We start from the raw sequence: 57,671 nt of genomic DNA, 5'->3' as shown, positions 1-57,671 counted from the left end.
TGTTCTTCTTCCCTTATTTATTGGGTGAAAGAGCCCCTATATGGGATGAAGCAGCAAGAGGCATGTTTATCGGGATGGGAATCAATACAACGAGAAGTGATATCATTCGTTCTATCTTTGAAGGAACAGCATTTGCCTTAAGAAATGTCATGGAAACGGTTAAGGAATCAGGCGGAGAAGCAAATATATTAAGAATTTGCGGCGGCGGAGCTAAAAGTTATACATGGTCCCAGATTAAAGCTTCAATGTTAAATATACCAGTGTATTTGTTAGATGAAGCCTCAGGAGATGTTCCTGTCGGAGATGCTTTGATCGTTGGGTATAAAGTGGGTGTATTTGAGGATTTATCAAAAGCAGTAGAGCAATTAATCAAAGTAAACGACATTGTTCGTCCGAAAGAGGATTGGAGCCGGGTTTATGATCAATTATATCCTTACTATGTAAATATGTATCAGTCATTAAAAGATAATTTAAAATCGTTAAAGGAAACAATGGAATATATATATTAATAAATTCCGTCTTTTGATGCATCTAAAATCAATGATTGAAACGGTTAAGAAACTCAAATGTAATATTTATATGTTACAGAGGAGGAAAAATGAAGGACAAAAAAATATCTATAAAAGAAAGTTTTAATCTTGGAAAAGGCTGGAATCTTATGATTTTTGCAATTTTAGCCATGCTGGTTACAAACGCAGGCGTTAATGATGGATTAAATGTTGCACTGCCGGCGATTGCGAAAGGTGCGGGCCTTGACTATGAAGTCTGCTTAGCAATGGGAACTGTTGCAGGATTTGTCGGGGTAGCAATGATGCTGGTTATTGCGAAATTTCGTGATCGCTTTGGCGGACGAAAAGTAAGTGCAGTTTTATTTATCATTTTTGGGCTGACATTTTATTTTTTGTTTCTAAGAGCAGCCAATATTGTTATGTATGCACTTTCTCAATGTATCATGGTTAGTTGTGGACAAGGTTGTTTTTATCTTTGTACGGGTCCTATGCAATCAGATTGGTTTCCCAGGAAACGGGGTGTTGTCAATGGGATTAGCACCATCGGAGCCAATATTGGAACGGCAGTTTTAGCACCATTGATGACATTTTTATTAGGACGGGCAGAATATAAAGTTAGTTTATCTGTTTTTGCGGCGGCAGCAGTTGTATTAGGAATATACGCATTTGTTACTTTAAGAGATAATCCAATGGATGCAGGCATGTATCCGGATAATGTATCGAAAGAAAAATATGAAACGGAATATAAAGATATATCAGACAAAGATGACTATGTCAGCGATTGGACTATTTCTAAAATGCTGAAATGTAAAGAAGTATGGATTGCGGCAATTGTACCAGGATTTATTACATTAGGATTACTCGGAATTATTACACAATTTGTACAGCGGAATGTGTATTTGGGACTGTCAACGGATATGGCAGTTGGAGCAATGACTGTAGCTGGATTAATTGGGATTATAGGCAGTTATGGAATTGGATATATCGATACAAAAATAGGTACAAAAAAGGCTTGTATGATTTACTGCGGAGTGTTTGCGTTTGGGATTTTATTAAATCTATTAGCAAGTTTTTGGCCCCCGTTAGTATATGCTTCCATTTTTATTGTTGGTTTCTCTTTGGGAGGAAGTACTAATATGTCATTATCATTTCCGGCATCTATCTTTGGTGTGTTGGATTATCCAAAAGTAAATGGTGTGATTTTTCCAATTAATTATTGTATTGGATGTCTTAATTTTGTTGTAAATGCGGTTGTTATGAAATTGACGGGAAGCTTAACCGGGGCATATATTGTTTTCTTTTGTTTGTTTTTGGTTAACATTCTAATTGTAGCAGCAACAGAGGAAGGGAAATGGGATAAATTGAAACATCCGGAATTAATGAATGGAGGGGAAAAGAAACAATAGAAGATTACATAAGTTTAAAGGAAATAAAAGGAGCCAGTTTAAATAATGTGACAGCGGCTGCCATCTTTCTCCACGATGTTACAAAATATGATTAAATATTACGAATATATTACGAAAATATTTAAAAAGTATTGACATAGGGGCTGTGCGTGTTATAATAGCACCTGTAGCAACAAAGTTAACAATTTTGTAACATTTAGAATTTGAGGAGGAAACATGATTATCAAGAAGATGAAACTGTCTGCCGCAGTTGTGGCCATGGCAGGTATGATATTGACATCGGCTCCTGTAAATGCGGCACCAAAAGAGACAGCAAAGCCGGCAGCGGAGGACCAGAAAAAAGAAAACAACCAGGCGCAGAGCAAGTATGCAGATAAAGTAGTTGCGAAAGTAAAGAGCTCCTCTACTTTGAACATAAGAAAGAAGCCGAATACAGATTCCAAGATTTTAGGAAAAATGAAAAGAGGAGCACTTGGAACGATTGTAAAAAAAGGCACAGAATGGACGAAGGTGAAATCCGGAGATGTGACCGGGTATGTGAAAAATGACTATCTTGTCTTTGAAGATGATATACAGGCTTTTGCAGAAAAAAATATAAAGAAGGTTGCAAAAGTTACAACAGAGACTCTCAGAGTCAGGGAAAAAGCTTCTAAAGATGCTGATGTTGTGACATTAATCTCCGAGGATGAAACTTATAAGGTGAAGAAACAGAACAGCGACTGGGCAAAGGTAAAAGTCGATGGTGAAACCGGATATGTTTCAAAAGATTATGTAGATGTAAAATATAAATTTAAAAAAGCAAAATCTATGAAGCAGATAAAGGCGGAACGTCAGGCAAAGCTGGAAGCACAAAGGAAAGCCCGGGAAGCTCGGGAACAGCAGTCCGTTCAGAGTTCTGTCCAGTCCTCAGGAAGCAGTTCCGCAGACACACAGAGCACTGGCAGCAGCCAGAGCAGGAAATCAATTCCGGCATCTGCAGGCGTTTCAGGAACATCCACAGGCAAAAGAGTAGCAAACTACGCACTGCAGTTTGTGGGGAACCCGTACCGCTACGGCGGAAACAGTCTCACGAACGGAATCGACTGTTCCGGATTTACACAGCAGGTTCTGGCCAAGTTCGGATACAGCATCAGCAGAACATCCAGCTCACAGGCCTCTGAAGGAGTCGCAGTTTCCACAAGCAATCTCCGTGCAGGAGATCTGATCTTCTACGGAAGCGGAGGAGGCATCAACCACGTAGCCCTTTATATCGGCGGCGGACAGGTTGTGCACGCAAGTAATTCAGCTCCTTATCCAAAAGGAGGGATCAAAGTCTCAAATGCGTTCTATCGGACTCCTGTATGTGCAAGAAGGATCATCCAGTAACAAAAGAATATCTAAAATTAAAATCCCGGAGACTTCAGTTTCCGGGATTTTTAGATTTATTAAAAAAGTCTGAAATCAGCTCTGAGAGTTGCAAAATTATGACAGCCGATGTATCATGGGTAATATATAAGGGGGTATTATCGTGAGTAAAGCTTTAAGAAAGGCCGCAGGCATTTTGTGTATGGTCGTTCTTACTCTGAGCGTGTCGGTACCGGCATACGCCGTAGAACCGGACAAAGCAAAGGAGACTGCTGAGACTTCATCATCCAGTGCTTCAGAAACAGAGACAGAGGCGACTACAGAAGAACAGACGGCAGCACAGGAGCCCAAACCTACAACGGCTTCAGAAAAGACTGCCACAGAGAAAAAGGGGGACAAAGCAAAGACAGAAAAAGTACATAACAAGAAGAAAAAGTCTAAGAAGAAATCAAAAAAGAAAAAAGATAAGAAGAAAGACAAAGAAAAGAAAATCGTTGCTCCGGAAGATGCTGTTTCCGTCAGATCAGAGACAGCCCTTGCCAGAGAGGAAAAATTAAAAAGACAGCTCCTGAAGGAAGAAAGCCTGGAGCAGAGTCTCCTTCATGCGGATAAGTTAAAGGAAGAGATGCAGAAGTTTTATCAGGCGCTGAATGAGCAGAGCGGCAGTGTAGCGATTCCGGGTGTAGTGGCATTGACCGGGGTGAAGAAGGACGGGAATGACACTCAGATCGGTCACAGAGTCAATCATTTGCTGCTGGAACTGTCAGTAAAGACCAAAAACGGTTATCTCAAAGACATCGCAGAAAATTATAATTTTGATGTGGCCGGTGAAATGAAGGTGGCGGATGTCATCGAAGATGAGGAGACGATCCAGTTAAAGCAGTATCTGGACCAGCAGATTTTAAACTGTGACAAAACACAGGAGCAGAGGCTGAGAGAACTCAAAAAAAGCAGGAAAAAGATAAGGACACTGAAGAAGCAGATCAAAGAGCTGAAGGCGGATGAGCCCCGTGTATTTGATCCAATGAATCTTCTGAAGAAAAGCAACCTGTCAGTAGAAGAGATTCGCCTGATGCTGAAGGGATCTGCCTTAGAGGAAGAGGCTCCGGCATTTTATAAATGTGAGAAGAAATATGGGGTCAATGCAGTCGTGGTGATGGGCATTGCAATCCATGAGAGCGCATGGGGGACCAGCAGACGTGCCAGAGAGGACCACAACCTCACAGGCTACGGGGTCACATCTGACAGCGCCAAAGGCATCAATGCACCGACAAAGGAAGAGAATCTTCTGATGACTGCTAAACTGCTGAAAGATAAGTATCTCGTTAAGGGAGGGGCTTATTACCACGGCCCCACAGTAAAAGGAGTCAATCAGTGTTACTGTGTCGGGAACACATGGGCAGGCTATGTGACCAACCGATGCTATGAGATCATGAAAAGATTATAAAAATCCTGAGGAATCATCGTCGAAGGGACGGTATTTTATACGCCACCCTTCGACGACTTTTTTTGCCCATTTTTCCCTTCGCCTGTATTGGTACAATGACAGGCAAAAGGAAAAAAAGATGAGAAAAGTACACAGAAGCCAGAACTTAAATAAGTATTTTTTGTCCATAAAAACCACCTTCTTAAACTACATAAATAATTTTTATTTATATAAGCTATTCTAACAAAAACAAATAACGGAGACAATAGAGACAGGAAAATGTACTGTAAAAATAGAAAATATTTATGGAAACCGGAGTTTGCTGCTTCCGATTCATAAATATATAAGAAGTGGAGTAGTGTATGAAAATGAATTATGAAGCGCTGGGACGGAAAATAAAAGAAGTGAGAAGAAAACAGAACATGACTCAGGAATATTTAGCTGAGAAAGTTGATCTGTCGGTCAGTCATATTTCAAATATTGAAACGGCAAAGACAAAAGTCTCACTTCCCACGCTGGTTGAAATCAGCAATGCATTGGGAGTTTCTGTGGACTACCTGCTGATGGACAGTTATCACTCACCGGAAATGAAAGAGGATGTTTTTGTGAAAGAACTTGACGCGGTGATCGAAAACTGCGGGCCGAGAGATAAAAAGATTGTTCTGGAGATTTCCAGAAAGCTTGCGGAACTGTTAGACGGTGAATAGAAAGATGGATGGGCAGAGACAGAAATGCCCATCCTTTTTCTAACCTTTTGTGCTGTCCAATGTTCTTATAAAGTCAAATAATAAAAGCGTGTCCAAAAAAGAGTGCACTTGAGGGCAGAAAGAAAGGATGAAGAACAATGAAAAAGAAATGGATGAGATGTCTGGCTGCAGTTTCTCTGATCGTGACCATGGGAGCCGGCACAGGGGCTGTGCCGCAGGCTCATGAGGAGGAAATGGCTGGAAAATCCGGGGGGGGGTATTTCTGAAATTCAGACATTAGCCCCAGAGACTGAACAGGAGACGACGGAAGAAAAAGGGACCGAAGCGGCATCGACAGAAACGCCCAAAATCAAAGGAACCGAAACGACAGAACGGCAGGAGACGGGCTCAACGCAGAGGAAGGCAAAAAAGCCGGTGAAGAAGAAAATGCTGTCAGAGAATGGGCAGACACTGCTCGATGTGAGTCAGGGAGATATCCGCATCACAGAGAATGGTGCCACCGGGGGCGGCCTTTCACAGAATGAGACAAGCCTGAATCCAAAAGGATACTGGATCACAGGTACAACAACTTCCAACAATATCGAAGTGCTGGAAGGAGTAGAGACAGATATAACCTTGGATAATGTCAGTATTACCATAGGGGAAGTGGACACAACTACGTCCAAGTGGGACTGTATCAATGTCTCCCATGCAGATGTCACGATCACTTTGGTCGGAGAGAACCGACTGATCTGCAATTCGGGGAGCTCGGCGGACGGATTTTCAGGCAGCACAGGAGCCGCGCTGGCGAAGGACGGAATGGATGGGACACTGACAATACAGTGTGAGAATGCAGGGATAGAAGGACATCGCTGCAATAGTTCCTGTGGGTCACTTCTTGCCGAAGGAAATCCAGACATATGGCATGTAGGCGCTATCGGCAGCACTTTGAGAAATATTGCGGATAAGAAAAACTGCGGATTTTCTAATCTGACAATCAAAGGCGGAAATATTGAGGCATATGCCGGACTGCATACGGCAGGGATTGGATCTGCCTGTGTTTCGGAAAGAGGTGGGGGAGGATATACAAGCAATATCCGTATTTCCGGAGGGAATATCAAAGCGACCGGAACAGATAAGGGTTCCGGGATCGGATCAGGCTATGGAAATACAGTAGACGGGATCTATATTTCGGGCGGTTATGTAGAAGCGCGGGGAGGAGCCAATGCTCCGGGGATCGGAGCAAGCTATGGCGGCGGAAACATGGATACAAAAAATATCCAGGTCAGCGGAGGAGATACGGTGGTCGTTGCCATAGGCGATGAGGCGACAAGTATGCCTGGTATCGGATCCGCAGGAGGCAATGATAAAGTATCCAATGTAACAGCGGCGCCGGATTTCGGATATCAGGGATATATCCAGGACGGGACGTCCCTTACTGATTACACCTTTGTGGATGGAACCCCGTTTCAAGAGAACACCGCAATTGAGGTCGGAAAGTTTTATACGAAGGTCTATTTCGGGCCATTCCGTGACACCAATCAGATCGAAAAGGATACGAAAGAACAGATCGGTGCCAACCATGTGATCAGCAAGACCGGAGGAGAAGCATTTACAAAAGAACAGTTAAAGGGCCTGACAAAGGTCACAGGAAAGCAGGAAAACGGGACGGATTTTTCGATGGATGATCTGCGGTTTGAATTCCCGGAGCAGATCGAGGCCATCAACAAAGCGAAAGCAGAGAAAAAACTGGGAGAGTATCCGCTGGTGTTTACGACGCCCAACGGGACAAAGACGACGGTCAAAGTCTGCTTAAAGGCCGAGGGAACGGATGCCGCGAAGGTGGACCCGGAACATCTGGAGGTTACGATCGGAGCCAACAGCTTTTCCAAAGAGACCGGAGGCCTTACACTGACGGCAGACGATGTGCGGACTCTGTCTTCGGTACAGGGAAAGGATGCTGAGGGGACCACCTATAAAGATGAGCATCTGATTCCGAATGAGAAGGAACTGAAAGCGATCAACGACGCAAAGACTGCGGGAAAAGCCGGGAAGTTTGAGCTGACCTTTACCTCGCCGGATAAAAAGAGCGTAAAGATCACGGTGAGCCTCCATGGAGAGTATGACAAGATCGTGCAGGATGCGGACAGCGGAGAGATGATCAAAGCCAAACATATCATAAGCAAAACAAGCGGAGCGCCATTTACAAAAGAGCAGCTAAAGGAACTGAGCAGAGTCAAGGCAGTCACAGGCGATGACAGTGTGATCGAAACGGATCTGATCACCTTTCCGAAGCAGGAACAGATCGAGAAGCTGAACGAGGCAAAAGCATCCAAAAAGACCGGGGAGTTTGAACTGACGTTTGCAGCTCCTGACGGGACAGAGGCAACGGTCACAGTCTATCTGACAGAGGAAGGGCTTGACGGGGCAGCCCAGGGAAGCGGAAAGCCAAGCTGCGGGGCAGACAGTGTGAGCCATCCGACCGGAGGAAACAGCTTTGGAGAGGAAGAACTGACGGAGCTTTGCAGGGCCAGAGGGAAAGATGAAAACGGAGACAACGCGATCTTAAAGATCGATGAGGAACAGCTTCGGAAACTGAACGAGGCAAAGGCGGCGGGAAAGACCGGCACCTTTGATGTGACCTTTACCATGGAGGATGGACCCAGGGTGAAAGTGGCGGTTGCGTTGACCGGAGAACACACGGTAACGTTTGATACGGACGGAGGGCAGGATGCACCCGGTGCACAGACGGTTACAGGAGGGAAAGAAGCGAGCCAGCCGGAGGAACCGAAGAAGGCCGGATATCTTTTTGAGGGCTGGTATTACACCGATGCGGAGGGAAACGAAGTGAAATGGGACTTTAATACGCTGGTGCATGAGAATCTGACCCTGAAGGCAAAATGGAAAAAGAAAGCGGAAGGAACCACGTCGAAAGAGGAGACGACAACTGCGGCAAAGAAACCGAAGAAAGAAAAAGAAAAGAAGCCGAAGAAGAAAAGCAAGACCAGCTGGAACTATAGAGAAGTGGCAGAGCGCAGAGCCCGGAAAAAGACGGGAGAAGGATGGGGAACAGCAGAGGAAGGGACTGCACAGACCGGAGAGGAAAGCAAGGTTATGTGGATCATATGTTTTATGGCAGGAGCCGCAGGTGTGATGACCGGTGTGGCCAGAAGAAGGAAACAGAGATAAGAGTATCATAAAACAGCTGGGGCGCGAGTCTTAGGTTCGAGATTAGACAGTCAATTTTAAATAAATTGGCTGTCTATTTTCATTCACTGCTTGACAAGTTTAAATGTAACTGATATAGTTACATTAAGAAATGTAACAGAAAAAGTTTCAGTTTACAAAAGAGATGGAGGAAACAGCATGAGTATTATAAATATAACAAAAGAAAATTTTCAATCAGAGGTATTAGAAGCAAAAAAACCGATATTGGTAGATTTCTGGGCGCCCTGGTGCGGTTACTGCAGAAGGATCTCCCCTGCTTTAGACCAGATTGGTGAGGACCGGGAAGATTCGGTTCAGATTGGAAAGATCAATATTGATGAGCAGATGGAACTGGCAGAGAGATTTGGAGTGATGACGATTCCTACGATGATTTTATTCAAAGACGGGAAGGCCGGAGAGCCTTTGGTAGCAGCCCAAACAAGGGACCAGATCGAACAGTGGATGCAGGAACAGAAGTAGTTTTTCAATAGTTTCAGGCGTGTATGTAAAAAAGTACAAGAAAAATCAAAAAAAGACTGGATATTTTCTTTGGAATCGTGTATTATTAATCATGCTTGAGACATGCAGAAGTGGCGGAACTGGCAGACGCGCTGTCTTCAGGCGGCAGTGGGATTACTCCCGTGAGAGTTCGAGTCTCTTCTTCTGCATTATAAGTAACGGTTAAGTTCAAATTTAGAACTTAACCGTTTTTTTTGTTCTATGGGGACGTTGAAGCGGCCCTGTTCTCTTTGTTCTAATTAATTATTAATCCGGAACCCGGGATGGGGAGTGCCCCTGGAAGTTAAATTCCTGATCCCAATCAAAGTCTGCCGATTCTTCAGAACTTCTTGGCCAATGACGGCACCATTCAGGTACCGCAGGCGTTTCTATCCGGTCAAGGCTTGGTGTATAGGGTTTTAGATCCAGGACCGGGGTATTGTCATTGGCATCGATATAAGCAATCTGGATTTCACCGTTTTGATGATTAACATGAAGAATCTCTGCGGTGCTTAAAGCGATCGGATTGGGGCGGTGGGGAGAACTGGTTGAAAAGATCCCCATTCGTCTGGGACCTTTTTTATAAGGCCTTTCTGTCACCAGAGTATCTCTATCAGAGTCCGAATCACACTCACTGAACCACCATATGACATTGATATGGGTGAAGCCGTCCAAAGCCTCAAGAGCGGGGATAAACGGCGGATCGATCTTAATGAATCTTCCCTTCTCGTCAGTATAAATTTTTCCTATGGACCGAATGTTAAATGATGTCATAAAAGTACCTCCTGTTTTACTGTTTGATTTGATAACAAAATAAATATAGACCCTCACACGATGTGAGGGTCAAGGGAAAATGGAGCATTGGATAAATGGAAAGCAGAAAGCGGCGGTTTTAGAGGAATCTGAATTTCGACGAGAAAGTTTTCAGGATTATGTTCATTCCAGGGGCCGCGGTGTACAATTTGGCGATTCTGGCCCGACATTTGAAACTGTTCATTTTTTTGGAGCCAGCCTGCAAAAGATTGATATGCCCCTGCAATATTTGAAAAAGGTCCATATACCATTGTAAAGGCCATGAACGGGACAGGTTCTGTATCCCGAAATATAAAGCCGCCTTTGTTCTCGCTGAAGCTCTGGACAGGAACACACAATTCAACGTCGACATTCTGTTCTTTATATTCTGCATCATGATAGATAGAGAATGCCGCATCATCTGTTATTGCTATATGATGACTGCAGGCAAATTCGGACAAGTTTTTCCACAGGTCCCCTTCCGCATAGTAGTCGGGGATTATTTTTCTTATAGAGAGCACCCGGCAGCTGGGGATAGACTTTATTGAAACTTGATAATGCAGTTCGTTTTGACTGTCCAAGAGTTCATGTTTCGCGAGTTCTATTTTTTTCAGCCGTATTTTCTCAATTTCTATAGTATTCAGTATTGCCGTATATTTTTTATCAAGAAGCTCTGTCAAAGAGGTAGGATTTTCGGCATGAAGGGCTTCCTTGATTTCAGAGACCTGGAACCCACTGTCCCGCAAATAGATGATCTTATTTAATACAGGAATCTGTTCCACGGAATACATTCTGTATCCGGTCATTGGATCGATCTGTGCAGGTTTTAAAAGGCCTGTCTGGTCATAGTGTCTGAGCATTCGGACTGTAACCTGCGTGAGCTTGGAAAATTCTCCAATTCTGAACATCATATATCTTCGTCCTTTCTCTTTTTCTTTGATTATATTGGATACGTTTTATTGTATCAACAGCGAAGTTATATTATTATGAGAGGTTCAAAGAGCCAAACGGAAATTGTGTGAAAAATGCCCACGATGCCCTGATTCGCCGTGATATATTTTTTATAGAGATCATGATCCGGCAAAATTGTCAATGAGTTCTGTAAACAATGATGTATTATCAGGAGGTAGTAGTATGAATCGTTGGGAGGATACTGTTTTAACGGATAAAGGAGCGGCTCTTCAGGCTAAACTTGCAGACGGACAGACCCTGAAGATTACGAAAGTAATGACGGGAGCCAGCAAGGTTCCGGTGGTAAACCTGCGGCAGCAGACGAGAGTCACAGATGGTGGAAAACGGATTATTTTACAGCCGCCCAGGACGGAGGGAGACCAATTCATCATCCCCGTGCTGCTGGAAAACAGCGGCTTGGAAGAAAGTTATGATTTGTGGCAGGTAGGATTTTATGCAAAAGATCCGGATGAAGGAGAAATTCTTTACTGTATCGCACAGGCATCGGAAAGAAAAAATATACCATCTGCGTCAGAGAGTCCGGGGTTTTCTGTGACATGGGATTTCTATTTTAAAACATCGAATAGAGTGCCGTTTGAGGTAATATTAAATCCGAACGGGTTGGTAAATATAGAAGCATATCAGAGGCATACAGATGAAATAGAGCAAGTGAATAGTAAGGTAGAGGATTTAAGTTTGGACTTAAAAAAACAAATAGACCAGATGACGGATAAAATTTATCCGGTAGGGAGTATTTATATTTCTGCAAACAATATCAATCCCGGCTTGCTCTTTGGAGGCACGTGGGTTGCATTTGCACAGGGGAAAACCTTATTTGGTTTTCATTCTGAAGATGCAGACTTTAATTATGGAGAAAAACCAGGAGGTACAAAAACACATATACACGGTACAGGAAACTTTACTCTTGGACTGCCACATATTCCTTCACATTCTCACAGTGTAAACGCATTTAATATACCAAGCAGTGGAGCACATAACCATACATTTAACTGGTTATCTGACAATACAATCGGAGGAGGGGGTGGAAGGCCAGGTACGAATGGCAGTCATACAAGTACAAGGAGTGATATCATTGTAAGCAGCGGTGGGCATGCACATACTGTTCCTGCACATAATACGAATAATAATGGAGGAGGACAGGCACACAACCATGGGAATACAGGGAGTTCCGGCAATCTTCCTCCATATCTTACAGTTTATATTTGGAAGCGGACAGTATAGAAGCAAGAGGCACACAAAGAAAGCAGAGAAATAAGATAGTGTTTAAAAAGTGTTGACAAAGAATTTTGAATGATGCATTCTATTCAAAGCTAGTGAAAATATAGAAAAACTCTGGAAAGGAACACATTATGATATTATATGAAACAACGGTGATTGACGTGGGACCGGAAGTGAAGAAATTTGCAGAAAAAGGAATGTTGGTTACATTTGCAGAGAAGGCTTTGATTACACTCAAAGATTATTCCTATTATATTGAGAGAAGCAAAATAAACGGAGAAATCGGCACAGCCAGAAAATTACTTATTGACGGATCGGAATATACGGTCATAGAGATTGGTTCCATGGTAAAAGACAATCTGGAAACATTGGGACATGTGACAATATCCTTTAAAGAAGAGGGAGACTGTCTCCCGGGAAGTATCTGTGTGGAAAAGGCAGAGGTACCAGCGCTGAGAAAGGGAAGCAGGATTCAGATATTGAGCGAATGATATTTGGAATAAAGAAACAAAGAAGATATTAAAAAAAGCTGACAGATGAACCTGTCGGCTTTTGTTGCTGTATAGAAAAAGGAACTAATATCTGCCTGGGAAAAGTTCGTAAAAAATTATTTAAAAAAATTCCTTGACTCTGACACAGTGCTATAGTCTATATTGAAGATGAGCTCAGAAAAAATCCACATATGTGAGAGGTGTAAATAATGTTAAGAATCGGAGATTTTTCAAAGTTGTCAAGAGTCAGTATCCGTATGCTGCGCCATTATGACAAGATCGGACTATTGATACCGGAGTCGGTAGATGAAAGTACCGGATACAGATATTACAGCGAATCCCAGCTTCCGGAGGCAGATACTATACAGGCATTAAGGACTATGGGATTTGGACTGTCTGTCATAGGGGAAATCCTGAATAAATACGAAAATGAGGAAGAGATGGAACAATTCCTGATGATCAAGAGGGAAGAACTTCTCTGTCAGGCTCAGGAAACGGAACAAAGACTCAGACTTCTTGACAATACGATTCAGTGGCTGAGAAAGGATGGAAACTTTATGGATTATAATGTGACGTTAAAAACACTGCCGAAGAGGTATGTAGCCAGTGTGAGACAGGTGATTCCTGCCTACGACTGTGAAGGAATGCTGTGGGAGACGCTAAATAAGGAGATTGCGGGGCAGAACGTGAAACCGGAAAATCCAGGCTATGGACTTGCTGTGTTCCATGACAAAGGGTTTAAGGAAAGTGATGTGGATGTGGAAATCCAGGTGTCTGTCGATGGAACCTATCAAGACACGGAGCATGTAAAATTCAAGTATGTGGACGAAATGCAGATAGCATCTGTGACATACAAAGGAAGCTATGACCAGATTACGAGAGTAAATAAGGCGGTAGCGGAATGGATTTGTGAAAACGGGTATGACTTTGACGGGCCGTCGGTCTGCATTTACCATGTGAGTCCGCATGATGCCAGGACACCGGAGGATCTGGTAACAGAAGTATGTTTTCCGGTCAAGAAAAAAGAAGTATAAACAGGCATGGAAAAGGACGCTCCCGAAAAGGAGTGTCCTTTCTGGCTCTGATTATTTGTGAATCCGTGTGCCAGTTTTCCCCATGATTCCGTCCTTTGCTTTTTCCAAAAGAGTGATCATGGCAGTACGTCCTGCCTTAGAGCCGGCGAAGTCGATAGCGGCCTGTACTTTCGGGAGCATAGAGCCGGGAGCAAAATGTCCTTCCCCGATGTAGCGCTCTGCCTCCTCGATGGTCAGATCAGACAGCCATTGTTCGTTTTCTTTGCCGAAATTGATGGCCACCTTTTCCACGGCTGTCAGGATGATCAGCACGTCCGCATCCAGTTCTTTCGCCAGCAGGGAGCTGGCAAAGTCCTTGTCGATGACCGCGCTGGCACCGGATAAATGATCGCCTTTTAAAGTCACAGGAATTCCGCCGCCGCCGCAGGTTATCACGACACGTCCGGAGTCCACCAGATTGCGGATAGCCCCAAGCTCTACGATTTCTTTCGGTTTTGGGGAAGCCACGACCCGGCGGTAGCCCCGGCCTGCGTCCTCTTTCATGATATGGCCGTATTCTTTGGCCTGAAAATCCGCGTCTTCTTTGGAGAGGAAGCGGCCAATCGGTTTAGATGGGTTATCGAAGGCCGGATCTTTTTCATCTACCCGGACTTGTGTGATGATCGTTACTACCGGTGTCCGGAGGAATCCTCGCTTCCTCAATTCCTCCCGGATGGCATTCTGGAGATCATATCCGATATAGCCCTGGCTCATGGCCACACAGACGGACAGAGGAGTGTTTGGCTGGTTCTCATCTTCCCGGCTTAATGCACTCATGGCGTTGTTGATCATACCGACCTGGGGACCGTTTCCGTGGACAATGACAACCTCATGGCCGTCTTCAATCAGGTCACAGATAGCTTTGGATGTGGATTTAACGGCAGTCATCTGCTCCGGCAGTGAATCTCCCAGAGCGTTGCCGCCTAAAGCGATGACGATTCTTTTTCTAGTATACATGGGATACCTCCTGAAAATAGAAACCGCCACGAACAAACGTCATTGTCAGAATGTAAGTGGCGGTAAACTAGAAATTAGCAGTTCAGATTATTTAAAGATTCTTGGCTTTTTATTTTCTTCAAGCTTTTTGAGGATAGCCTGAGGATCTTCAAATTTGCTCAGGAAGATCATAGCTGCGATCACATATGGTTTGTAGCTTGCTTCTTTGTAGAGCGGATTGCGGTAACGGTCAAAGACGCTCTCATCCACTTCGCCTTCCTCACAGCTTAAACCGGTGATATCGGCAGGCAGGCAGTGCAGGTAAAGGGCTTTTCCGTCCTTAGTTGTTTTCATCAGTTCCTCTGTACATGCCCAGTCTTTATGCTTTGCGTTCTGGGCAAGAAGTTCTTTTTCCAGGCGGTCGATGCCGTCAAAATCACCGTTTCCGTAAAGTTCGGTGCGTTCTTCCATAGCTGCGAAAGGAGCCCAGCTCTTTGGATAGACAATGTCGGCATCTTTAAATGCCTCTTCCATGCTGTTGGTCTTTGTGAAAGTTCCGCCGGATTTTTCTGCGTTCTTTCTTGCGACTTCCTCAACTTCCGGCATTACATCGTATCCTTCCGGATGCGCAAGCACTACATCCATGCCCATTCTGGTCATCAGGCCGATGACACCCTGAGGAACGGAGAGGGGCTTTCCGTAAGAAGGAGAGTAGGCCCAGGACATGGCTAATTTCTTTCCTTTTAAGTTTTCCACACCGCCGAACTCGTGGATGATATGGAGCATATCTGCCATACACTGGGTCGGGTGGTCAATATCGCACTGGAGATTCACGAGAGTAGGGCGCTGTTCCAGGATTCCGTCTTTATTTCCCTGTTCTACGGAATCAGCCACTTCGTGCATATAAGCATTTCCTTTTCCGATGTACATATCGTCCCGGATTCCGATCACGTCTGCCATGAAGGAGATCATGTTGGCTGTCTCCCGCACAGTTTCACCGTGAGCGATCTGGGATTTTCCTTCATCCAGATCCTGAACTTCAAGTCCGAGTAAGTTGCAGGCAGAGGCAAAGGAGAAACGTGTTCTGGTAGAATTGTCGCGGAACAGAGAGATTCCGAGACCGCTTTCAAATACCTTGGTGGAAATGTTGTTCTCACGCATGAAGCGGAGGGCATCGGCTACCAGCCATACAGCCTCCAGTTCGTCGTCAGTTTTTTCCCAGGTCAGGAAAAAGTCATTCTGGTACATTTCTTTAAAATTCAGCTGGTTTAAGCGGTCGATATAGTCCTGTAATGTATTCATTTTCATAGTAGATTCCTCCTAAAAAATCAAATCTGATCAATGACAGTAAAATGGTTTATTTCTTTTCACAGTAAATGGACGGAAGTGCTGCGTATACAGCGGCGCAGGTCACAAGCTCTGCCTTCCAGGTTTTTTCGTTCGGCGCGTGAGCCTGATCCTCGTGTCCCGGACCGAAACCGATACAAGGGATTCCGAACCGTCCCATGATGGAGACACCGTTGGTGGAGAAGGTCCATTTGTCGATGCGCGGTTCTCCGTATAATCCTTCGTAAGCTTCTGCCATCGCATTGGTCACGTCGTGGTCTTCCGGGATCACCCAGGTAGGGAAGTAGCACTCAGTAGGATAGGTAAGTCCCTTCCATGACGGCCTTGCATACTCATACATTGAAACTTTGGCGCCGTACTTTTTCACATTCGGCAGAGCGCGGATCTCATCCAGACAGCTCTCCCATGTCTCGCCGGCTGTCATGCGGCGGTCCAGAGATACGGAACAGGAGTCTGCAACGGCACAACGGCTCGGAGAGGAGAAGAAGATCTCTGAGGTGGTCACGGTGCCGCGTCCTAAGAAGCGTGCTTCTTTCCACTGATCATTGAACTTCTCATCCAGCATTTTTACGAGACCTTTGATCTCGGTTCCGTCCTCAGCGTCATTTTCATTGAGGGCACGCACATCCTGAAGAATATCTGCCATTTTGTAGATTGCGTTGTCGCCGCGTTCCGGGGCAGAACCGTGACAGGAGACTCCGTCCACATCGATGCGGATCTCCATACGCCCTCTCTGGCCGCGGTAAATGCCGCCGTCGGTGGGCTCTGTGGAGACGACGAATTCCGGACGAACCTTATCTTCGTTGACGATGTACTGCCAGCAGAGGCCGTCGCAGTCTTCTTCCTGGACGGTTCCGGTTACAAGGACAGTATACTTGTCGCTGAGCATGCCTAAATCTTTCATGATCTTTGCGCCGTAAACAGCGGAGACGATGCCGCCCAGCTGATCGGAAGTACCTCGTCCGCCGATCTCTGTCTCGGACTCAAAGCCCTCATAGGGATCGAACTCCCAGTTATCAAGATTTCCCACACCTACAGTGTCTATGTGGGCGTCATATCCGATGAGTGTTTCACCGGTTCCCATATATCCGAGGACATTGCCCATCGGATCGATCTCTACCTTGTCAAATCCAAGTTTTTTCATTTCTTCGGCGATCCTGTTGACATGAGCTTCCTCATCGCAGCTTTCCCCTGGGAATTTTACGATATCCCTCAGGAATTTTGTCATATCTGCTTCGTAGTTTTGTGCGGCTTCTTTGATCTTATTAAAATCCATTCTAAATATCCTCCTAAATGCTTTGAGATTTCAGGTTCTTATTGATCTTTTCCTTCCCAGACGATCTGTTTGTAGCGGTCCGGGTCTGTGTCTCCTTCGGTTGAGAAGAGGAGAACTTTTGAGTCACGGTCTAGTTCTAAATGCTCACGGAGATCTTTATATTCCTCCATGGTCATGAGGCTTGCAAGGAGTCCGAAAGGAGCTGCGCCGGATTCCCCGGAGATAACCTGCGGGTCTCCCTTCAGCGGAGCGGAGAGCATCCGCATTCCTTTTCGGGCTACCCAGTCGGGACAGGCAGTGAAAGTATCCACATGGTTTTTTAAAATATCCCAGGAGAGGGTATTCGGTTCCCCGCAGGCAAGCCCGGCCATGATGGTCGGCATATCACCGTCCACGATCTGGATGCTTCCGTCTTTTTTTGCGGCACCTTTGTAGAGGCAGGCAGCTGATTCGGCTTCCACCACGATCACTTTCGGCGGGTTTTCCGGATAGCGGTTGGCAAAGTAGCCCTGGACTGCTCCGGCCAGAGATCCGACGCCGGCCTGGATGAACACATGGGTAGGCCGTCCGCAGCCGTCTTCAGAAAGCTGTTCGTCGGCTTCCATTGCCATGGTTCCGTAGCCCTGCATGATCCATGAAGGGATCTCCTCGTATCCATCCCATGCTGTGTCCTGTACGACTACGCCGTGAGGTGTCTCTTTTGCGGCGGCGGCAGCCATGCGGACACATTCATCGTAGTTGACTTCCTCTATGGTAGCCTGGGCATTCTCGGCTAATATATTTCGAAGCCGGGTCTGTGTGGAGCCCTTCGGCATAAATACCACAGCCTTTTGTCCGAGTTTGTTTGCGGCCCATGCGACGCCTCTTCCGTGGTTTCCGTCTGTTGCGGTAAAGAAGGTTGCCTGACCGAATTCTTTTTTCAGCGCTTCGGAAGTGAGAACATTATAAGGAAGGTCTTCTACCTTTTTTCCTGTTTCTTTTGCTATGTAGCGGGCCATGGAAAAGGACCCTCCGAGGACTTTAAACGCATTCAGCCCAAACCGGTAGGACTCATCCTTTACGTAAATGCTGTCAAGTCCCAGATAATCAGCCATTCGGTCCAGCCTGGCCAGAGGCGTTTTGCTGTACTGGGGAAAACTTTCATGGAAGGCTCTGGCTTTCTTTATTTCATCCAGCGCCATGATGCTTAAATGCCGGTCATCGGTTTCAGGCATTTCATTGACTGCCCATTTGATTGTTTCCATATAAATCAAATCCTCCTTTATTTGTTGACGTCGATGTAGCTGTATAAAGTAAACTTTGAGATGCCAAAGTACTTGGCGACTTTATCACCGGATTTTGTGATCAGAAAGGCTCCGGCATCATTTAAAAACTGAATGGCCTTTACTTTCTCTTCCTTGTTCATAAGGGCAGCGGGTTTTCCAACCAGAGTGACAGACTGTTCGATCAGACTGTCCAGCAGGTCGTGTACATTTCCCACGATAGCGGTAGGCTCATCCTTTTTCTGTTCCTCCACATGCATCAGAGACTGAAGGGAAGCGTCGATCATTAAAAGAGCACTGATGTCGTAATTGATGGCCACGATATAGTGTACTTTTCCGTCATCCCCTTTTACAAAGGTTGTTGTGGATTTTAATATTTTGCCGTCGGATGTCTTAATCTGATATGCGTAGTGGTCCTTGATGTCTTCCGGATGTTTGTGAAGTGTCTCTAAAACGACCGCGGAAGGGCCGTCTCCTAATTTCCGGTTGGTGACGTGTCCGTTTTCGATGTGTACGATGGTATGTTCCATATCCTTACTTGTAAGGTCATGTATAATGACTTCGCAGTCCCTGCCGAACTGCATGGCGATCGTATGCGCCATTTGCTTTAATAGTTCCAGCTCCGGATTCATATTGATCACTCCTTTTCTGAGTGTTTTGGTTGCCTGATAAGTTAATCATAGCACGTTTTTTTAGGATTGCAATAAAAAAATACAAAAATTTTTAGATATCACAAAAATATTTTGTATACATGCTGCGGAACGGTTGTTTTTTAAATTTTAGGATGCTATATTTAGATTATCGAAAGAGTACCTGCACAAAGAATAGGAGGTCAAGTTATGTTAATTGTCGGGAACGGAAGAATGATCACAAGAGATGTCAGCTGCCCATTTTTAGAGGACGGCGCTGTTGTGATGGACAAAAATAAGATCATAGAAGTCGGCCAAACAGAGGACATAAGAAAGGCATATAAAGAGGCGGAGTATATTGATGCGAAGAAAGGCGTCATTATGCCCGCCTTCATTAATACCCATGAGCACATATACAGCGCCATGGCCAGAGGACTTTCCATTGACGGATACGATCCGAAAGGCTTTTTAGACATCTTAGACGGCATGTGGTGGACTATAGACCGGAATCTATCGGAGGAACAGATCTTACAGAGCGCCAGGGCTACCTACATTGACAGCATTAAAAACGGTGTGACGACGGTATTCGACCACCATGCCAGCTTCGGCAGCATTACGGACAGTCTCTTTATTATAGAAGAAGCGGCAAAAGAACTGGGAGTTAGAAGCTGTCTGTGTTATGAAGTTTCCGACAGGGACGGAATGGACAAAGCAAAGGAAGCGGTTATGGAAAATGCAAGGTTCATTCAGCATACTCTGAAGGATGATACAGACATGATCGCCGGCATGATGGGAATGCATGCGTCCTTTACCATCTCCGATGAGACGATGGAACTGGCGGCGGCCAACAAGCCGGAGGAAGTGGGATACCATATCCATGTGGCAGAGGGCATCGAGGACCTTCATCACTGTTTGAAGCACTACGGAAAAAGGATCATCGACCGGCTGATGGACTGCGGAGTACTGGGAGAGAAGACTCTGCTCGGACATTGTATTTATGTAAATGAGCATGAAATGGATCTGATCAGGGATACGGACACGATGGTCGTCCACAATCCGGAATCCAACATGGGAAATGCCTGCGGCTGCCCTCCGACGATGAGGATGGTACAGAAGGGAATCCTTGCCGGACTTGGAACCGACGGCTATACCCATGATATGACAGAATCTTATAAGGTGGCAAATTTACTGCATAAACATTCTCTGTGCGATCCGAATACCGCATGGGCGGAAGTGCCGCAGATGCTTTTTGAAAACAATGCAAAGATCGCGGGCAGGTATTTTAAGTCCCCGCTTGGAGTTCTTAAAAAAGGTGCGGCCGCAGATGTCATCATCGCTGACTACGATCCGCTGACACCGATGAATGAAAGCAATGTAAACGGGCATATCCTGTTTGGTATGACCGGAAGAAATGTAGTGACTACCATCGGAAACGGAAAGGTTCTGATGAAAGACCGCAGGCTCCTGGTGGCCGATGAAGCCCAGGCCATGGCAAAATGCAGAGAAGAGGCAGAGAAACTGGCCGATACGATCAATAACCGATAGGAGGATGAATTTATGAGTGATATTATGACGTCAATTCCCTTTCGAAAGCTCCTTGACTGGGTGCTGAGAGAAAAGGAAGAGAAGGGAACAATCTTTGGTGTCCGCAGGCCTTACGAGGCTGATCCGTCTGAGACCGTACAAATTTTTGGACGGAAACTGGAGACACAGATCGGACCGGCGGCGGGACCCCACACACAGCTTGCCCAGAACATCGCGGCAGCTTACGTGGCGGGCAGCAGATTTTTTGAACTTAAAACCGTACAGATCATGGACGGAGAAGAACTGTCTGCCTGTGTCAATAAACCGTGTATCCTTGCAGAGGATGAGGGATATAACTGTGAATGGTCCACAGAGCTCTATGTGCCCCAGGCGATGGAAGAATACATAAAGGCGTGGTTTTTGCTGCATATTATTTCAAAAGAATACGGTCTCGGTGCTGCGGACGGATTCCAGTTTAACATCAGTGTGGGCTATGACCTGGCAGGCATCAAGTCTGAAAAGATCAACACCTTTATCGACACGATGACGGAGGCAAAAGACAGCAGTATTTTCAAAGAATGTATGAGGGAAGCCAAGCTTATGGCAAAACGGCTTCACAATGTCACTGAGGAAGATATTGAAGCTATTCCGTCCGATATATGCAATTCTGCGACGATTTCGACTCTTCACGGATGTCCTCCCCAGGAGATTGAAAGCATCGCCGACTACCTATTAAAAGAAAAAGGCCTGCATACCTTTATCAAATGCAACCCGACACTGCTCGGGTATGAATTTGCCAGAAAGACCATGGACGGCATGGGCTATGACTACATGGTGTTCGGGGACTTTCATTTTAAGGACGATTTACAGTATGAGGATGCGGTGCCGATGCTCACAAGGCTTATGAAGCTGGCGGATGAAAAGAACCTGGAATTCGGAGTGAAGATTACCAACACTTTCCCGGTGGATGTGAAAGAAAACCAGCTTCCGAGCGAGGAGATGTATATGTCAGGAAAGGCATTATTTCCACTGTCTATTTCCCTGGCAGCAAAGCTGTCTGAAGAGTTTGGAGGAAAGTTAAGGATTTCTTATTCCGGAGGCGCGGATGCCTATAATATTGCAGAAATCGTGGGGGCAGGAATATGGCCGGTCACGGTGGCCACTACTCTGCTGAAGCCGGGCGGTTACCAGCGGCTTTCTCAGATGGCGGAGAAGCTTCAGGAACGCGGAGTCATGCTTCCGTTCAAAGGCGTTGACGTGAATGCGGTTTCAGAGCTTGCCGTGAAGGCCAGGACAGATAAGCACCATGTAAAAGCCGCAAAGCCGCTTCCTTCCAGGAAAATGAAACAGCCGGTTCCGCTTTTGGACTGTTATGTGGCGCCTTGTAAGGAGGGATGCCCGATCCATCAGGATATTACGGCATACATGCCGCTGACCGACGAAGGCAAATACAAAGAGGCGCTGGAAGTCATCATGGAGAGAAACCCTCTTCCATTTATCACAGGAACCATCTGTGCCCATAACTGCATGAGCAAATGTACGAGAAATTTTTATGAGGAACCTGTACATATCAGAGACAATAAACTGAAGGCAGCCCTGGGCGGTTATAAAGATGTCCTGGACTCTTTAAAGCCGGCGGAGAAGAACGGCAAAAAAGCCGCTGTCATCGGAGGCGGGCCGGCCGGAATGGCGTGTGCGTATTACCTTGTGAAGGCAGGGACGGAAGTAACGCTGTATGAGCAGACAGATTCCCTGGGCGGCGTGGTGCGCCATGTGATTCCGGAGTTTCGGATTCCTTCTGCCTCCGTGGAGAAAGACGCTTCCTTCCTTGAGAAACTCGGCGTTGACATCCAGCTGAACGTAAAGATCGAAAATGCACAGGCGTTGAGAAAGCAGGGATATGACGCGGTGATCCTGGCTGTGGGGGCATCCAAGCCCGGAGAACTTTCACTGGAGAAAGGAGGCGTGATCAACGCGCTGGAATTCCTGAAAGAGTTTAAGGAAAAAGACGGGGATGTGATGATCGGAAAGAATGTTGCGGTGATCGGCGGCGGAAACACAGCCATGGACACGGCACGGGCGGCAAAGCGGACAAAGGGCGTGGAGCATGTCTATCTTGTATACAGGAGAACAAAGCGGTATATGCCCGCCGATGAAGAAGAACTTTTAATGGCTGTGGAAGACGGCGTGGAATTCAGAGAACTGCTGTCACCGGTGCTTTTAGAAGACGGAAAATTGGTCTGTAAGGTTATGGAACTCTCTGACCCGGATGAGTCAGGGCGCAGAAGTGTGAAGAGTATCGGTAAGCGCACAGAAATACCGGCGGATACCGTGATCGCCGCAGTGGGAGAACAGGTGCCTTCGGATTTCTATCAGGAGAACGGAATCCAGGTGGACAGCAGGGGAAGGGCAAAGACCGACCCGGAAACGCTGATGACCAGCCAGGAAGGCATTTACGTGATCGGAGACGGACTCTGCGGCCCGGCTACGGTAGTCGAAGGCATGAGAGATGCCATGCTTGCGGCTTCTGACATTCTCGGATCTTCAGTTTCCAGAGGAAACGACAATCCTGCGCAAAAGTCAGACTGCTGTGAGAAGAAAGGAATACTGAAGGATTCAAAGGAAGAAGAAAACCAGAGCAAAAGATGTCTCGGCTGCGATGTTGTATGTGAAAACTGCGTGGATGTCTGTCCGAACCGGGCCAATGTATCCATCCATGTGCCGGGATTCGAAAAAGACCAGGTCGTTCATATCGACTATATGTGCAATGAGTGCGGGAATTGCAGGAGCTTCTGCCCGTACGACAGTGCGCCTTATCTGGATAAATTTACTCTGTTTGCCAATGAAAAGGATATGGAAAACAGTAAAAATGACGGATTTTTTGTACTGGACCGTGAAGAAAAGAAATGTCTGGTAAGGTATCTGGGAGAAACAATGACAGTGAACTTGGAGGATGAGAGTTCTGCAGTGACAGAAGGTTTGAGAAGGCTGATGACCGTCATCTGTGAAGACTACGCATTTTATCTGCTTTAGTCTGCGGTCCGGAACGGGGAGTCCGGCAAAGCGGGCTGTTGAGCGGACAGCAGGGAGATAGTAGATATGTTTGATAGTTTTAAGAGTAAGACAGGAGTAAAAGAGCTGTTTTTGACCGATGGGAAGCCGCCGTACAAACAGGCGCTCCCTCTGGCGCTGCAGCATGTAGTGGCGATGATCGTGGGATGTGTCACACCGGCCATCATCGTAGCCGGGATCGCATTATCAAGAGGTGAGATATCACCTGAGGATAAGATCGTTCTTGTACAGGGCGCGCTGATCGTCGCTGCGGTGGCGACGCTTTTGCAGCTTATTTCGTTAAAAAACAAAGTGGGGTCCGGCCTGCCTGTCATCATGGGTGTCAGTTTTGCATATCTGGCAACCATGCAGGCGGTAGTCCAGGAATTTGATCTGGCTACACTGTTCGGCGCACAGCTGACCGGAGGAATCGTTGCAGTCATCGTAGGTATTTTTATCAAAAGAATCCGTTCTTTATTTCCGCCGATCGTGACGGGAACGGTAGTATTTACCATCGGGCTTTCCCTATATCCGGTAGCGGTGGGATATATGGCAGGAGGCACCGGATCAAAGGATTACGGCAGTGTTAAGAACTGGGCGGTAGCCCTGATCACGCTGGCGGTAGTCGTGGGACTGAGCCATTTTACGAAAGGATTTTTGAAACTTTCCGCGATCCTGATCGGCATCTGTGTCGGATATGTGATCGCCGTCATTCTCGGAATGGTGGACTTCAGTCCGGTCCTCTCGGCGTCCTGGGTGCAGCTTCCGAGGCCCCTTCATTTCGGGATCAAGTTTGAGCCCTCTTCCATGATTACCATGTCGATCCTGTTTGTCGTGAACTCGGTGCAGGCCATCGGGGATCTGACGGCCACAACACAGGGAGGCCTGGGCAGAGAACCTTCGGACCGGGAACTCTCCGGAGGCATCATCGGAAACGGACTGGGCAGCCTGTTCGGTGCGCTGTTCGGCGGCCTTCCCACAGCTACCTTCAGCCAGAATGTAGGAATCGTGGGAACCACGAAGGTTGTGGCGAAGAGAGTATTTTATCTGGCGTCAGGGATCATTCTGGCAGCAGGACTGCTTCCGAAGATCGCGTCTCTGCTGACCACGATCCCTCAGTGTGTATTGGGAGGGGCGACCATATCTGTATTTGCCTCTATTGCCATGACAGGAGTGAAACTGATAGCAAAAGCAGGGCTTAACAACCGGAATACGGCGATCGTCGGTCTTGGAGTGGCTGTCGGAATGGGCATTACACTGGCTCCGGATTCTCTTGCACTGTTTCCGTCATGGGTCATGATGGTTTTCGGAAAATCAGCGGTTGTACTGGCGACCCTGATCACAGTTGTACTGAACCTGATCATTCCGCAGGAGGAAGAAAAAGTGAGGGTCCGCAGGAGGATTCCTCTGAAATTTACGGTCAAAGAAAAGAATTTCAAGAACCTTAAGTCGCTGTAAGATGTGACGGGAATGGAGGGATAGGTATGTTCCGATGTACGGTCAATAAAAAAGAATATGTTGTGGAAAAGGACCAGAAACTGATCCGTTTTTTGAGAGACGAACTGAAGCTTAAATCTGTCAAAGACGGGTGCAGCCAGGGAGCCTGCGGTACCTGTACGGTGCTGTTGGACGGGAAGGCTGTGAAAGCCTGCATCCCGATGATGTCAAAGATGGACGGCAAAGAGATTCTCACGGTGGAAGGTATTCCCGAGGAGGAAAAAGAGGTTTTCATCTATGCATTCGGGGAGGCGGGGGCCGTCCAGTGCGGTTTTTGTATTCCGGGAATGGTCATCTGCGCCAAGGGTCTCCTGGATGTAAATTTGAATCCGACGAGGAAGGAGATTGCTTTCGCACTCAGGAATAACATCTGCCGCTGCACCGGATATAAAAAGATCATGGATGCGGTGGAACTTGCGGCCAGACTTTTCCGGGAGGGAAAGAAGATTCCGAAGGAGAACGGACAGTGGAAGGTGGGCGAGAGAGTCCATCGGCTGGATGTGAGAGAAAAGGTACTGGGTACCGGGGAGTATACGGATGACATCGAGATGGAAGGCATGCTTTTTGCAAGCGCCGTCCGCTCGGAATATGCCAGGGCAAAGGTGCTGTCCGTCGATGGCTCAAAGGCCCTTGCCGTTCCCGGTGTGAAGGCCGTGATCACGGCAAAGGATATCCCGGGGAATGTCCGGACCGGACATCTGAAACGGGACTGGTATGTGCTGATCCCGGAAGGTACAACGACAAAATATCTGGGAGATTCCATTGCCCTCGTGGTGGCTGAGAGCGAGGAGGCGTTAGTTGAGGGGAAAAAACTGGTGAGGGTCGAATATGAAGAACTCACTCCGGTGAAGAACCCTTACGAAGCCATGAGAGACGATGCGCCCCTCGTGCACAGTGACGGCAACCTCCTGGCAAGAGAATACGTATGCCGGGGGAATGCAGAGGAAGCCATTAAAAATTCCAGACATGTGATCAGCAAAAAGTTTCATACTCCGTGGACAGAACATGCATTTCTGGAACCGGAGTGCGCAGTGGCTTTTCCATATAAAGAAGACGGAGTGAAAGTTTACTCCTCGGATCAGGGAGTGTATGATACCCAGAGGGAATGCTATGAAATGCTCGGCATTTCGCCGGAAAAGGTGTATGTGGAAAATAAGCTGGTGGGCGGCGGCTTCGGCGGAAAAGAAGATATGACGGTCCAGCACCATGCGGCATTGGCTACCTACCTTTTAAAAAGACCCGTGAAGGTGAAACTAACCAGAGACGAGAGCATCCTGATCCATCCGAAGCGTCACCCTATGGATATGGAATTTACCATGGGATGTGACGATAATGGAATCATTCAGGGAGTGAAGGCAAGTATCATCTCTGACACCGGAGCCTATGCGTCCCTCGGGGGACCCGTGCTTCAGAGGGCCTGTACCCATGCGGCAGGTCCGTACAATTACCAGAATTTTGAGATCGAAGGCCGGGCGTACTATACAAACAATCCACCGGCAGGCGCGTTCCGGGGGTTTGGCGTGACCCAGAGCTGTTTCGGGCTGGAGATGGTTCTGACACTGATGGCGGAGAAAGTGGGAATCTCTCCGTGGGAGATCCGCTACCGCAACGCCATACGGCCAGGACAGGAACTTCCCAACGGACAGATTGTGGATGACTCCACAGGACTGGCAGAGACATTAGAGGCAGTAAAAGACGTTATCGACGAGTATCCGGACGCAGGCATCGCCTGTGCCATGAAGAACGCCGGAGTCGGCGTGGGCATCCCGGACACCGGACGATGTATTTTGAAGGTGATCAGTGGGAAACTTCATATAAGAAGCGGTGCATCTTGTATCGGACAGGGACTTGGGACTGTTTTGGTCCAGGTAGTCGGAGAAGAGACCGGACTGTCCGGAGATGATATCGTCTATGAGGCTTCCAACTCCATCCTGGCTCCCGATTCCGGGACGACTTCCGGTTCCAGGCAGACGCTGGTCACCGGTGAGGCGGTAAGGAGGGCATGCGCTCTCTACAACGAAGCGGTCAGGGGAAAGAACATCACGGATCTGGAGGGACAGGAATTCTATGGGGAATATCTGGCAGAGACCGATCCGATGGGAAGCGATAAGAAAAATCCGGTGTCCCACGTGGCTTACGGATATGCCACTCAGGTCTGTGTGCTGAATGAGGACGGAACGATCAAAAAGATGGTGGCGGCCCATGATGTGGGGAAAGCCATCAACCCTCTCTCGGTGGAAGGGCAGATCGAAGGCGGTGTGGTGATGTCCCTTGGATTTGCGCTGACCGAACAGTATCCGATCGATGAAAAGCTGAAGCCGACGGCAAAATACGGAACCCTGGGACTTTTCAGGGCAGATAAAGTGCCGGAGGTGGAGAGCCGGATCGTAGAGAAAGCAGGACTTCCGGTTGCATGCGGAGCCATCGGAGTCGGAGAGATCACGTCCATCCCAACGGCACCGGCTGTGGCCTCTGCGTATTATAAAAAGAATGGTATATTTGAGCAGAAACTTCCGCTTAAGAACACACCATATGCAAGAAAAAAGAAATCATGATCATATAAAAAGGAGGCGGTTTTCGATGAAATACTTATTGAAAAATGGGACATTTGTGTCCGGAGACCAGATGAAGAAAGCCGACGTTCTGATTGAAAATGAGAAAATAGCAAAGACAGGACCGGATCTTAATGATCCGGAGGCCGTTGTTATCGATGTGACCGGGAAACTTTTGTTTCCCGGTTTCATTGACGCTCACACCCATTTTCAGCTGGAAGTCGCAGGGACAGTGACGGCAGATAATTTTGACACAGGGACCAGGGCGGCCATAAAGGGAGGCACTACGACGGTCATTGATTTTGCCACCCAGTATAAAGGCGAAACGCTGGAGAAGGCACTCGAAAACTGGCATATGCGGGCGGACGGCAGAAGTTCCTGTGATTATTCCTTCCACATGGCAATTTCCGACTGGAATGAGCAGACGGCTGAGTCTATGGAGCATATGATGGAAGAAGGGATCACATCGTTTAAACTTTATATGACGTACCAGGACATGATCCTAAATGACCATGATATTTTTATGGCGCTCAGGAAAATGAAAGAGATCGGCGGCATTACAGGCGTCCACTGTGAAAACGCAGGAATGATCGATGCGCTGACAGAAGAGGCGAAAAAGAGAGGGGATTTGGGAGCCGATGCCCATCCGAGGGTAAGGCCTGACGGGGCGGAAGCGGAGGCAGTCAACCGGCTGCTGGCAATCGCAAAAGAGGTGGATATTCCGGTGATCGTCGTCCATCTCACATGCAGGGAGGCGCTCGATGTCATCGAGAGGGCGAGAAACAGCGGACAGACGGTGTTTGCGGAGACCTGCCCCCAGTATCTGCTGCTGGATGAGTCTTTTTATGAGCGCAGAGAAGATGGAAGAAATTATGTCTGTTCCCCGCCTTTAAGGAAGAAGGAACACCAGGAAGTACTCTGGGAAGGACTAAGGACGGGAAAAATTCAGACAGTGTCCACGGATCACTGCAGTTTTACGGTGGAACAGAAGAATATGGGAAAGGATGATTTTACCAGAATTCCAAACGGGATGCCGGGGGTGGAAACCAGAGCCGTTTTACTTTATACTTATGGAGTGGGCTCAGGCAGGCTGACACCCCAGCAGATGTGCCGGTTGCTGTCAGAGAACCCTGCGAAGCTTTACGGACTTTATCCAGAGAAAGGCTGTATCATCGAAGGAAGCGATGCGGATATCGCTGTGCTTGATCCGGAGGGTGAAGATATCATCACTGCCCGGACACAGGAACAGAATGTGGATTATGCCCCGTTTGAGGGGATAAAAATAAAGGGAACCATCGACAAAGTTTTCCTGCGAGGCTGCCTTGTGACCGACGGAGGAAGAGTCGTGAAAGAAAAACAAGGAAAATTTATAAAGAGAGGACCTCATATGTTATGAAGCCAATCGTTGTAAGAGGCGGCGGGGACATTGCCACCGGGACCATTTATCAGCTGAGCAGGGCCGGATATCCGGTCCTTGTCTTAGAGACAGAACATCCGTCTGCTATCCGCAGGCAGGTGGCATTCTGTGAAGCCGTCTATGAAAAAACTGCATCTGTGGAGGGCCTGACCGCTGTGCATGCAGATTCTCTGGAGGAAGCCATGGACATGGTTAATCCGTCAAGACCTGTGGTGCTTGTTGATTCGGAGGGGGATTCTATCAGAGAGATAAAACCCGATGTGGTGGTGGATGCTATTCTTGCAAAAAGAAACCTTGGGACCAGAAGGGATATGGCAAAGCTGACCATTGGATTGGGACCGGGATTTAGCGCAGGCAAAGATGTGGATTATGTGATCGAGACGATGCGGGGCCATAACCTCGGAAGGGTCATCGAAGAAGGTCCTGCCATGGCTGACACAGGCGTTCCCGGCAGGATTATGGGATACGGGAAAGAAAGAGTCATTCACGCTCCGGCAGAAGGAATCCTGTACGGGCGGACCGGGATTGCCGCACAGGTAAAAAAGGACGATGTCATTGCCGTGATCAGAGAAGACGGCGGCACAGAGGTGTCTGTATTCGCATCTCTTGACGGGATCGTCCGGGGACTCATCCGGGACGGCTACCCGGTGAAAAAAGGATTTAAGATCGCGGATATTGATCCCAGGATCGGAGAAAGAGATAACTGTTTTACGATTTCAGATAAGGCAAGGTGCATCGCCGGCAGTGTGCTTCAGCTTATATGTGCCGGTGAGAAAGGACAGCGAAGAAGGTGAGACGATGAAGAAAGTACGGGTTCAGGATGCTGTGGGCATGGTGCTCTGTCATGATATGACAGAAATCGTGCCGGGCAAGTTTAAAGGACGGGCATTTAAGAAGGGGCATGTAGTGAAGGAAGAGGATATCGAAAAGCTGCTGGATATCGGCAAGCGTTATCTCTATGTCTGGGACCTGGAAGAAGGATATGTCCACGAGGATGATGCGGCGCAGCGGATGGTAAAAGCCGCCGCCGGAGCAAATATCTCTTACGGAGAACCGAGAGAAGGGAAAATTGAGCTCAGGGCATCCTGCCGGGGTGTCTTAAGAATTAATATCGATCTTCTGTACGAGTTAAACGGCTTAAAAGATGTGTGCTTTTCCACCATCCACTCCGGAAAGACAGTGGAAGAGGGAAAGGTTCTGGCAGGCACAAGAGTGATTCCTCTCGTGACAGAGGAAGACATGCTTTTACAGTTTGAGAAACTCTGTGAAGAGAAAGGCCCGCTGATCGAAGTCCTGCCGTTTCGTCATACAAAAATCGGAATCGTGACCACCGGTTCAGAGATCGCTGACGGGCGTATTGAGGATAAGTTTGGTCCGGTGCTTAAAAGAAAAGCAGAAGAACTGGACGGAGAGATCATCGGTCAGGTGTTTCCGGGAGATGAGAAAGAAGAAATCACAAATGCAATCCTTGATTTTATCGGACAGGGTGCGGATATGGTCCAGGTTTCCGGCGGCATGAGTGTGGACCCGGATGACGTGACGCCCTCTGCTATCAGAGACTGCGGCGGTGAGGCGGTCACTTACGGAAGCCCTGTGCTTCCGGGAACTATGTTTATGCTTTCCTATGTAAAAGGAATTCCGGTTGTGGGACTGCCGGGCTGTGTCATGTACTCGAAGCGCACGGTGTTTGATCTGGCGGTGCCGAGACTTTTGGCCGGGGAAAAGCTTACAAGAGAAGATTTTATAAAAATGGCGCATGGAGGATTTTGCATGCAGTGTGATCCGTGCACTTATCCGGACTGCGGATTTGGAAGGTAGGAGAGATGAACGATTTTTCACATTTTGACACGAACGGCAACGCCGTCATGGTGGACGTGTCAGACAAAGAAAATACAAAAAGAGAAGCGGCTGCACAGGGCAGAATCTTTGTCGGAAAAGAGGTCTATCAAAAGATCAAGACGAAGCAGGTAGAAAAAGGCGATGTACTTTCGGTGGCCAGGATCGCAGGCATTATGGGGGCAAAACAGACCAGCAGTCTGATTCCTATGTGTCATGTACTGCTGATCCATAAATGCAGCGTGAACTTTGAGATGCGGGAAGAAGATTATTCGATCAGGGCTGTCTGTACGGTGAAGACAACGGGAAAGACCGGAGTGGAGATGGAAGCGCTCACAGGGGTGCAGATCGCACTTCTGACCATATATGACATGTGCAAGGCAGTCAGCAAGTCCATGTCTATGGGAGACATTCACCTTCTTGAGAAGTCCGGAGGAAAAAGCGGACCGTTCCGCTATGTTTCGGATAATATGCCAGAAACGGAGGACAGCAGTGGGAAAGATTGAGGCAATCTGTATCAGTGAAAAAAAAGGGACTGTAAAACGTCCGGTAGAAGAAGCACTTCTCGTTGAGGAGTTTGGAATCCGGGGGGATGCCCACGCCGGAAAATGGCACCGGCAGATCAGTATTCTCGGATATGAGAAAATAAAAGAGTTCAACGAGCAGGGAGGAAAGGTGGAGGACGGAGACTTTGGGGAAAACCTTATTGTATCCGGAATCGATGTGGACGGTCTTGCTGTGGGCGATCGTCTCCTGGCAGGTGAGGTGATTCTGGAAGTGACCCAGAGGGGAAAGGAGTGCCACAGCCACTGCGAGATTTACAAAAGGGTCGGAAAATGCATTATGCCCACAGAGGGCATCTTTCTGAGAGTGGTCCGCGGAGGGACCCTTCGGGCAAATGATGAGATCATAAGAGCATGAGGAGAAGAAATATGGCATACAGAATCGCAGTCATCACGCTGAGTGATAAAGGAGCAGCAGGTGAGCGCCGGGATGAAAGCGGTCCGCTGATTCGAAGGATCACAGAGGAGCAGGGCTTTGAAGTGGTTTCGGCTGAAATCCTTCCGGATGGGATAGAACCGCTGAAAGGAAGACTCATAGAGATTTGTGACCAGTACACGGCGGATCTGATCCTGACCACGGGAGGCACCGGATTTTCAGAGCGGGACCTGACGCCGGAAGCCACACTTGAGGCCGCGGAACGGCTTGCTCCTGGAATCAGCGAAGCCATGCGCCTGGAATCGTTAAAGATTACAAAGAGGGCAATGTTAAGCCGGGGAGTTTCTGTCATAAGGAAGCGCACGCTGATCATAAATCTTCCGGGCAGCCCAAAAGCAGTCAAAGAAAATCTGGAATGTATCCTTCCCACACTTTCCCACGGACTGGGTATCCTGTGCGGAAAAGAATCGGAATGCGGACATCCGGGGAAATAGATATTTGACTGTATACCCTAACATTTGTTATGATAAAAGGACGGGATTATCAATAGTTCCTAAAAATCATGAAAGGATTCGTTATGGGAAAAGTTGCAGTAATTACAGATAGCAACAGCGGAATCACACAGAATCAGGCAGGGGAGTATGGGATCTACGTGCTGCCTATGCCGTTCTATATTGATGAGAAGCTGTATTTTGAGGATATTACCCTGACTCAGGAAGAATTTTATAAGAGACTTGGGGAGGGCGTGGATATCAAGACATCTCAGCCTGCTCCGGGAGATGTGATGGATTTGTGGAACAAGGTGCTGAAAGAATATGATGAGATCGTTCATATCCCTATGTCCAGCGGCCTGAGCAGTTCCTGTGAGACGGCTCATATGCTGGCAGAGGACTTTGACGGCAAAGTCCAGGTAGTGAATAACCAGAGGATTTCTGTCACCCAGAAGCAGTCCGTGCTGGAAGCCAAAAAGATGGCAGAGCAGGGCATGGGTGCGGCCGAGATAAAGAGCATACTGGAAGAACATAAGATGGAGTCATCTATTTTTATAACCGTAGATACATTAAAATATTTAAAGCAGGGGGGAAGGATTACCCCCGCAGCTGCAGCCATCGGCTCTGTTTTGAATATCAAGCCGGTGCTTCAGATCAAGGGAGAAAAGCTGGATGCATTTACGAAGGCAAGAGGGATGAAGCTTGCCAAGAAAAAAATGCTGGAGGCTGTAGATAAGGAACTGAACGAAATGTTTGGCCCGTCTGTGGAAAAAGAAGATGTCAATATTCAGGCCGCCTATACGGGAAGCAGGGAAGAAGCCGCTCTCTGGGCAGAAGAGATCAAAGGACGTTTTCCGGGCCATCACTTTGAGATGGACCCGCTCTCTCTGAGCATCGCATGTCACATAGGCTACGGAGCATTGGCAATCGCATGGACAAAAACTCTTGTATAAATATGAAACAGGAGGTATGAAATGAAAGATACAGTCAAAGATTTAAAGGAAAGAAGAAGCATAAAAAAGTATCAGGACAGACAAATCGAGGAGGAGGACCTTCAGGAGATTCTGAGGGCTGGGATGAACGCACCCACCGGCATGGGAATGCAGTCACCGGTCATGGCGGTCATACAGGACAAAGAAACGATTTCCAAATTGTCGAAGATGAATGCGAAATTCCTGGGAAATGAATCAATCGATCCTTTTTACGGAGCTCCGACGGTGATCGTTGTTTTGGCAGACAAAAACCGGCCCACATATGTGGAAGACGGCAGTCTCGTGATGGGAAATCTGATGAACGCTGCACACGCGCTGGGAATCGGTTCCTGCTGGATTCACCGGGCGAAGCAGGAGTTTGAGAGTGAAGAAGGCAGGGAACTCCTGAGACAATGGGGAATTGAAGGAGATTATGCCGGCATTGGCCACTGCATTCTGGGATACCAGGACGGAGAGACACCGAAGGCAAAACCCCGGAAGGAACATTACATTTACAGAGTTTGAACATAAAACAAAAAAGACGCTTTTTGACGGCCCGTTTTATAGGAGGCATCAGAAAGCGTCTTTTTTGTTCTATTATTTTCCTATCCCGTTTAAGAGGGCGGTAAAATCATCTTCCGGCATAGGCTTATAGAAATAGTAACCCTGAATCGTGTCGCAGCCGATATTTTTTAGAAAATCTACCTGCTCTTTATGTTCGATTCCCTCTGCTACGGTCCTTATTTGTAATTCCTTTACCATCGAAATGATTCCCCGGATGACGGTTAAATCTTTTTTGGAATCCGGGCTGCTGACAAAAAACAGGGAGTCCAGTTTCAATACATCGATCGGGATGTCCTTCAGCATGCTGAGAGAAGAGTAGCCTTTTCCGAAGTCATCCATGGCACAGAGAAATCCGTGTTCGTGAAGCTTCGCGATGATCTCCAGGAAATATTCTGTGTTCTCGAAACACGCTGATTCCGTGAACTCGATCTCCAGCAGACCGTCAGGGATCTGATATTCTTCTTTAATGGAAGAATAAATTCGTACAAAATCCGGATTATAAAACTGGATCTTAGAAACATTCACAGAGACCGGGATGACGGGGAGGCCGGATTTCAGCCGGTTTTGCATCAGAATACATACTTCCCGGAACACATACTGATCCAGTGTGCTGATCAGAAAATTCTTTTCAAGCACCGGAATAAAGGAGGCAGGAGAAATCACCCGTCCGCTCTTATCCTGCCAGCGCACCAGGGCTTCAGCTGAATCAAAAGAGTCAGCTGAAAGGTTTACTTTCGGCTGATAGTAAACGATAAACTCCTTGTTTTTTAACGCATCGCTGAACCGGCTCTGAATGTTGATCTCCTCCACCATCTGTTCCCGGATGCTGTCGGTGTAAAAGGCGTAATGGCGTTCTTCCTGGCCTTTTACCGTCTTCTGGGCAAAATTGGCACGGTCCAGGATGGAATCGATCTCTATGGAAGAAGGCACATCTTTGACACAGCATATACCGCCGTAGATGGTAAGGCTGTAATGTTCTTTGGAGTCCATGGCGAAAGCACGGATACGGCTGTCCACGGCTTTTTGGCGTGCGATGAGCTCTTCCCGGTATTCATACTTCCTTAAAATGACGAATTTATCTCCGGAGATGCGGGCGAATGTCTCACCTTCTGTCATATCTTCCGACAGGAATACGGCATACTGTTTTAATAGAAGGTCGCCGAAATCATAACCAAAAATATCATTGCAGTATTTGAAATTCTGAAAATCCAGATGGAAAAATGCATAATCACACAGAGGGTTGGAAGCCAGGAGATGCTTGGAATCCAGCCGGAACTTTTCAAGATTTGAGGCTTTCGTAAGCGTATCCTGATAGGCGATAGATTCCAGGTTTGTGTTCCTGCGCTCCAGATGAAGCAGTCTTCTGAAATAGATGAGAAGGATGCAGACCCATGTAAAAATCGCCACGGCAGAGAGGGCGATACTCAGCCGCGTAAAATTTTTAATTTGTCCATTTGAATAGTTATCCGCAATAAATACAGTATCGTTGGCGGTTGCAAAAAAATTTTCACTCAGAGCGAGCAGTCTTTTCGAATCGGCTCCGTCCCGGACCATGTCTATTTCTTTTTTTATCTCGTCCCATTCTTTGGAGAGCTTTTTCAGACTTTTCTTATATGTAGGATCTTCGAGAGGTGTCAGGCCGTATTTTCCTTCACCGGTGGAAAGCTCCGTTAAGATGTCGTCCACATAATCGATCAGGTAATCTTTAGACTGCCGGTTGGACTCCAGTTTGACGATCCTCTGTCCGCATCCGCGCACGATTCCGAGATAGTTAATCAGTTTGCCGTAGCCCTGCATATTTACAATAGAGCGCACAGAAAAAAGACTTGCAAAAATCATCAGCAAGAAAAAGACTGGTATTAACACTCTATTCCAACGTTTCATGAAGTCTCCCCTCTTCATTAGCCAATGCTTTGTCTGTGATATTTCCCAGGACATCCCTTTTTATCTTCTTTTCATTATACCGGAAAAGTCCTTCTGTTGTCTATGATTATTAAAAGAAACAGGAAGATCGGTATACTACGATATATGGCTGATATACTCCCGAATCACACCGCAGGAATTCTCAAATTTTTCTTTCTCCTTATCAGTCAGGGATATCTCTATAACCTGTTCAATTCCGTCTTTTCCGATAATACATGGAACTCCCGCATGAATGCCGTATTGTCCATATTCTCCTTCAAGGAGAGGAGAGACCGGAAGGACTTTTTTTGAATCATGGAAGATAGAGCGGACAATCTCTGACAGAGCGATGCCGATACCGAATTCTGTGCTGCCTTTGCCCTCGATCACCTCGTGTCCTGCATTGGCAGTCTCCTTTTCAATCTGTACAAGATCCAGTTTTCCATACCGTACCGGATCATCTTTCATCCACTGAAGCAGCGGTTTGCCGGAAATATGGACCGCAGAAAAAGGTATCATCTGTGAATCACCGTGTTCGCCCATGACAAAGGCCTGGATAGAACTGCGGTCCAGGTGCATCTTCTGGGAAAGAATTCTTCTTAACCTGCACGAATCCAGAGAAGTTCCGGTGCTGAAACAGCGGTTTTTCGGAAGGTCCAGCTGTTTTCTCAGATAATCCGCCACGATGTCGGCCGGATTGGAAATGCTGATCAGGATTCCCGGTATATGCAGGCCCTGCATATGAGAGGCGACCTCTTTCATGATGCGGATAGAGTCATCCAGCATATCCAGACGGGTCTGGCCCGGGAGCCTTGAAACACCTGCGGCCATAACGATGACATCCGCATCCTCCGCATCCCCATAGTCTCCTGTCCGGACGGTGATCTGATGCGGGAGCAAAGAAACCGCATCGTCAAGGTCCAGCGCCTGGCTGTAAGCCTTTTCTCTGTCAATATCTATGTAAACCAGTTCATCCACTTCACCCCGGTACATGAGGCTGAGCCCGCACATAGTTCCCACGTGCCCCGCTCCGATGATAACGATCTTTCTAAGTTTCAATCCCATAGTCTGTCTCCTTTACAGTATTGCTTTCATGTGATAAAATCGTAGCACTTTCAATTTTAAAAGTCAACGCAGGGGACAGGGGAGATGATCATATGAAACATTGGCAGAACAGGATGCACACGGCCAGGAGAAAATGGGCGGCGGCATTCCCTGTTATTTTTGTGTCCTTATTTATGTTTTTTTCGATATTTCTTCTGTTTGGAATCGGCCAGGTAATCATGGTATCCTTTCTGACCCTTTTATTTCGGACAAAGAGCCAGAAAGATTTTTCCTTACAGGACCTGCTGCACTGCTACGGGATCATGCTCATCGTGTGCGGGGCATCGTACGCGGCATCCCTAAATCTGATCCTATGCTTTTTCCTGAATCTGCTGGTACCGTTCTTTCTAGTATTTCTTCTGACAGATAAATTTAACCCCAAAGCGTATTTTTTGTACGGAATGGAATTTGTGTTTCTTCAGCTGCGCCCGATCCCGGCACAGGCAATGCCTGCGCGCTTATGTGCTTTTTTCTATGCCTTTGCCGTTCTCACAGCCTTTTTGTATCTGCATTCCAGAATCATCAAGAAGAAAAGGCATTATGGAACTGTGAGAAAAGGAATGAATAATCTGGCGGTGCAGCTTGCCAGGCTTTCAGATGGGGAGAAGGATTCAAGGGATAAAGAGGAGCTGATTCGGATGATGTACCATATGAATCAGGTGATTTACTCCAGCCGCAATTATACATATCTGTCCAACGGATACGGCACGGTGAATTATTATTTTATGCTTATTTTCCAGCGTTTCCAGTACCTTCTGGATGAAATAATCGGAGAGGATGACATCAGAGATTCAGAAAACCGGGAATATTTCAGAAAGCTTTCCGGTATATTTTTCAGCGTGGAGCAGAAGATGAACCAGTCAGATAACGGTGAGCTCATAGAAAAAATCAAAAGCTTCAGCAGGACGGAAAATCTGACATCCAGAAGGGCCGGAGAGGGAATGAACGGGATCTTGGAACTGCTGTGTTTTGCGCTTTCAAAAATCACCGAGATAAAAATGAATCGGAAGGAGAAAGAGTGGAAGATTCCGGATGTTTCTCATAGAGTAAAAAGCATGAGGTCCTATCTCAGGCTGGATCAGTTTCATATGAGATTTGCGCTGAGACTCGCTATCGTCCTTTGCATCTCTTTTACAGTCTGCAGACTGACGAATCTGGAACATGGCTACTGGTATCCGATGAGTTCTTTTCTCATGCTGATGCCGTATTCGGAGGAAAGCATGATGAAGATCAACAACCGTATTCTCGGGACCATCGCGGGGCTGGGTGTGACCTTTGTGCTGACCGAACTATTTAAAAGCCTCGGCGGACATATCGCTGTCATTGCCGTCATGACCTGCCTTATGTATTATGTACCGGTCACCTCATGGACGATGCCTATGTACAGCACCTGCTACGGAATGGCGCTTACTACACTGAGCATGCCCAGGGGAGAAGCCATGGAACTCAGGATTCTGTATGTGGGGGCTGCGGCTGTGACCGTACTTCTTGCAAATAAATTTCTCCTTCCGATCACCGCTGAGTCTGAATTTTTAAAAAGTGTAAACAGCCTGCTGGATATCGATGAAAAAATAATGGGAGAAGTACGAAAGGGAAAAGACAGTGACCTGAACATGATGCGGGAGCTGCTTGTGCAGTTTCAGATGGCTTCAAAGGAGATTGAGGATTACACAGAAAAGCATTTAAATCCGGAAGAGAAGAAATTTTTCCGCCAGCTCCTGCCGGTCAATGCCCAGCTGGTTTCGGAGATGGAACAGATCGGTTCCTATATGCGCAGAAGACAGATGACTCCGAAGAATAACATGATGCTGGAAGAACTGCTTGGAAACATTGAACGGGCACTGAAAAGAATTAGAAAAAGTTACACAAAAAATGAACTGACAGGTTCCATGATCCTGGAAGAGGACAGGGTATATGGATGTCTGGACGAAGAACTGTATTTTAATACTCTTGCCATGAACTGCCTGGGGACCGTCAGGGAACTGAACGAGATTTTCCGGTGTAAATAAAGGCTGCGGAATGCTGTACCGCAGCCTTGTTTCTTTTTGGTTGATTTTATCAACTAAAATCAACTTCTAATCCATTGTAGTATTTCTGTATACGGTTATAATGAATTTGAGGTGATGAATATGAAGGAGTTAAATCTGTCAAATATTTTGGTGAAAAAGAGAAAAGAAAAGGGAATAACCCAGGATCAGCTGGCAGCCTATATCGGTGTCTCTAAAGCTTCGGTATCTAAGTGGGAGACCGGGCAGAGCTACCCGGATATTACGTTTCTGCCCCAGCTGGCGGCCAATTTCAACATGAGTGTCGACGAACTCATAGGATATAAGCCGCAGATGACAAAGGAAGACATAAGGAAGCTTTATTTAAGGCTGGCAAAGGATTTCAGTCAAAAGCCGGCAAAAGAAGTATTTGAAGAATGCGACGGGATCTTGAAGAAGTATTATTCCTGTTTCCCTCTTATTATGCAGATGATCATTCTGTACATGAACCATTTTGTCCTGCTGGAGAAGCCGGAAGAACAGAAAGACGTAATGAAAACAGCGGCGGATCTCTGCCGGAGAGTGAAGGAAGAAAGCGGTGATGTCCTTCTCTCCTCTCAGGCAAACTCTCTGGAAGCCAGAATGGAACTGCTGGAGGGACATCCTGAAAAGGCGCTGGAACTTCTGGACGAGGAAGTCAGGGCAAATTATTTTGATGAGGGTATCTTGTCGGAAGCGTACCGCATGCTGGGAAATGAGGTAAAGGCCAAGGAGACAGTCCAGATCAGTCTGTATCAGAATCTGGTGGGCGTAATGTCATTTATGATACAGGAACTGACTCTGTATGAAAAAGATGAAGAAAAGTTTGAAATGCTTGTCCAAAGAGGCTGTCAGATCGCAGAGGTATTTGAAATGGATCTTCTGCATGTAAATGCAATGGCACAGTTATATTTCGCGGCAGCAGTAGGGTATATGGGACAGAAAAAAGAAGAAAAAGCACTTGCCATGCTTGAAAACTATGAGAGAGTCTGCCTGAATAATCTGCTGCCGTACACACTGCATGGAGATGATTTCTTTGATCTTGTCGATCCATGGCTGAATGAAATGTGCCTGGGAGTCCAGGCGCCGCGGGAAGAAAAACTGATCAAACAGTCAGTGACAGACGGGTTCAAACACCCGGCATTCGAGCCGCTCACAGGAAATCCCAGGTTTGAAGAGATAATAAAACGCATACAGAAAGAATGGAGGTTATGACGATGAATGAGTTAATGGAATATATGCCTTTTTTGATCCCCGTGATCATATTGGAACTGGTGCTGATGGTGACCGCCCTGGTACATGTGCTGAGACATCCGGATTACCGGTTTGGAAACCGCATATTTTGGATATTAATTGTCATGTTTATACAATTTTTAGGGCCGGTTGTGTATTTTGTATTTGGAAGAGGGGATGAATCATGAACGTATTGGAGATTCAACATCTTTCAAAACAGTTTGGGAGCCATCAAGTATTAAGAGACTTAAATTTTCAGGTGCCGGAGCACTCTGTATATGGATTTTTAGGCCAGAACGGAGCCGGAAAGACGACGACGATGAAGATCATCCTTGGACTTTTAAAGGCTGACAAAGGGGAAGTGAAGGTGCTGGGAGAACCGGTGCGCTACGGCTGTACAAAGACAAACCGCAGAGTGGGATATCTGCCGGATGTGCCTGAATTTTACGGCTATATGAATGCAGAGCAGTATCTGCGTCTGTGCGGGGAGATCACAGGTCTCACTTCAAAAGAGATAAGTTTAAGAAGCGAAGAGCTTCTCAGACTGGTAGGGCTTTCGGAGGAAAAGAAAAAAATCCGCGGATATTCCAGAGGCATGAAACAGCGTCTGGGCATTGCGCAGGCACTGCTCAACGAGCCCAGGCTTCTGATCTGCGATGAGCCGACTTCTGCCCTGGACCCTCTGGGACGAAAGGAGATCCTTGATATCCTTTCAAAAGTCAGGGAAAAAACAACAGTGTTATTTTCAACCCATGTGCTGTCCGATGTGGAGAGAATCTGTGACCGGGCGGCAGTGCTAAAAGACGGCAGACTGGTCCTTTCGGGAAGCCTTGAAGAACTGAAGGCACAGCGCAGGAAAGACAGCCTCTGTCTGGAGACGGGCACGCCGGAAGGACAAAATCTGCTGGAATCTGAATTTCAGAAGAAGGGATATGTTTTTGAGGTTGAGAAAAAGAATGGAGTTTTAATTTTCCACACATCAGATATGGCCCGTTTGGAAACAGAGCTTATGATCTGCATGACAGAGCACAATATATGTCCAATGAAGATGGAAGTGCAGAAGCCGACCCTGGAAAACTTATTTATGGAGGTGATATCATGAGGGCGTACTGGGCGTTTACAAAAAAAGAGCTGCTGGAAAGTATCTGCACTTATAAACTGCTGATCCTCGGATGTATATTTCTGATGTTTGGCTTTATGAACCCTGTCATAGCAAAGATTACCCCGGAGCTCGTGAAAAGTTTTATGCCCGGAGGCATCAGCATCGATCTTCCGTCTCCCTCAGCTGCGGATTCCTGGATGCAGTTTTTTAAAAATGTGCCTCAGATGGGGCTTGCTGTTTTAGCCATTCTCTTTTCCGGAATGATAGCAGGCGAGATTCAAAAAGGAACTTTAGTCTTGATGGTCACCAAGGGGCTTTCCCGGACTGCGGTGCTCTGCTCAAAGTTTACAGTGGCAGTCCTTTTGTGGACGGCTTCCTATGCGGTGTGTACGGGAGTAACCTATGGCTATACGGTTTATTTCTGGAAAATGGAAGGCATAGACCATCTGGTGGCTGCGCTTCTGGGGGTATGGCTGTTCGGGGTACTGCTGCTGGCCTCTGACCTTTTGGGAAGTGTGATTTCAAAGAGCAGTTATTCCAGTCTTTTATTTACAGGGATAATGGTCGCTGTGATGTTTCTGCTGAATATCGTACCGAAAATCCAGGAATTCAATCCGATACGTCTCGTATCCGAGCCGTATGGATTGATTACGGGGACCCTCAGACTTTCGGATTTTTCCGGGAACTTTCTGGCGGCGGGAGTGCTCCTGCTGATCCTCTTAGTTTTATCGGGCGCTGCCTTTGGAAAAAAACAGCTTTAAGAATTTGGTATCATATTGTAGAATGAAGGTTAGAAAATAAAACTTAGGAGAAACTAAGGATGAAGAGGATAGGAAAAGAGGAGCCGCTGTCTGAAGCCTTTGGTATCCGGGGCGGCATCCTTTCCATAGTGGGAGCAGGGGGAAAGACGACGTCGGTGTTCAAGATCGCAAGAGAGCAGGAAGCGATGGGAAAAAAGGTGCTGGTGACGACGACCACTCACATGGAATTGCCGGGAAAGGAGACTGTGCTTTCCGGAGATGCGGATGATATCATACAGAAACTGAAGCCGGGCCGGACCGTTACAGCAGGACTCCGTGACGGAGAAAAAATGAAGGGGCTGCCAAAAGAAGTCTTTCAGGCAGCCTCCTCTTTTGCTGACGTGACTATAGTGGAGGCGGACGGAGCAAAAAAAATGCCGGTAAAGGCCAGAAACGAAACAGAGCCGGTCATACCGGAGGGAACGGACCAGATCCTGATCGTGGCAGGAATGAGTGCTCTCGGCCGCCCCATAAAGGATGTGTGCCACCGGCCGGAACGCGCGTGTAAAATTCTTGAAAAATCTGATGAAGAATTTCTTAATTTTGAGGATATTATGAAGCTGATCCGTATGGAATATGTTATAATGCTCAGAAAACAATACCCGGATGCGGAACTCCTTATCCTGCTGAACCAATGTGACACAAAAGAGCGGATGGATCAGGCTGCCCGTATAGGTATTTGTTTTGACAGCCGATATTCGGTCATTTTACGTTAGAGGAGTTCACATGTTTTTAAAGCAGGTATTGATCCAGGCAATGGATCTCGGAAAAATGATGCTGATAAGCGGAGCCGGTGTTTCCAGAGTGGAAGATACCATTGAGCGCATCTGTCTTGCATACGGGGCGAGGGAAGTTGAGGCGTTTACGATCACATCCAGTATTGTGGTTACCGTGACCACAGAAGACGGAGATGTATTTACCCAGACGAAGCGAATCAAATATTACAAGACAGATTTTCATAAATTGGACCGGTTAAATGATCTTTCCAGATATGTGTGCAGGGAGAAGCCGGACATTACTTATCTGGAGGAAAAACTTTCAGATATTCGTCAGGAGCACATTTACAGCCTGCCGGTGCAGTGTCTGATCGCATCACTGATCGCCGGGACGTTTGCAGTCTTTTTTGGAGGAGGATTTGTGGAAGGGATCATCGGGGCAGTCTGCGGAGCGGCGGTCTGGCGGCTGATGGCTTTTCTTCAGAAGCTGGATTCCAATATTATGTTTTCTGACTTTGCTGCAGCTTTCATGGTGGCCACTATAGCGTATATACTGGCGCATCTGGGGGCTACCAGAGATTACGGCACGATCATCATAGGAAATATAATGCTTCTTGTGCCCGGGGTGGCTTTTGTCAATTCTATCCGGGATATTATAGGAGGAGACGTGATGGCAGGTATGATACGGCTTTGTGAAGTGGTGGTAACCGCTGTATTTCTGGCGGCAGGTTCTTTCACTGCACTTGTACTGTGGGGAGGTGTCTTATGATAGCACAGGCGGTCCAGATTCTATCTTCGTTTATCGGAGCTCTCGGGTTTTCTATTTTATTTAATATGAGAGGAAAAAAGTTATTTTTTGCAGGACTGGGAGGTCTCGTCTCATGGACGGTTTACTTGGTCATAGCTTCCATGACTACGAGTACATTTCTGCCGAATTTTGCCGCATCCATGACGGCGACCGTCTATGCGGAGGCACTTGCCAGACTGGCCAAAAGCCCTGCTACCATTTTCTTGATTGGGGCGATCATTCCCCTTGTGCCGGGAGGTCAGCTTTACTATACGATGAATTACGCGGTCGCAAAAAACTGGGGGCTGTTTGCTATGTACGGCCAGAGGACCCTGATCACCGCCATGGCAGTGTCCGGCGGGATTATGATGGTATCCTCCGTATACCGATTGTACAATGGCCTGGTATCCAGCCGCATTAAAAAGAAGAAACAGACAGACAAAAAAGGAAACAATCCCGAATGTGGGACAGCTCAATAAAACAGCATGGAGTTGTTTTCGGGAAACGGCGTAGCTTCGGCTATGCCGTTTCTGCGTTTGATCTGTTGTCCACTATGCCCGTTTGACTTATCCGGCGTATGAACTATACCGCCTTTAATGTCAGCGTCAATAATGGCTTCGTGAGTGTCCTCAAACACAAGCTGTTTTTCTTCGGGATTGTAGCACTTCTTTTTGGACTTGCAGGATTACTTGTAGGTCTTGAAGTTTACCGTATGCCCCAAGTATTCCTTTTTCTCCAAAATGTCAGATACTGTTGCGTTCACCAATGAATAGGGATTTTTCAGCACAGGAGGATTGGTGCAGAGGTGTTCACCTGCTTCGCCTTTAGACTTCATCAGGCGCCTGCATTTTCAATCAATATCTTTCTTGGCTTTTTCATGCTCCATAAGCCGTAAAACCTTATGGGGAAGGCTCCTTTCACTACCTACAACACTACAGGGGGCCATATTGCCAAAATTTTTAGACTATTGACAAAGGTTCCTCTTTACTGTATCATATAACAGTGATATATAACACTGTTATGTATGAGGGGTGAATTAATGAATGAAGTAGAACAGACAACACTATACTTAATCCGTTCAGCTGCTATGCAGGAATTTCTTAAAAAGGGCTTTAAGTCCGCTTCTCTGCGGAATATTGTCAAAACGGCGGGTGTGACAACAGGCGCGTTCTATGGCTACTATGACAGCAAAGGGGATTTATTTGAAGCATTGGTAGGTGAACATTACAACTTTCTTTTAAGCTGCTTTTGCAAAGCACAGAAAGAATTTGCAAAAATCCCACCAGAGGAACAGCCAGACAATCTTACATCTACTTCCGGTGAATGTATGTATGAAATGCTTTTGTACGCTTATGAACATCTAAATGAATTTAAGCTTATTCTTTGTTGCTCGGAGGGAACGCGCTTTTCAAAGTTGATTGACGAAATGGTGGAAATAGAAACAAATGCTACACACGATTATTTCAAGGTGCTTGAAAGGTTAGGCAGGCCTGTTCCTTCGATTGATAAACGGTTAGAGCATATCTTGATTACAGGAATGTTCAACACTTTTTTTGAATTGATTATACATGAAATGCCGCTTGAAGAAGCAAAGCATTATCTAAAAGAAATGCGAGCTTTTTACACCGCCGGGTGGATGAAAATTATGGGGCAATAAGCCCTATAATTTTTTATGCATGAGTTAGTTTATACTAACTATCAAATTGGATATTTGCGGTTTATCATAAACCCTTTTATCATACACAAAAAATTAAGGAGGTTTTTTTAATGAAGAAACAGTCTAACTTATCACGATTGATGGGTTATGCCGGAGGGCATAAGATATTGACCTATCTTTCATGGATACTGTCAGTCATGAGCGCGCTGTTGGCTCTTGTGCCATTTTGGTATATCTGGCGTATCGTTCACGACATACTGGAAGCGTCCCTGTACTTCTCACAGGCGGGGAAGGTCACAAGCTACGGCTGGTCTGCCGTATTGTTTGCGGTACTCTCTATTGTTGTCTATATCGCCGGTCTGATGTGTTCGCATATAAGCGCGTTCCGGGTTGCCGCCAATATCCGAAAAGAGCTTATGCGGCACATCACAGCTCTGCCGCTGGAGGTAACAGAAAAGTACGGAAGCGGCAATCTGCGAAGGATCGTCAACACATCAAGCGCCGCAACGGAAACCTATCTTGCACACAGGCTTCCCGACAAAGCGGGAGCGATTGCTACCCCCATAGGGCTGCTCTTTCTACTGCTTGCTTTCGATTGGCGGTTAGGGCTTTTGAGCCTTGTTCCCGTTGTGCTTGGCTTTCTCATCATGATGAAAATGACCGGAAAAGACATGGCGCAGAGAATGGAGCAATACCAAAATTCACTTACCGATATGTCAAATGAAGCCGTTGAATATGTACGGGGTGTACCCGTAGTAAAGACGTTCGGGCAGACAATCTTTTCTTTCAAACGCTTCAAAGATGCGATAGACAATTACGAAACATGGGTAATTGCGTACACAAAGGGGCTGCGTCTGCCCATGATGTTCTATACAACGGCAATCAACGGCGTATTCGCGTTTCTGATTGCCGGAGGTATTCTCTTTACAAGGGGCGGCGTGACAAATGAACTGCTGCTAAACCTTATCTTCTATATTGTGATTACTCCTGTCATTGGTACGACACTCACCAAAATCATGTTTATGAGCGAGGACGCAATGATTGTAGGGGACGCAATAAGCAGGATTGATGAAGTACTAAACGAAAAGCCATTGTCTGAAAGCAGCGTGAATAATATCCCTACAGACAATGGAATTACATTAGAACACGTTAGTTACAGCTACAAGGTGAATGACTCCGAAGGAGGCAGAGAGGGCGGCCTGGGCCGTGACGGAGAAAAAAACGCGCTGAATGATGTGTCACTTCGGGTTGCACCGGGACAGGTGATAGCATTGGTAGGTGCGTCCGGCGGAGGCAAGACGACCCTTGCAAATATTGTAACAAGATTTTTTGACCCGCAAAAAGGGCGTATACTGATTGGCAATACCGACATACGCGATATTCCAAAGGAAACATTGATGAATAAGGTGTCCTTTGTATTTCAGAATAGCCGCCTGATCAAAGCGACCATATTGGAAAATGTGCGTATGGCAAAGCCTGATGCCTCGCGCGAAGAAATCGCTCATGCACTGGAAGCTGCGCAATGCTTGGATATTATCGAAAAATTACCGAATGGCATTGATACGGTTGTAGGCACAAACGGCGTGTACCTGTCCGGCGGCGAACAGCAGAGAATAGCCATAGCCAGGGCAATTTTGAAAAATGCGCCTATCCTAATTCTTGATGAAGCGACCGCGTTTGCAGATCCCGACAATGAGGTGCGTGTACAACAGGCTTTGTCCGCACTTTCAAAAGGAACCCCCTCCGGGGATACATCTATGCCATCCGGCAGTCATATGGAAAAAACGGTTATCATGATTGCACACAGGTTGTCGTCAATCACAGGTGCGGATTGTATTTATGTAATGCAGGACGGCGAGATTGTCGAGAGCGGCACGCATAATGAGCTGATAGAGAGAAACGGCATATTTACAAGAATGTGGAAGAATTATTCCGAAGCGGCAGAATGGAAAATTGCAAAGGAGGTAACAGCATGATTCAAACATTGCAAAGACGATTTGCGTTATCAAGACAAGGAGCTGTCGATTTAATAAAAGGCTGTATTGCCTGCGTTTTGCAGGACATATCCTTTATGCTTTCGGTGGGGCTGCTCTATAATTTTGTCATTGACACGATGAACGGGGGCGTAAATGGAAGCCGCATTGCTTTTTACGGGGTTGGCGCTTTGGTTTGCTTATGCCTTATCTTTGTTGTAACTTGGTTTCAATATAACGCCACCTATTTAGCGACTTATGTGGAAAGCGGAGTAAGACGCATTTCGTTAGCAGAGCAGCTCCGCAAAATCCCCTTATCCTTTTTTGGGAAAAAAGACCTTGCCGATTTAACAAACTCCATTATGGGCGATTGTGCCACACTTGAACAGGCATTTTCCCATTATGTACCCGCTTTGGCAGGCTCCCTTATTTCAACAACGCTGATTGCGATTTGCCTGTTTGCTTATGATTGGCGTATGGCTCTTGCGGCGGTTTGGGTTTTACCGATTGCATTTACCATCACATTTTTTTCAGCCCGCATACAGGAATACTTTAACCGTAAATCCGTAGCGGCAAATGTCGCGCTTGAAAGCGGCGTACAGGAGTGTATCGAGAGTTTGCAGGACTTAAAGGCGAACAATGCGGAAGAAAGTTATCTGAAAGGGCTGGATATGAAAATTGATAATGTGGAAAAGCGGCATATTATAACAGAACTTGGGACTGCCCTTTTCGTTGTTTCCTCTACGTTGATATTAAAGTTCGGGATTGCTACGGTTGCGCTTGTAGGCTCTGCTCTGCTTATTCGTGGGGAGATTGATATTCCGCTGTTTTTTCTGTTTTTACTTGTAGCTTCAAGGCTGTATGCCCCGCTTGAGGGCGCATTACAAAATCTTGCTGCGGTAATCTCCACAAAAACGAACATAAACCGTATGAACGAAATTCTTGACCAGCCTATCCAGACAGGAACAAACAAGGTAACAAATAAAGGCTATGATATTGTGTTTGACCATGTAAGATTTGCTTATAATACCGGGGAAACTGTATTAAAAGACGTGTCCTTTACGGCAAAACAGGGGGAAGTTACCGCGTTGGTCGGACCCTCCGGCGGCGGTAAAACAACGGTGTCGCGTCTTGCCGCGCGATTTTGGGATATAAACAAAGGAAAAATTACTGTCGGTGGTATGGATATATCAAAAATAGAGCCGGAAACATTGCTGTCGCTGTACTCTATTGTATTTCAGGATGTGACGCTGTTTAACAATACAATCATGGAGAATATCAGAATTGGCAGAAAGGACGCCACAGATGAAGAAGTGATTGCAGCGGCAAGATTGGCAAATTGTGAGGAATTTGCCGCAAAGCTCCCGGACGGGTATCACAGTATGATTGGTGAAAACGGCTGCGAACTGTCCGGCGGTGAAAGGCAGCGTATTTCAATCGCCCGCGCTTTCCTCAAAAATTCCCCTATCATCTTACTTGATGAAGCAACGGCAAGCCTTGATGTGGAAAACGAAACATTGATACAGGCTGCTTTGTCAAGGCTGATAAAGGATAAGACCGTACTTGTTATTGCCCACCGTATGCGTACCGTAAGCGGCGCGGATAAAGTAGTTGTGCTTTCAGACGGTTCTGTTGCCGAACAGGGAACGCCGGGGGAGCTGATAGACACAGGCAAGATTTATCCCCACATGGTAAAGCTGCAAATGGTCAGTCAAGATTGGGGCATTTAGCATGAATACCGAATGGATAATATGCCCTATATGTCAGAGCAAAACAAGGTTGAGAATACGGAGCGATACCGAAATGAGACACTTTCCCCTATACTGCCCGAAATGCAAACAGGAAACGCTTATTAACGTACAGCAAATGAATATATTAGTTATCAAAGAGCCAGACGCACAGACGCAGAGCCGATAACACGCAGATATGAAATGCGGTTGTCGGCTCTTTACTTTTTTGACAACCTATGCAATTGATGATAAATTGCAACTTATAAAACCGTTTTAAGGACATGGCGGTATATGCCCTATCACATCATAGAGCATAACCGCCTGTTCAGTTTTACGCTGCACAGCATAGACGAATATTTTGTCTTGCGGGAAAACCGCGTACAACTGTAAACTATCAGAAAAATGCAGTCTTAAAGCAGTTGCGAAAAGAAACGGATTTGCGAGCACAAACGGATAGACCGCTTGCCTGTATAGCAGCTGCCTCGACAGGGATTGTTTTCTTTTTTTGTCTGCTACGCTAGGTATCGGAAAAGCTGAATGAACAGGGAACTGAATTTAAACAGCATTTTTTTAGAACCTTCCAGTTCTTTTTTTTCCACTCCCTGTTTCGGGATATACTGTTCTTTTTTGTTTATTTCTAGTGACTGTTCTTTTAACTTGTCCATGTATGTTCTGAGTTCTCTGTTTAATTCGGGGCTGTCCAGCACGAGCATTGTCTCAGTGTCCAGGTAGGTGCTTCTCATGTCAAAATTATAGGAGCCGATCACTGACAGCCGGTCGTCGATGGCGATGGATTTTCCGTGGCAGGAGTGGTCTCCGAAAAATTCGAAGACCCTGGGGCCTGTTTTCAGGATTTTCGGCCGGTTTCTTGTATAGTCGGAGGAGGCAATGAAGTTATCGCCAACGGCCGTGGAGTTGATCAGCATTTCTACGTTGGGGACTTTCCCAGTCAGTTCCTCCATTCCCTGATACATATCCTTAGAGAAAACCGCATATGGTGTCTGGATCGTGACGTCTTTTTTGGCAGTCAGCATGAGCTGCTGCATCGTATACCACACATAAGGCTCCTTATTGCCGATGTGGATCGGGTTTGTCACAAAAGAAGCCTTTTTTACCGGAACGGTCTGTTTCATCCAGTCCGTCTTCAAGGGAAGTTTCTTTTTGATGGACTGATAGCGGCGGGAGAGATATTTGATCTCACTCTTTGTCTTATCTTTCCGGGGATTTCCTTCAAAAACTGTTTTACAGTCTGAGGAATCCCATACTTTTTTGAAATAAGAAAGGACCTGGGGAATAGCTCCGTTCTTTTGCTCCGGTTTTTTGGAATAAAGAAGGACTTCCCGGTCATAGCCGATGCTTCCCCGGCTGTCATCTCCGATAAAATAGTCAAACATGTTCCGGCCGCCCATGAGGAGGAGGGAACCGTCCGCAATCACATACTTGTCATGGAGCCGGCCGTTGATTGTCCACGGCTTTAAAAAATTTGGCTCATTGTAAAAACGGATTTCTATGTTTGGATGGCTTCCGGCGGCCTGAAATATTGTTTTTCCGTTCATGTGCAGCATTCCGTAGAGTCCGTCTACTAAAATCTGTACTTTGACTCCGCGGTCGGCGGCATCGATGAGAGCCGCAAATATATCGTCAGTGCTCTTTCCTTCCCGTATATCAAAGGTAGAGATGATGATGCTCTTTTTTGCATCCCGGAACATGGCAAGTCTTGTGTCCAGAGCGCCTTTGTTTGTCTCGACGATGCCGGCCCGCTCCCTGCCGGGGCCCGAACCGTAAAACGCCGGTACATCGACTGTTTTTTTATAGGAATCGCTGACTGTCTTTTGGAATGCAAAGGGCAGGCATGCCCCAGCCGCCTCATAAAGAAGGATCATCAGTATGAATAGCAGAATCCGTCTGCCTGTTTTTCTTTTTGTCTTCGCCATAGGTTCACCTTTTTCTTTCGCATATTCTTCATCTATTGTAACGCACCGGATATGGTTTTACAATATTTCAAAAAGTTGAGCTTTACAGCCGAAGTCTGATCTTGATTTTTGGAACATACAGGGGTTGTTTTTTTGAGTCAATGTCATATAATCAAACTAACTCATGAACCGGAACAGTCAATGGAAGGAGGCTGTTTTGAACGAAAAGTTTTTGAAACTGCCCGAAGAAAAACAAAGAAAGATCATTTATTCGGCGGTCCGGGTATTTGCGGAGAAGGAATATAGGTATGCCTCCACGGACAGGATGGCAGAACTGGCCGGAATATCAAAAGGACTGCTGTTTTTCTATTTCAAGAATAAAAAATCGTTATACCTTTATGTGTATGATCACCTGATCGGTCTGATCGTGCGGCAGATGGAGGAGATGAATTTTAAAGAAGAACATGACTTTTTTAAACTGTTTGAACTGTCAATACGTGTAAAATCCGCCCTGATGAAGGATAACCCGTATATCCACGGATTCCTTCTGAAGGCCAGATATGAAGAAAATGAGGCGGTGAAGCAGGAGCTTTCAGAGAGAAACAAGACCTTTTTAGAGGAGATGTTCCCGCGGTGGTTTCCAGAGGTGGACTTTTCAAAATTTAAAGAAAATGTGGATCCGCAGGACGTATTTATGCTGCTTTACTATCTGGGAGACGGATATTTAAGGGAGGCGGTGGGCAGAAATGATTTTGAACTGGAGCGGATCTGTGAAGATTATGAGCGCTGGATGGACTGGATAAAGGGAAGCGTCTACCGAAAGGAGTATCTATGAATACGATTGAAATGAAACACCTGACAAAGGATTATGGAAACCAGAGGGGGATTTTTGACGTCTCATTTTCTGTAAAAAAGGGAGAAGTGATGGGATTCCTCGGCCCCAACGGGGCGGGAAAGACTACGGCGATCCGTCACCTTCTTGGATTTTCCACTCCGGATCACGGAACCTGTAGGATCAATGGAATGGACTGTTTTCATAAAGCAAAGGATATTCACAGATCTCTTGGCTATCTGCCGGGAGAGATCGCATTTATGGATGATATGACGGGAAAGCAGTTTCTTAAATTCGCCGCAGACCTGAAAGGCATGAAGAATCAGGGCAGGATGCAGGAACTCATGGATATGTTTTCTCTGGACCCGCGAGGCCGGATCAAAAAAATGTCCAAGGGAATGAAACAAAAGATCGGCATCGTATGTGCATTCATGGATTCTCCGGATCTCTACATATTGGATGAACCAACGAGCGGGCTGGACCCTCTGATGCAGAACCAGTTTGTGGAACTGATTCTGGAGGAAAAAAAGAGGGGAGCGACGATCCTTATGTCCTCCCATATGTTTGAGGAAGTGGAGAGGACCTGTGACCGTACGGCGATCATCAGAGAAGGAAAGATTGTCGCTGTGGAAGACATGGGGACACTCGGAAAGAGCAAGCAGAAAATCTTTACGGTCACTTTGGGTTCAAAGGCGGAAGCAGAGGCATTTTCCAGGGAGACAGACGGGGTAAGGCAGATAAAGGGAAACCGGGTCACGGTCGGCATCAGGGGAGAACTCTCAGAGTTTATCCGATGTTTAGGGAAATACCGGGTCTTAAACCTGACGGAACAGAAGCAGAGCCTGGAAGACTTGTTCCTGCATTTTTACGGAGGTGATTCTCATGAATAATATATTTGTCATGCCGCTCCTGAAACGGGAAATAAAATCCAACTGCAAAGTGTTCCTGATTATCGCAGCCGTGGCCTCCATGTATATCAGCGTCATGGTTTCCATGTTTGAACCCGGTCTGGGGGAGATGCTGGCAGAGTTTGAAAAGGCCATGCCGGGTCTCATGTCAGCCGCAGGCATGACAAATCCCGGTACGACTCTTCAGAGCTTTTTGAAAACCTATTTATATGGTTTTTTTATGTTCGTGCTGCCTATGATATATGAACTGTTTACGGCCAATAAGCTGGTGGCCGGATATGTGGACAGAGGCTCTATGGCGTCCATCCTCTCCGCACCTCATTCCAGGAGAAAAGTCGTCCGCACACAGGGGTTTTTCCTGGCAGCCAGCGTGTGTCTGATGATCTTATACATTACGGCGCTGGGAATTATCTGCTCTGAGGTCATGTTTCCGGGGGACCTGGGAATTGCAGAATTTCTCAGATTAAATGCGGGCCTGCTCTGTCTTCATTTATGTATCAGCGGATTTTTCTTCTTTATGTCCTGTATCTGTAATGACACCCGCAGGTCCACAGGCATCGGGGTCGGTGTCTTTCTTGGTTTTTATCTGATACAGATGCTTTCAAATATGGGGGATAAGCTGGAAAATCTGAAATATGCCACGGTCTTTACTTTATTTGACGGGGATGCCCTTCTAAAGGGAGAGAGCAGGGCAGTTGCCATGTCGGGGATTCTGCTTTTGATCGGAATTCTGCTCTTTGAACTGGGGAAATACCGGTTTCAAAAAAGAGATCTTCCCCTTTGATAAAAGAGATTTCCTTAACACTTAAGGATTCCAGTGATATAATAGGGGACAGAAAACAAATTTTAGAAAAGAGGAACTGACATGTTAGGAAAACTGGGAAGAAACGATGCCTGCTGGTGCGGAAGCAATAAGAAATATAAAGCCTGCCACATGGCTTCGGACGAAAAAATAGAGACATTCGCGCGGCAGGGACATATTGTGCCGCCGAGATTTATTCTCAAAAACGGGGAACAGATCGAAGGAATCCGGGAGAGCGGAAAGATCAATACCGCAGTCCTCGACTATGTGGCAGAACATATCAGGGAAGGGATGACCACGGAGGAGATTGACCGTCTGGTCCATGAAAAGACGGAGGAACTTGGAGGCATCCCTGCTCCTTTGGGATATGAAGGCTTTCCGAAAAGCGTATGTACGTCCATCAATGAGCAGGTTTGCCATGGCATCCCCTCTGAGGATATTGTGCTGAAAGACGGAGATATTATCAATGTGGATGTTTCAACGATCTATCACGGGTATTTTTCGGATTCATCACGGATGTTCTGTATAGGAAATGTAAGCGCTGAAAAGAAGAAGCTTGTGGATGTGACGAAGGAGTGTGTGGAACTAGGACTTGCGCAGGTGAAGCCGTGGGGCTTCATGGGAGATATGGGCCAGGCGGTCCACGATCACGCAGTAAAGAATGGATATTCGGTCGTGCGGGAAATCGGAGGACACGGTGTCGGGCTGGAGTTTCACGAGGAGCCGTTTGTCAGCTACGTCACGAAAAAGGGCACGGAGATGCTTTTGGTCCCGGGCATGGTATTTACCATTGAGCCTATGGTTAATATGGGAACCGATGAAGTCTACACTGACGGAGGAGATAACTGGAGCGTCTACACGGCAGACGGCCTTCCGTCCGCCCAGTGGGAGATTCAGGTACTCGTGACAGAAACGGGATATGAAGTGCTGGCTTATTAGGAGGTGTCTGTTTGTCTGCATATGAATGGTTGTTTAAGATGCTGAAGGAACGGGGGAAGGTGTTTTGTGCTACGATCCTCTCCGGGTCTGCGGCAGGAGAGAAATGCATTTACACTCAGGATGAAATGCATGGAAAGCCTTTGTGGAAGGAAATTCTTCCTGAACTCAGGAGGGTGGAGCAGACAGAGGTTGTTTCGATCGGGAAACGTGAGATTTTTGTAGAGCTCTTTCAGGAAGCCCCCAGGCTCGTTATTTTAGGAGCAGGGCATGTGTCACAGCCGGTCTGCCAGATCGGAAAGATCCTTGGATTCGACATAACGGTAGTGGATGACAGAGAAGAGTTTGTTACGAGAGACCGGTTTCCGTGGGCGGACCGTCTGCTCTGCTGTGATTTTGACTGCCTGCCGGAGGAAATGTTCGGATATGAAAATACATTTTATGTGGCGGTAACCAGGGGACACCAGGGAGACCGGGCCTGTGCGAGAAGAGTCTTATCCCATCCCCATGCGTATTTCGGCATGATCGGCAGCCGCACGAAAGTAAAGATTACAAAAGATGCCCTGCTGGAAGAAGGGTTTTCTGCCGAGAAGGTAGAGTCTATGCACTCGCCGATCGGTCTGCCCCTTGGAGGACAGCTTCCGGAGGAGATCGCCGTGAGCATCATGGCAGAGATCGTGAAAGAAAAGAACCGCCGCTATACCGGCTTTGCGGATATGGATGTGGCAAATGCGGTCCTTGGGGGAGAACATGGAGTCATGCTGACGATACTTTCAAAGAGCGGATCTTCCCCGAGAGGAACAGGCAGCAAGATGTTCCTTGGAGAAGGAGGGACATCTTATGGAAGCATCGGGGGAGGCAGTATAGAGTTTACCGCATGCAGGGAGGCCGGACACGTATCTGGCGTGCAGGTAAAGGAATACGACCTCTCAGCAAAAGATGCCTCTGACCTTGGAATGATCTGCGGCGGGCATGTCCGGATCCTGTTTGAAAGGATATAGAGATGAAGATTCACATGATCCTGCTGGCTGCGGGGTTCGGCAGCCGTTTTGGGTCCAACAAGCTTTTATATGAGATGGGCGGTAAACCTATGTACAGGCACACACTGGATGTGATGCTTTCGCTGGCCCGGGAATTGAAAGATGCGGACGTGACAGTGGTGACCCGCTATGAAGAAATTTACCGGGATGCAAAAGAAACCGGTGCGCTCTGCCTGATGAACCGGCACAGCGAACAGGGGATATCATCCTCGGTTCAGATCGGGCTGGAAGCTAATCTTCACCCCGGAAAGGATGCATACTATCTTTTCTTTACGGCCGATCAGCCGGAATTGAAGAAGGAGACGGTCAGGAGATTTTTGTCTGCTTTTTTGCGGACGGGAAAAGGAATCGGCTGTCTTTCGGAAAATGGAGTTCCGAAAAACCCGTGTGTGTTTCACAGCTGTTACACGAAGGAACTTCTCTCCATACAGGGAGACCGGGGAGGCAAGCAGGTCGTTAAGAGCCATCCGGAAGATGTGTTTTTATTTGAGGCCGGGTGGCAGGAACTGAGGGATATTGATACATTGGATCAGCTGAAGAATTAAAAAGTGGATTTTATACAGGATGGAAAGCCGTGTAAAATCCACTTTTGTTTATTTCATAAAAAGAAACTTGTCTTTCGGAAACCTGAGAAAGACTGTATCTTTTTTTATCTGGCCGTCCCAGAGCGTTTTCGGAAGCTCAAAACGCAGTCCTGTCCAGTCTCCGGACTTTTTATTCTGCTTTTCCCGAAAGAGAAGGATCATGGAGAAGGTATCTTCAATGATATTCGTGACCGTACATTCCATCGTGTTGGGCAGAGTTGCATCCGGTTCGATGGAAAAGTAATGGGCCCGGAAACCGGCGTATTTTATATCTTTTGGCACAGGGACGGAAGATGTCAGGACAATGTTCCAGTCGGACGCAAAAAATGTGTGGTCATCAATATACTCTGCATGTGAAATGTTTTTGCATCCGGTAAGAAGTGCAGCTTCCAGAGATTCCGGATTTTGAAACAATTCCTTTTTGCGCTGTATGGTCTTAAGCCGTCCGTTTCCCATGACGGCGATCCGGTCGGACATCCGGTACACTTCATCTCTGTTGTGGGAGACGAACAGGGCGGTTCCGGGAAAGTCCCGTATGATGTGCATCAGTTCCTGTTCCATCTGCCATTTCAGATAATCATCCAAAGCCGAAAAAGGTTCATCCAGCATGATCAGGGAAGGAGCGGATGCCAGCATCCTTGCAAGGGCCGTGCGCTGCTGCTGGCCGCCGGAAAGCTGGGAGGGATAATGGTCTCCGAGGCCGGACAAATAAAATTTTTCGATCCATGAGTCCGTAAGAGACCTGTCCCTGGAAGGAAGCCCGCAGGCTATATTTTCACGCACCGTCATGTGAGGGAATAAGGCATAATTTTGAAACAGATATCCTACCTTCCGGTCCCTTGCGGGCAGATTGATCCGTTTTTGGGAGTCAAATAAAACTCTGCCGTTAAGAACAATCCGTCCCCGGTCCGGTGTCTCGATTCCGGCAATGCATTTCAGGGTCAGGCTTTTTCCGCAGCCCGAAGCTCCCAGGATGGAAAGTATTTCATTGCCTGCCTCAAAAGAAGTCTTAAGATGAAACTCAGGCAGATGTTTTTCAATGTCTACATAAAGACTCATTTTGCCGCTCCTTTCTGCCGTATAAGGCGCACTTGAAAAGATGTCCAGAAATTCATGGCGAGCATCATCACAAAGGAGAAACAGACGATGATCATGACCCATAGAAAGGCACTCTCACGGTCGCCTGCCTGCACAGCCGTGTAAACAGCCACGGACATGGTCTGGGTTTTTCCGGGGATATTGCCTGCGATCATGATGGTGGCCCCGAATTCGCCGAGAGCCCGCGCAAAGGAAAGAATTGTCCCTGCAAGGATGCCCGGCCATGCCAGGGGAAGCATGATCTTTCGGAATATTTTTCTCTCTGTCATTCCAAGAGTCCTGGCGGCATACAGATATTCCGGATTGATCTGTTCAAAGGCGCCGCGGACCGTGCGGTACATCAGCGGAAATGAGACGACAGTGGAGGCGATGACCGCCCCCTGCCAGGAAAATATAAAGGAAAACCCAAACTGGGAAAAGAACTGTCCCACCAGGCTGTTTTTCCCGAAAGCCAGCAGCAGGAAAAAACCTACGACGGTTGGGGGCAGAACTAAAGGCAGAGTGAACAGGCCGTCGATGACAGCCTGTCCGTGCTTCAGTTTTACAACAGTCCGGGCAGCACAGATGCCCAGTACGAAGGTAAAGATGGTAGCCGGCAAGGCTACTTTTAAAGAAA

Annotated in this window: 53 protein-coding genes and 1 tRNA gene (2 of these 54 running past the window's edge); 42 read left to right on the top strand and 12 right to left on the bottom strand. The window is 46.9% G+C overall.

The window, feature by feature from the left end; genetic code table 11:
* The 9 genes from ANCC_RS12050 to ANCC_RS12015 form a co-directional block, all read left to right on the top strand.
* Positions 1-509, top strand: the 3' end of a protein-coding gene (locus ANCC_RS12050; RefSeq protein ID WP_006569056.1) for a xylulokinase. The gene continues 1,051 nt to the left of window position 1, outside the view; 509 of the gene's 1,560 nt are visible here — the last part of the coding sequence; its start codon lies beyond the left edge, outside the window; its stop codon occupies positions 507-509.
* Positions 510-598: 89 nt separating this feature from the next.
* Entirely contained in the window at positions 599-1,915 is a 1,317-nt protein-coding gene (locus tag ANCC_RS12045) for an MFS transporter (protein ID WP_006569055.1), read from the top strand.
* 216 nt (positions 1,916-2,131) lie between these two features.
* The gene (locus ANCC_RS12040; protein ID WP_006569054.1) at positions 2,132-3,280 is read left to right on the top strand and encodes a C40 family peptidase; all 1,149 of its coding nucleotides are present in this window, start codon (positions 2,132-2,134) and stop codon (positions 3,278-3,280) included.
* A gap of 142 nt (positions 3,281-3,422) precedes the next feature.
* Positions 3,423-4,706, top strand: a complete 1,284-nt coding sequence (locus ANCC_RS12035) for a glucosaminidase domain-containing protein (RefSeq protein ID WP_039947126.1) — start codon at positions 3,423-3,425, stop codon at positions 4,704-4,706.
* A 341-nt stretch (positions 4,707-5,047) separates the two neighbouring features.
* Positions 5,048-5,392, top strand: coding sequence for a helix-turn-helix domain-containing protein (locus ANCC_RS12030; protein WP_006569051.1), 345 nt, complete (start codon positions 5,048-5,050; stop codon positions 5,390-5,392).
* A 137-nt stretch (positions 5,393-5,529) separates the two neighbouring features.
* Complete coding sequence (locus ANCC_RS17835) at positions 5,530-5,658, top strand: hypothetical protein (protein ID WP_006569050.1); 129 nt, start codon at positions 5,530-5,532, stop codon at positions 5,656-5,658.
* Positions 5,615-8,560, top strand: a complete 2,946-nt coding sequence (locus ANCC_RS12025) for an InlB B-repeat-containing protein (RefSeq protein WP_006569049.1) — start codon at positions 5,615-5,617, stop codon at positions 8,558-8,560. The genes ANCC_RS17835 and ANCC_RS12025 overlap by 44 nt, the downstream gene beginning before the upstream one ends.
* 177 nt (positions 8,561-8,737) lie before the next feature.
* Positions 8,738-9,058 carry a thioredoxin gene (gene trxA, locus ANCC_RS12020; RefSeq protein ID WP_006569048.1) on the top strand — a complete coding sequence of 107 codons (321 nt, stop codon included), beginning with the start codon at positions 8,738-8,740 and terminating at the stop codon, positions 9,056-9,058.
* A gap of 104 nt (positions 9,059-9,162) precedes the next feature.
* A tRNA-Leu gene (locus tag ANCC_RS12015) sits at positions 9,163-9,246 on the top strand.
* 97 nt (positions 9,247-9,343) lie between these two features.
* On the opposite strand, the gene ANCC_RS12010 is transcribed toward ANCC_RS12015, so the two are convergent.
* Both ANCC_RS12010 and ANCC_RS12005 read right to left on the bottom strand, forming a co-directional pair.
* On the bottom strand, positions 9,344-9,850 hold the full coding sequence (locus ANCC_RS12010; RefSeq protein WP_039947125.1) for an SAM-dependent methyltransferase: 507 nt from the start codon (positions 9,848-9,850) through the stop codon (positions 9,344-9,346).
* Between the two features lie 53 nt (positions 9,851-9,903).
* On the bottom strand, positions 9,904-10,776 hold the full coding sequence (locus ANCC_RS12005) for a MerR family transcriptional regulator (protein ID WP_050754312.1): 873 nt from the start codon (positions 10,774-10,776) through the stop codon (positions 9,904-9,906).
* 226 nt (positions 10,777-11,002) lie between these two features.
* Here ANCC_RS12005 and ANCC_RS17685 point away from each other — a divergent pair, with 226 nt between their 5' ends.
* The 3 genes from ANCC_RS17685 (at position 11,003) to ANCC_RS11990 (ending at position 13,583) form a co-directional block, all read left to right on the top strand.
* Positions 11,003-12,061 (top strand): phage baseplate protein, encoded by a 1,059-nt coding sequence (locus tag ANCC_RS17685; RefSeq protein WP_006569045.1) that lies wholly within the window; start codon positions 11,003-11,005, stop codon positions 12,059-12,061.
* Positions 12,062-12,189: 128 nt separating this feature from the next.
* Complete coding sequence (locus tag ANCC_RS11995) at positions 12,190-12,549, top strand: PTS glucitol/sorbitol transporter subunit IIA (RefSeq protein ID WP_006569044.1); 360 nt, start codon at positions 12,190-12,192, stop codon at positions 12,547-12,549.
* Positions 12,550-12,758: 209 nt separating this feature from the next.
* Positions 12,759-13,583, top strand: coding sequence for a MerR family transcriptional regulator (locus tag ANCC_RS11990; protein ID WP_039947124.1), 825 nt, complete (start codon positions 12,759-12,761; stop codon positions 13,581-13,583).
* Positions 13,584-13,634: 51 nt separating this feature from the next.
* Here the strand turns inward: ANCC_RS11990 and arcC are convergent, their stop codons facing one another.
* The 5 genes from arcC to ANCC_RS11965 all read right to left on the bottom strand — a co-directional run bounded on the left by arcC (position 13,635) and on the right by ANCC_RS11965 (position 19,075).
* Positions 13,635-14,579, bottom strand: coding sequence for a carbamate kinase (gene arcC, locus ANCC_RS11985; protein ID WP_006569042.1), 945 nt, complete (start codon positions 14,577-14,579; stop codon positions 13,635-13,637).
* 87 nt (positions 14,580-14,666) lie between these two features.
* Positions 14,667-15,860 carry a knotted carbamoyltransferase YgeW gene (ygeW, locus tag ANCC_RS11980; protein ID WP_039947142.1) on the bottom strand — a complete coding sequence of 398 codons (1,194 nt, stop codon included), beginning with the start codon at positions 15,858-15,860 and terminating at the stop codon, positions 14,667-14,669.
* 55 nt (positions 15,861-15,915) lie between these two features.
* Positions 15,916-17,181: a YgeY family selenium metabolism-linked hydrolase gene (locus ANCC_RS11975; protein ID WP_006569040.1), complete on the bottom strand. Its 1,266-nt coding sequence runs from the start codon at positions 17,179-17,181 to the stop codon at positions 15,916-15,918.
* A gap of 38 nt (positions 17,182-17,219) precedes the next feature.
* Positions 17,220-18,425, bottom strand: coding sequence for a diaminopropionate ammonia-lyase (gene dpaL, locus ANCC_RS11970; RefSeq protein WP_006569039.1), 1,206 nt, complete (start codon positions 18,423-18,425; stop codon positions 17,220-17,222).
* A gap of 17 nt (positions 18,426-18,442) precedes the next feature.
* Positions 18,443-19,075: a helix-turn-helix transcriptional regulator gene (locus ANCC_RS11965; RefSeq protein ID WP_006569038.1), complete on the bottom strand. Its 633-nt coding sequence runs from the start codon at positions 19,073-19,075 to the stop codon at positions 18,443-18,445.
* 207 nt (positions 19,076-19,282) lie between these two features.
* Here ANCC_RS11965 and ssnA point away from each other — a divergent pair, with 207 nt between their 5' ends.
* The 12 genes from ssnA to ANCC_RS11905 all read left to right on the top strand — a co-directional run bounded on the left by ssnA (position 19,283) and on the right by ANCC_RS11905 (position 33,875).
* On the top strand, positions 19,283-20,617 hold the full coding sequence (gene ssnA / locus ANCC_RS11960) for a putative aminohydrolase SsnA (RefSeq protein WP_006569037.1): 1,335 nt from the start codon (positions 19,283-19,285) through the stop codon (positions 20,615-20,617).
* A gap of 12 nt (positions 20,618-20,629) precedes the next feature.
* Positions 20,630-23,629, top strand: a complete 3,000-nt coding sequence (ygfK, locus tag ANCC_RS11955; RefSeq protein ID WP_006569036.1) for a putative selenate reductase subunit YgfK — start codon at positions 20,630-20,632, stop codon at positions 23,627-23,629.
* A gap of 66 nt (positions 23,630-23,695) precedes the next feature.
* Positions 23,696-25,105 (top strand): uracil-xanthine permease family protein, encoded by a 1,410-nt coding sequence (locus tag ANCC_RS11950; RefSeq protein WP_006569035.1) that lies wholly within the window; start codon positions 23,696-23,698, stop codon positions 25,103-25,105.
* Between the two features lie 26 nt (positions 25,106-25,131).
* Positions 25,132-27,699 carry a selenium-dependent xanthine dehydrogenase gene (gene xdh / locus ANCC_RS11945; protein WP_006569034.1) on the top strand — a complete coding sequence of 856 codons (2,568 nt, stop codon included), beginning with the start codon at positions 25,132-25,134 and terminating at the stop codon, positions 27,697-27,699.
* Between the two features lie 25 nt (positions 27,700-27,724).
* A complete protein-coding gene (gene hydA, locus ANCC_RS11940; protein WP_039947122.1) occupies positions 27,725-29,092 on the top strand; it encodes a dihydropyrimidinase in 1,368 nt (455 codons plus the stop codon).
* Entirely contained in the window at positions 29,089-29,907 is an 819-nt protein-coding gene (gene yqeB / locus ANCC_RS11935) for a selenium-dependent molybdenum cofactor biosynthesis protein YqeB (RefSeq protein ID WP_006569032.1), read from the top strand. The genes hydA and yqeB overlap by 4 nt, the downstream gene beginning before the upstream one ends.
* A 4-nt stretch (positions 29,908-29,911) precedes the next feature.
* Positions 29,912-30,931 (top strand): molybdopterin-binding protein, encoded by a 1,020-nt coding sequence (locus tag ANCC_RS11930; protein ID WP_039947120.1) that lies wholly within the window; start codon positions 29,912-29,914, stop codon positions 30,929-30,931.
* Between the two features lie 5 nt (positions 30,932-30,936).
* Entirely contained in the window at positions 30,937-31,455 is a 519-nt protein-coding gene (gene moaC, locus ANCC_RS11925) for a cyclic pyranopterin monophosphate synthase MoaC (protein ID WP_006569030.1), read from the top strand.
* The gene (locus ANCC_RS11920; protein WP_006569029.1) at positions 31,442-31,870 is read left to right on the top strand and encodes an MOSC domain-containing protein; all 429 of its coding nucleotides are present in this window, start codon (positions 31,442-31,444) and stop codon (positions 31,868-31,870) included. The genes moaC and ANCC_RS11920 overlap by 14 nt, the downstream gene beginning before the upstream one ends.
* A complete protein-coding gene (locus ANCC_RS11915; RefSeq protein WP_006569028.1) occupies positions 31,867-32,382 on the top strand; it encodes a MogA/MoaB family molybdenum cofactor biosynthesis protein in 516 nt (171 codons plus the stop codon). The genes ANCC_RS11920 and ANCC_RS11915 overlap by 4 nt, the downstream gene beginning before the upstream one ends.
* An 83-nt stretch (positions 32,383-32,465) precedes the next feature.
* Entirely contained in the window at positions 32,466-33,332 is an 867-nt protein-coding gene (locus tag ANCC_RS11910; protein WP_009290396.1) for a DegV family protein, read from the top strand.
* Positions 33,333-33,353: 21 nt separating this feature from the next.
* Positions 33,354-33,875, top strand: coding sequence for a nitroreductase (locus tag ANCC_RS11905; protein WP_006569026.1), 522 nt, complete (start codon positions 33,354-33,356; stop codon positions 33,873-33,875).
* Between the two features lie 72 nt (positions 33,876-33,947).
* On the opposite strand, the gene ANCC_RS11900 is transcribed toward ANCC_RS11905, so the two are convergent.
* Both ANCC_RS11900 and ANCC_RS11895 read right to left on the bottom strand, forming a co-directional pair.
* Positions 33,948-35,798, bottom strand: coding sequence for a putative bifunctional diguanylate cyclase/phosphodiesterase (locus ANCC_RS11900; protein ID WP_039947118.1), 1,851 nt, complete (start codon positions 35,796-35,798; stop codon positions 33,948-33,950).
* A 135-nt stretch (positions 35,799-35,933) separates the two neighbouring features.
* Positions 35,934-36,881 carry an L-lactate dehydrogenase gene (locus ANCC_RS11895; RefSeq protein WP_006569024.1) on the bottom strand — a complete coding sequence of 316 codons (948 nt, stop codon included), beginning with the start codon at positions 36,879-36,881 and terminating at the stop codon, positions 35,934-35,936.
* Positions 36,882-36,973: 92 nt separating this feature from the next.
* Here ANCC_RS11895 and ANCC_RS11890 point away from each other — a divergent pair, with 92 nt between their 5' ends.
* From ANCC_RS11890 to ANCC_RS11835, 12 genes are all read left to right on the top strand, one after another.
* Positions 36,974-38,929 carry an FUSC family protein gene (locus ANCC_RS11890; RefSeq protein ID WP_039947117.1) on the top strand — a complete coding sequence of 652 codons (1,956 nt, stop codon included), beginning with the start codon at positions 36,974-36,976 and terminating at the stop codon, positions 38,927-38,929.
* Positions 38,930-39,049: 120 nt separating this feature from the next.
* Complete coding sequence (locus tag ANCC_RS11885) at positions 39,050-40,159, top strand: helix-turn-helix domain-containing protein (RefSeq protein ID WP_039947116.1); 1,110 nt, start codon at positions 39,050-39,052, stop codon at positions 40,157-40,159.
* A 2-nt stretch (positions 40,160-40,161) separates the two neighbouring features.
* A complete protein-coding gene (locus ANCC_RS11880; RefSeq protein ID WP_009290401.1) occupies positions 40,162-40,365 on the top strand; it encodes a PLDc N-terminal domain-containing protein in 204 nt (67 codons plus the stop codon).
* Complete coding sequence (locus tag ANCC_RS11875; RefSeq protein WP_006569020.1) at positions 40,362-41,279, top strand: ABC transporter ATP-binding protein; 918 nt, start codon at positions 40,362-40,364, stop codon at positions 41,277-41,279. The genes ANCC_RS11880 and ANCC_RS11875 overlap by 4 nt, the downstream gene beginning before the upstream one ends.
* On the top strand, positions 41,276-42,040 hold the full coding sequence (locus ANCC_RS11870) for an ABC transporter permease (RefSeq protein WP_006569019.1): 765 nt from the start codon (positions 41,276-41,278) through the stop codon (positions 42,038-42,040). Before ANCC_RS11875 ends, ANCC_RS11870 begins: the two co-directional genes overlap by 4 nt.
* A 59-nt stretch (positions 42,041-42,099) precedes the next feature.
* Complete coding sequence (gene yqeC / locus ANCC_RS11865; protein ID WP_006569018.1) at positions 42,100-42,795, top strand: selenium cofactor biosynthesis protein YqeC; 696 nt, start codon at positions 42,100-42,102, stop codon at positions 42,793-42,795.
* Positions 42,796-42,805: 10 nt separating this feature from the next.
* Positions 42,806-43,564 carry a threonine/serine exporter family protein gene (locus ANCC_RS11860; RefSeq protein WP_006569017.1) on the top strand — a complete coding sequence of 253 codons (759 nt, stop codon included), beginning with the start codon at positions 42,806-42,808 and terminating at the stop codon, positions 43,562-43,564.
* Complete coding sequence (locus ANCC_RS11855) at positions 43,561-44,061, top strand: threonine/serine exporter family protein (protein ID WP_006569016.1); 501 nt, start codon at positions 43,561-43,563, stop codon at positions 44,059-44,061. The genes ANCC_RS11860 and ANCC_RS11855 overlap by 4 nt, the downstream gene beginning before the upstream one ends.
* A gap of 560 nt (positions 44,062-44,621) precedes the next feature.
* Entirely contained in the window at positions 44,622-45,239 is a 618-nt protein-coding gene (locus tag ANCC_RS11850) for a TetR/AcrR family transcriptional regulator (protein WP_039947115.1), read from the top strand.
* A 110-nt stretch (positions 45,240-45,349) separates the two neighbouring features.
* Positions 45,350-47,215 carry an ABC transporter ATP-binding protein gene (locus tag ANCC_RS11845; protein ID WP_039947114.1) on the top strand — a complete coding sequence of 622 codons (1,866 nt, stop codon included), beginning with the start codon at positions 45,350-45,352 and terminating at the stop codon, positions 47,213-47,215.
* On the top strand, positions 47,212-48,942 hold the full coding sequence (locus tag ANCC_RS11840; RefSeq protein ID WP_006569011.1) for an ABC transporter ATP-binding protein: 1,731 nt from the start codon (positions 47,212-47,214) through the stop codon (positions 48,940-48,942). Before ANCC_RS11845 ends, ANCC_RS11840 begins: the two co-directional genes overlap by 4 nt.
* Before the next feature lies 1 nt (position 48,943).
* Entirely contained in the window at positions 48,944-49,129 is a 186-nt protein-coding gene (locus ANCC_RS11835) for a cysteine-rich KTR domain-containing protein (RefSeq protein ID WP_083774666.1), read from the top strand.
* Positions 49,130-49,454: 325 nt separating this feature from the next.
* On the opposite strand, the gene ANCC_RS11830 is transcribed toward ANCC_RS11835, so the two are convergent.
* Positions 49,455-50,876, bottom strand: a complete 1,422-nt coding sequence (locus ANCC_RS11830; protein ID WP_156340458.1) for a phospholipase D family protein — start codon at positions 50,874-50,876, stop codon at positions 49,455-49,457.
* 196 nt (positions 50,877-51,072) lie between these two features.
* Here ANCC_RS11830 and ANCC_RS11825 point away from each other — a divergent pair, with 196 nt between their 5' ends.
* The 6 genes from ANCC_RS11825 (at position 51,073) to ANCC_RS11800 (ending at position 55,918) form a co-directional block, all read left to right on the top strand.
* The gene (locus ANCC_RS11825; RefSeq protein WP_039947113.1) at positions 51,073-51,690 is read left to right on the top strand and encodes a TetR/AcrR family transcriptional regulator; all 618 of its coding nucleotides are present in this window, start codon (positions 51,073-51,075) and stop codon (positions 51,688-51,690) included.
* Positions 51,687-52,577, top strand: a complete 891-nt coding sequence (locus tag ANCC_RS11820) for an ABC transporter ATP-binding protein (RefSeq protein WP_006569008.1) — start codon at positions 51,687-51,689, stop codon at positions 52,575-52,577. The genes ANCC_RS11825 and ANCC_RS11820 overlap by 4 nt, the downstream gene beginning before the upstream one ends.
* Positions 52,570-53,379, top strand: coding sequence for an ABC transporter permease subunit (locus ANCC_RS11815; RefSeq protein ID WP_006569007.1), 810 nt, complete (start codon positions 52,570-52,572; stop codon positions 53,377-53,379). The genes ANCC_RS11820 and ANCC_RS11815 overlap by 8 nt, the downstream gene beginning before the upstream one ends.
* Before the next feature lie 81 nt (positions 53,380-53,460).
* Complete coding sequence (locus ANCC_RS11810; protein ID WP_006569006.1) at positions 53,461-54,336, top strand: methionyl aminopeptidase; 876 nt, start codon at positions 53,461-53,463, stop codon at positions 54,334-54,336.
* A gap of 11 nt (positions 54,337-54,347) precedes the next feature.
* A complete protein-coding gene (locus tag ANCC_RS11805; protein ID WP_156340460.1) occupies positions 54,348-55,334 on the top strand; it encodes an XdhC family protein in 987 nt (328 codons plus the stop codon).
* Between the two features lie 2 nt (positions 55,335-55,336).
* Positions 55,337-55,918 carry a nucleotidyltransferase family protein gene (locus ANCC_RS11800; RefSeq protein ID WP_006569004.1) on the top strand — a complete coding sequence of 194 codons (582 nt, stop codon included), beginning with the start codon at positions 55,337-55,339 and terminating at the stop codon, positions 55,916-55,918.
* A 48-nt stretch (positions 55,919-55,966) separates the two neighbouring features.
* Here ANCC_RS11800 and ANCC_RS11795 read toward each other — a convergent pair whose 3' ends face one another.
* Entirely contained in the window at positions 55,967-57,016 is a 1,050-nt protein-coding gene (locus ANCC_RS11795) for a sulfate/molybdate ABC transporter ATP-binding protein (protein WP_006569003.1), read from the bottom strand.
* Positions 57,013-57,671 carry the 3' portion of a molybdate ABC transporter permease subunit gene (gene modB / locus ANCC_RS11790; protein WP_006569002.1) on the bottom strand. Its footprint extends 25 nt past the window's final position, so 659 of the gene's 684 nt are visible here — the last part of the coding sequence; the start codon falls outside the window, past its right edge — the gene reads right to left on this strand; the stop codon is at positions 57,013-57,015. Before modB ends, ANCC_RS11795 begins: the two co-directional genes overlap by 4 nt.

This window comes from Anaerostipes caccae L1-92 (genome assembly GCF_014467075.1).
Classification (GTDB): domain Bacteria; phylum Bacillota; class Clostridia; order Lachnospirales; family Lachnospiraceae; genus Anaerostipes; species Anaerostipes caccae.
Note: the sequence above shows the minus strand (reverse complement) of the source record. Positions and strands in the feature narration are given on the sequence as shown.

Excerpts from the sequence above, each read along its gene's own strand:
- ANCC_RS11950 (WP_006569035.1), top strand. The coding sequence starts at position 23,696 with ATGTTTGATAGTTTTAAGAGTAAGACAGGAGTAAAAGAGCTGTTTTTG.
- ANCC_RS11815 (WP_006569007.1), top strand. The coding sequence starts at position 52,570 with ATGAATAATATATTTGTCATGCCGCTCCTGAAACGGGAAATAAAATCC.
- ANCC_RS11860 (WP_006569017.1), top strand. The coding sequence starts at position 42,806 with ATGTTTTTAAAGCAGGTATTGATCCAGGCAATGGATCTCGGAAAAATG.
- ygeW (WP_039947142.1), bottom strand. The coding sequence starts at position 15,860 with ATGAATACATTACAGGACTATATCGACCGCTTAAACCAGCTGAATTTT.
- trxA (WP_006569048.1), top strand. The coding sequence starts at position 8,738 with ATGAGTATTATAAATATAACAAAAGAAAATTTTCAATCAGAGGTATTA.
- ANCC_RS11885 (WP_039947116.1), top strand. The coding sequence starts at position 39,050 with ATGAAGGAGTTAAATCTGTCAAATATTTTGGTGAAAAAGAGAAAAGAA.
- ANCC_RS12030 (WP_006569051.1), top strand. The coding sequence starts at position 5,048 with ATGAAAATGAATTATGAAGCGCTGGGACGGAAAATAAAAGAAGTGAGA.
- ANCC_RS12040 (WP_006569054.1), top strand. The coding sequence starts at position 2,132 with ATGATTATCAAGAAGATGAAACTGTCTGCCGCAGTTGTGGCCATGGCA.
- ANCC_RS11900 (WP_039947118.1), bottom strand. The coding sequence starts at position 35,798 with ATGAAACGTTGGAATAGAGTGTTAATACCAGTCTTTTTCTTGCTGATG.
- ANCC_RS11855 (WP_006569016.1), top strand. The coding sequence starts at position 43,561 with ATGATAGCACAGGCGGTCCAGATTCTATCTTCGTTTATCGGAGCTCTC.
- ANCC_RS11795 (WP_006569003.1), bottom strand. The coding sequence starts at position 57,016 with ATGAGTCTTTATGTAGACATTGAAAAACATCTGCCTGAGTTTCATCTT.
- moaC (WP_006569030.1), top strand. The coding sequence starts at position 30,937 with ATGAACGATTTTTCACATTTTGACACGAACGGCAACGCCGTCATGGTG.
- ANCC_RS11930 (WP_039947120.1), top strand. The coding sequence starts at position 29,912 with ATGAAGAAAGTACGGGTTCAGGATGCTGTGGGCATGGTGCTCTGTCAT.
- ANCC_RS17685 (WP_006569045.1), top strand. The coding sequence starts at position 11,003 with ATGAATCGTTGGGAGGATACTGTTTTAACGGATAAAGGAGCGGCTCTT.
- ANCC_RS11810 (WP_006569006.1), top strand. The coding sequence starts at position 53,461 with ATGTTAGGAAAACTGGGAAGAAACGATGCCTGCTGGTGCGGAAGCAAT.
- ANCC_RS12025 (WP_006569049.1), top strand. The coding sequence starts at position 5,615 with ATGAGGAGGAAATGGCTGGAAAATCCGGGGGGGGGTATTTCTGAAATT.
- xdh (WP_006569034.1), top strand. The coding sequence starts at position 25,132 with ATGTTCCGATGTACGGTCAATAAAAAAGAATATGTTGTGGAAAAGGAC.
- ANCC_RS12045 (WP_006569055.1), top strand. The coding sequence starts at position 599 with ATGAAGGACAAAAAAATATCTATAAAAGAAAGTTTTAATCTTGGAAAA.
- ANCC_RS11880 (WP_009290401.1), top strand. The coding sequence starts at position 40,162 with ATGAATGAGTTAATGGAATATATGCCTTTTTTGATCCCCGTGATCATA.
- ANCC_RS11890 (WP_039947117.1), top strand. The coding sequence starts at position 36,974 with ATGAAACATTGGCAGAACAGGATGCACACGGCCAGGAGAAAATGGGCG.
- ANCC_RS11975 (WP_006569040.1), bottom strand. The coding sequence starts at position 17,181 with ATGGATTTTAATAAGATCAAAGAAGCCGCACAAAACTACGAAGCAGAT.
- ANCC_RS11965 (WP_006569038.1), bottom strand. The coding sequence starts at position 19,075 with ATGAATCCGGAGCTGGAACTATTAAAGCAAATGGCGCATACGATCGCC.
- hydA (WP_039947122.1), top strand. The coding sequence starts at position 27,725 with ATGAAATACTTATTGAAAAATGGGACATTTGTGTCCGGAGACCAGATG.
- ANCC_RS11870 (WP_006569019.1), top strand. The coding sequence starts at position 41,276 with ATGAGGGCGTACTGGGCGTTTACAAAAAAAGAGCTGCTGGAAAGTATC.
- ygfK (WP_006569036.1), top strand. The coding sequence starts at position 20,630 with ATGAGTGATATTATGACGTCAATTCCCTTTCGAAAGCTCCTTGACTGG.
- ANCC_RS11845 (WP_039947114.1), top strand. The coding sequence starts at position 45,350 with ATGAAGAAACAGTCTAACTTATCACGATTGATGGGTTATGCCGGAGGG.
- ANCC_RS11905 (WP_006569026.1), top strand. The coding sequence starts at position 33,354 with ATGAAAGATACAGTCAAAGATTTAAAGGAAAGAAGAAGCATAAAAAAG.
- ANCC_RS11850 (WP_039947115.1), top strand. The coding sequence starts at position 44,622 with ATGAATGAAGTAGAACAGACAACACTATACTTAATCCGTTCAGCTGCT.
- dpaL (WP_006569039.1), bottom strand. The coding sequence starts at position 18,425 with ATGGAAACAATCAAATGGGCAGTCAATGAAATGCCTGAAACCGATGAC.
- ANCC_RS17835 (WP_006569050.1), top strand. The coding sequence starts at position 5,530 with ATGAAAAAGAAATGGATGAGATGTCTGGCTGCAGTTTCTCTGATCGTG.
- arcC (WP_006569042.1), bottom strand. The coding sequence starts at position 14,579 with ATGTATACTAGAAAAAGAATCGTCATCGCTTTAGGCGGCAACGCTCTG.
- ANCC_RS11875 (WP_006569020.1), top strand. The coding sequence starts at position 40,362 with ATGAACGTATTGGAGATTCAACATCTTTCAAAACAGTTTGGGAGCCAT.
- ANCC_RS11820 (WP_006569008.1), top strand. The coding sequence starts at position 51,687 with ATGAATACGATTGAAATGAAACACCTGACAAAGGATTATGGAAACCAG.
- yqeB (WP_006569032.1), top strand. The coding sequence starts at position 29,089 with ATGAAGCCAATCGTTGTAAGAGGCGGCGGGGACATTGCCACCGGGACC.
- ANCC_RS11840 (WP_006569011.1), top strand. The coding sequence starts at position 47,212 with ATGATTCAAACATTGCAAAGACGATTTGCGTTATCAAGACAAGGAGCT.
- ANCC_RS11910 (WP_009290396.1), top strand. The coding sequence starts at position 32,466 with ATGGGAAAAGTTGCAGTAATTACAGATAGCAACAGCGGAATCACACAG.
- ANCC_RS11830 (WP_156340458.1), bottom strand. The coding sequence starts at position 50,876 with ATGGCGAAGACAAAAAGAAAAACAGGCAGACGGATTCTGCTATTCATA.
- ANCC_RS12005 (WP_050754312.1), bottom strand. The coding sequence starts at position 10,776 with ATGTTCAGAATTGGAGAATTTTCCAAGCTCACGCAGGTTACAGTCCGA.
- yqeC (WP_006569018.1), top strand. The coding sequence starts at position 42,100 with ATGAAGAGGATAGGAAAAGAGGAGCCGCTGTCTGAAGCCTTTGGTATC.
- ANCC_RS11800 (WP_006569004.1), top strand. The coding sequence starts at position 55,337 with ATGAAGATTCACATGATCCTGCTGGCTGCGGGGTTCGGCAGCCGTTTT.
- ANCC_RS12010 (WP_039947125.1), bottom strand. The coding sequence starts at position 9,850 with ATGACATCATTTAACATTCGGTCCATAGGAAAAATTTATACTGACGAG.
- ANCC_RS11990 (WP_039947124.1), top strand. The coding sequence starts at position 12,759 with ATGTTAAGAATCGGAGATTTTTCAAAGTTGTCAAGAGTCAGTATCCGT.
- ANCC_RS11995 (WP_006569044.1), top strand. The coding sequence starts at position 12,190 with ATGATATTATATGAAACAACGGTGATTGACGTGGGACCGGAAGTGAAG.
- ANCC_RS11915 (WP_006569028.1), top strand. The coding sequence starts at position 31,867 with ATGAGGAGAAGAAATATGGCATACAGAATCGCAGTCATCACGCTGAGT.
- ANCC_RS11895 (WP_006569024.1), bottom strand. The coding sequence starts at position 36,881 with ATGGGATTGAAACTTAGAAAGATCGTTATCATCGGAGCGGGGCACGTG.
- ANCC_RS11835 (WP_083774666.1), top strand. The coding sequence starts at position 48,944 with ATGAATACCGAATGGATAATATGCCCTATATGTCAGAGCAAAACAAGG.
- ssnA (WP_006569037.1), top strand. The coding sequence starts at position 19,283 with ATGTTAATTGTCGGGAACGGAAGAATGATCACAAGAGATGTCAGCTGC.